Raw genomic sequence first — 57,671 nt, 5'->3', positions numbered from 1 at the left:
CACGCGATCGCCCGATCCAGTTGCGCTGCATGGTCTTGACCTTGTCCGGCCAGTCCAGCAGGTCCAGGTCGTCGAGCAGGCGGTCGGAGTAGGCGGTGATGCGCATCATCCACTGGCGCAGGTGCTTACGGAACACCGGGAAGTTGCCGCGGTCGCTGCGGCCGTCGGCGGTGACCTCCTCGTTGGCCAGCACGGTACCGAGCCCCGGGCACCAGTTCACCAGAGAGTCACTAAGATAGACGAGACGATGCGAGTCGATGACCTCGTTACGTTCGGCCTGCGACAGTGACGACCACTCGCGGTCCGCGAATGTCGCGCCGTCGGCCAACGACCTCGCACCCGAAGCGTACTCGTCGACCAGCTCGGCGATCCGTCGCGCCCGCTTCTGCTCCGGGTCGTACCAGGCGTTGTAGATCTGCAGGAAGATCCACTGCGTCCAGCGGTAGAAGTCGACGTCGGTCGTCGCGACCCGACGGCGTTCGTCGTGCCCGAGTCCCAGCCGACGGATCTGTCCGAGGTAGCGCTCGATGTTCTCCTCGGTCGTCGTCCTGGGGTGGGTTCCCGTCTGCACCGCGTACTGCTCGGCGGGCAGGCCGAAGGCGTCGAAGCCCATCGTGTGCAGCACGTTGTGTCCGGTCATCCGCTGATACCGGGCGAAGACGTCGCTGGCGATGAAGCCGAGCGGATGCCCGACATGCAGGCCCGATCCCGACGGGTACGGGAACATGTCCTGGATGAACACCTTTGCGTCGTCGTCGGCCGAGGCGCCACCGAACCCGCCCAGATCGCCGGCGAGCGGGCCGACCGGGTTAGGCGCCTCATAGGCATGCTGGTCCGCCCAGTTCCGCTGCCACCGGGCCTCGATCTCACCGGCGAGCTCGGCGGTGTACCGGTGGCCGGGCGCGGACGCAGGCACGGAGGAATCAGCTGAAGTCACCCGACCAGCGTAAATCGTCCGTTCGGTGGTGTTGTCGACGGGGAGTGGTCTCGATACATCTCCTCGCTGCGCTAGTCGATCACTCGACCAGCGGGGGAACCATCCTGCGCTCTACGCTCGTCGACCACTGGACAGGCGGGCGCGGATTCGTCGGCGCACTACAGGGAGTCGTATCCTTGTCGGCGTGAGTGTCCTGCCTGTCGTCGCCGCCGTCCTCGTCTTCGCGCTCGCCGCGGTGTGGGCGGTCGTCGGTGTGCTCGGGCTGATCGGACGTCTTCCGTTCAATCGCTGGATCGGCGTCCGCGCCGACGAGACGATGCGTTCGCGAGAGGCCTTCGACCTCGCCAACCGCGTGGCCGCCCCCGGCATGCTCGCGGCGGCGGGGATCCTGCTGCTCAGCGGGCTGGTGGCCCTGGGCGTCGGCGGATATTGGTCGATCGTGTTCGCCGTCGTCGGTCTGATCGCGGCCCTGTTCGTCGTCGGTCTCGTCAGTGCCTACGGTGTCCGCGCAGCGGCTGCCCTGCCCTCCGACGACGACGGATGCTCCTGCTGCTCGTCACACGACGCACCGGCCGCGGTCGAAGACGCCGCGCCCGCACACGAGTCACCCGCCGACGACTGCGGTACCTCCAGCTGCGGCGCCTGCAGCCTGCGAGGGGTCTGCTCCAACGAGTCCGCCCAGGCCTGAAGCCGCGGTGTCCTCACCTCTGTCGCTCGCGCGTGCCCTGCTGAGCCGATCCCCGATCGACGGTTTCATCCTCGCGATCCTGGGCGCAGTCCTGCTCGCGGCGCTGCTCCCCGTGCGCGGCTCGGCCGCCGACGTCCTCGACTGGGTCGTCGTCGCAGCGATCGCGCTCCTGTTCTTCCTCTACGGCACCCGGCTGCATCCACGGGAGGCGCTCGACGGTCTCAAGCACTGGCGACTGCACCTCACCATCCTCGCGTTCACCTTCGTCGCGTTCCCGCTGATCGGTCTGGCGATCCGCCCTGTGGTGACGCCGATCGTCGGCGACGACCTCTATGCCGGACTGTTGTTCCTGTGTCTCGTCCCGTCGACGGTGCAGTCGTCGATCGCGTTCACCTCCATCGCCCGCGGCAACGTGCCGGGCGCGATCGTGAGTGCGTCGGCGTCGAACATCATCGGGGTGTTTCTCACGCCGGTACTGGTCGTCGCCCTCATGAGCACCGAGGACGGCGTGCACATCGACACGTCGGCGGTGCTCCGGATCGTCGGGCAGATCCTCGTGCCGTTCGTCATCGGTCAGATCGTCCGGCCGTGGGTGGGCGGATTCTTCGGCCGTCATGCGAAGGCGACCAAACTCGCCGACCGCGGATCCATCGTGCTGGTCGTCTACGTCGCATTCAGCGAGGGAGTCCGCGACGGCATCTGGTCGATCGTCGACGCGGGCGAGGTGATCGCGGTCGTCGTGATCTGCCTGATCCTCGTCGTCGTGATGCTGGTCGTGACCCGATGGGTGCCGCAGCGCCTCGGTTTCGACCGTGCCGACACGATCGCCATCCAGTTCTGTGGCACCAAGAAGAGTCTCGCCACCGGACTGCCCATGGCCACGGTCTTGTTCTCCGGCACCACCGTCGGGCTGATCATCTTGCCGCTGATGATCTTCCACCAGATCCAGCTGATCCTGTGCTCGTGGCTGGCCACCCGATACGGACGCGACGCAGATGACGCGGATCGCGCGTCCACTGCGAGGAAACAATAGTTCGTTAGACTACGCCCATGAGTGCCGACGTTTCGAAGACCGTCCGCGACACCGGCGATCCCGCACCCGTCCAGCGGGAGGTGGTCGGCGACGCCCCGACGGGCGGGGACCTCGAGGCCGCGATCGCTCATCAGGTGCGCCTGCTCCGGCGCAACGCCGGGATGTCGGTGGCCGACATGGCGACCAAGGTCGGTATCTCCAAGGCCATGCTGTCGAAGATCGAGAACGCCCAGACCTCGTGCAGCCTCTCGACTCTGGCCCGGCTGGCAGCCGGCCTCGATGTCCCCGTCACCTCCTTGTTCCGCGGCGCCGACGTCGAACGCGAGGCCATCTACACAGAGGCAGGCAAGGGAGCCGTCATCGTCGGACGAGGCACCCGGGTGGGTCACCACTACGAACTGCTCGGCGGGCTGCGCGGCCAACACAAACGCCTCGAGCCCGTGCTGGTCACCCTGACCGACGACAGCGAGGTGTTTCCCCGCTTTCAACACCCGGGCACCGAGATGCTGTACATGCTCGAAGGAGAGATGGTCTACGGGCACGGAAACGCCGAGTACACACTGCGTCCCGGCGATTGTCTGCTACTCGACGGTGAGGGAATCCACGGTCCGCACGACCTCATCCGCCTACCGATCCGCTTCCTCGCCGTCACGGCCTATCCGGACAATCACGAGTCGGAGTAGGCGGCGTCAGCCGATCGGCCGCGACAGCGGCAGATTCACGAAACTCGGTCGGTTCGGGTCGAGCTGGATGTGCTGCGGACGCAGCTGCGACTCGTTCAGCAACGGGCGCAACGGGAGTCCGCGGGGGAAGTTCATCGCGAACACGTCGACGCGGAGTCGATGCCCGGGTCGGATCAGCGCCTCGGTGGGCAGCAGTCCGATGTCGAGGGTGACCAGCTTCCCGGGCGTCACCCGCTGTCGCGAGGCGAGGGTCAGCGTGTAGAACGGGTCGATGACATCGCCGTTGGCCGCGAACTGCGACCGCTCCCGGTCGTAGCCGCGCAGCGAGGCCGTCACCTGGCCGGAGCTGATGACCTTCGACGTGCCGTCGGGCGCAACGTCGTTGAGGGTGGCCGTCCAGTACCCGTCGGTGGCATCCATGACGGTGTTCAGGTGCAGGTTGGTATATCCCGACACGCTTCGAGTCGCGGTCACGGGCGCGGTCGTGAAGCTCAACGCGCTGCGCTCGGAGATGCGGGCATCCTTGGCGCAGAACGGGAACAGGGCGAGTGCACCGGCCAGCTGTTGCGCGGCGTCGCGCGAACACACGGTGGCGAGTCCGGGTGAGACGGTCAGACGTCCGCGGGAGGCCGGAACTCCGGTGGTGAGGCTGCCGTCGCGGACCGCATATGGTGCGGTTCGACTCCGACGGTCGCCGAGGTAGAGACGCTGGCGAGTCATGCCCGCGCGCGGGAACTGCTGGGCGGTGATCCACGGGTCACCGACCTGCTTGAGGTTGACCGGACCGTAGGAGTCGATGCCGTTGTCGATCCCCTTGAGCCACTTGTCGAACCAGGCCTTCTGCAGGACGTCGAGCCGAGGCGGGGTGCCGGCACGGCCCTGCTGTCCGCCACCGATCGTCAGATGGTAGCCGTCACCCATGATGAGCTGCTTGCGGCCGGGCGGCAGCGGGATCGAGTTGTACATGCGCACTTCACTGTTGGTGAAGAGATCGAACCAGCCACCATAGATGAACGTCGGTGTGGTGATTCGCTCGGCGTGATCGAGCCAGGCCTTGCGCGGCTCCGAGTTCGTCGTGAGCAGCTCGTCGAGTTCCGGTGGCACAGACGGGATGTCCGGGGTCAACAACGCCGCGAACAACTGCGGATAGAACGTGAGCGGGTCGGAGATCCGATCCGCCAACCACTTCCAGTCGAAGGTGCCGTTCAGCATCGATGCGACGTTCGGGACCATCTTGGTGGTGTTGACCAGCGTCAACCACAACGGCAGGAAGCCGACGCCCAGCGCTCCGCCGGGTGCCACGATGTCGCGGATCAGGTCGCCACCGGGTTCGACGGGAAAGATCGCCTTGAGAGCCGCCGGGTTCTTGTTTGCCGCCTGCAGTTGATTGATCGCTGAGTAGGACACACCCGACATGCCGATCTTGCCGTTGGACCACCGCTGGCGGGCGGCCCAGTCGATGACCTCGACCGTGTCGGCCTGCTCGCGGCTCTGGAAGACATCCCACTTCCCCTGCGAGAAGCCGGTTCCGCGAACATCGACCACCACCTGGGTGTAGCCGCTGCGGACGAGATCGAAGTCGGCGAGGAAGGTGCGGGCTCCGCCGTCACGGAGGGTGTCGGTGAGCTGGGCGATGTCGAGCGCCCCGCTGATGGGCTTGCTGACCTGCCCGACGGTTGTGGCGATCTGGGTGAGCAGCGGCTCGAGGACGGGATGCTGGGTGACGGCCGAGCCGAGTGCGGTGATGAGTTTGGTGTACGGCGTCATGTTCACGATCACCGGATTCCGCTTCGCGGTGGCCCGGCCGCCACGATCGGCGGGGCGATACACGTTGGCGCGCAACACTGTTCCGTCACTCATTCGGATCGGCACATCCCAGGCGACGGAGACACCCGGGTAGGGTTGCGGACCGTCGTGCGACGCCGCCCAGCGAGCGGCCGGGGCGCCACCTGATGGAGTCGACGGCGCCGCGCCGGCAGGTGGTACCAGCGCGATCGACACCACTGTCACCGACAGGAGTACGCCGATGGCCCCTGTGATTCTCCCCAGTCGCACGTCCAGAACCCCCCGGTTTGTGTGGGACAAGCGTCCGTAAAGCTAGCAGAGATTGTGGTCTGCGTCACCGGTGGATTCTCGTGGGCCTGCCAGAATGACCGCGTGGCACCTCGCCCCGGGGGATGGACGAGGTGCCACGCGGCCGGGTGGCCGTCATCCGATGCCGTTGGCGGCGTCGCGATCGGTCTCGATGCGGAGGTTGCCACCCCACGCCTGGAGATACCCGCGGTTGCAACCGCCGGGGACTCCGATGGCCCGGACACCGACGCGGTGGACTCCCGGACTTGTCGGGATGTAGTAGCTGCCGTCGCGCTGGCCTGCGCTCAGGGTCTTCTCTCCCCAGACCCGGCCGTCGAACATGATCTGCGCCCTGATCTTCGAGCAGTGATTGCGATCCGCGGTGAACTCCACCACGATTCGGCCCTGCTGAGTGTTCGTGTTGACTGTCGGGACCCGCTTGCACAATTGGGTGTACGGCTGGCCGCAATCGTTGACGTCGAGGCGGTAACTCTGCACTGCCGCCGACGACGGTGCGTTGACGGCGACGCCGCCGACGGCCATTCCGGCGGCGGCCGCCAGCACCGCGGCGGGGACCGCAAGGCGTGTTCTGATACTCATGTCGGAGCTCCTTCGAATGGTTGGGACAGCTCCGATTCCAGACCGTGCGTCGTCGCGCGCGAAGCGTAGTCACATACGCGGTTACACGAACGGATGATTCCTACCCGGCGGCCGACTACCCGACTCCGTCGCGGCCGCGAGCGAGGTCAGTTGCGGGACACGTCGAGCGGATGGCTCGCGAGCAGCGGCGTCGGCCACGGCTGGCGTCGGAGCACCTCGCCCCAGAGGTCGGCGGTCGGCGGGGCGAGGAGATCCTTCGCCAACGCCGAGGCGAGCATCCAGCTGTTCTGTTCGAGTTCGCCGTCGAGCTGGCCGATCCCCCACCCCGAGTAGCCGGCGAACACACGGACCCCCTCGAGCACCTTCGACAATTCCTCCGGGTCACCGTCGAGGTCGACGAGGACGACCCGGCCGTCCACCGGACGCAGTGCGTCGTAGCCGGTGATGTCGGCGCCGAGTTTGACGACGCCGAGACACAACGCGGCGTCCTGTTTGACCGGACCGCCGACGAACAGCGCCCGCGGCGATGCGGCGAGGTCGGTCCACTGCGGCAGCAGGTTGTGCACCGCCGTCTGGCTCATCCGGTTGATCACCACGCCGAGACTGCCGCCGTCGTTGTGCTCCATCACGTAGATGACGGTGCGCGCGAACGTCGGTTCGAGAAGATCGGTGGAGGCGAGGAGAAGGGTGCCCGGTCGGACACGACCGGCGGCGGGAACGGCGCGCGGCGCGTCCCGCGCCCCCTCTGGGTAGAACTCGGGGGTCGGGTCCTCGGAGTCGTCGCCGGCCACCCCCACATCATGGCATGGCCGGGCGGTCGAGGTCGGTAGTCTGGATCAGTGATGTCAGCGTCGGATCGTGGCACCGCCGGATTGCGGGGTTTCGTCCGCTCGCTCGGACATTCCCCCGGTCTCGGCCGACTGTTGGCGGTCAGGCTCACCAGCCAGATCACCGACGGCGTCTTCCAGGCTGCGCTCTTCGCGTCGATCCTGTTCAACCCCGAGCGGCACGCCGATCCGTTGGCCGTCGCGGGCGGGCTGGCGGTGCTGCTGCTGCCCTACTCGGTCATCGGTCCGTTCGCCGGCGCGCTGCTCGACCACTGGGACCGACGCCACGTCCTGATGTACGCCAACGTGATTCGTGGCGTCCTGATCGCGCTCGTCGCCCTGGCCATCGCGACCGGAGCCACCGACACGGTGGTGCTCATCGGCGCGCTCGCGGTGACCGGTGCGAGTCGGTTCGTCGCCTCCGGCCTCTCGGCGTCGCTGCCACACGTCGCCCACCGCGACGTCATCGTGGCGACCAACGCACTGTTCACGACCCTGGGCGCGGGCATGCTCGCCGTCGGCGCCGGCATCGCTGCGGTGCTGCGCGCGATCTTCGGGCCCGACAACACGGGCAGCGCACTCACCACCCTCGGCGGCGTCGTCATCGCGCTCATCGCGGCGACCCTGGCGCACGGGTTCGGCCGATTGCAGCTCGGCCCCGACGAACCCGACGATCCGGGCCGCTCCGCGCTGCACGCGGTGACCGTCGGTCTGCTGCACGGCGTCCGGGCGGTCGCCAATTCGCGGACGGTGTCCGCAGCATTGTCGGCGATCGGGGCGCACCGACTCGTGTTCGGTGTCAACACGCTCATGCTGCTCGTCCTGAGCAAGAACGCGGGTCTCGGCGACGGGCTCGCCGGAGTGAGTGTCGTCGCCGGGTTCACCGCGGGTGGCGCGTTCCTCGCCGCCGTGGTGACCCCGTATTCGGTCGACCGGTTCGGGCGGCGCCCGACACTGATCACCGCGTTGCTCGTCGGCGCGGTGGCAGAGCTCTCGCTGCTCACGTTCAACGCGATCGTGTTCTGTGTCTCCGCATTCGTCCTCGGACTCATCGGGCAGGTCGCCAAACTGTGCGGCGACGTGGCAATGCAGGTGGACATCGGCGACGCCGTGCGCGGTCAGGTGTTCTCGGTCCAGGACGCCGTGTTCAACATCGCCTACGTCGGATCGGTGACGCTGGCCGCGCTCGCCATCCCGCCGGATGGGCGTTCACACTGGCTGCTGATCCTGGGCACCGCCGTGTACCTGGTCGGCGCGATCGTGGTGCGTTTCCTGCACACTCCGCCCTATCCTCAGCACCATCCGGTCACCGACGATCGAATCGAGGCGAACGGTCGTCAAAGCTGACGTCGGCGCGACCGTCCCCGTCCTCGTCGACGAGGACCCGGTCGAACCGTCCGTCGCCGTCGGAATCGACGAACAGCCGCTGCGCCACCGGCACCCCGGCCCTGCGGGTGCCGACCAGTTCGATGTCCGCGGTTCCGTCGCCGTCGAGATCCTCGGTCCGCCGCACGACAACGGCATCCCCGTCCGACGACGGCGTCGTCGGCGACCTCACCGGGGGATCCGCGACGCGTCCGGGTGCGGGCGGGATCTCGGGTTCGTCGTGTGCGCCGCCCGGTGCACGGTCACCGATTGGCGGGGCATGCGGGTCGTCGACGCGCTCTCCCCACACCCCGGCACCGGAATCCCGGTAGAACTCGTCGGGCCGGCCGTCGTCGTCGCGATCGATGGCCACCACGTCGGCCGTGCCGTCACCGTCGGTGTCCCACATCGCGTCGTCTCGTCGGCCGTCGCCGTCGAAGTCGAGTCGCACGGCATCGGCGTGACCGTCACCGTCGAGATCGGCGTCCGGGGCCGACACCCACGACGATGTGTGTCCGTCGCCGGTGCCGAACAGATACTCGATGTCCGGGTCCATGGTCTTTCGACGCACGGGAGGACCGATCGGTTCCGTCCAAGTGCGTCACCGGTGCCCGGGCACGTGGTCGGCCTCGATGGTCATCCGCGGCCACGGCGGCTGACGCAGGACCGCCGCGGTCCCGAGCGTCGCCGCGATCAGACCCGTGAGCACGCCGATCACCGCGACGCGGCCCTGGTCGACGGCGGGTGTCCAGGTGGTGGTCCCGTCGGTCACCGTGTACGCCCCGACCGGTACATGCGTACCGCGCAGCCCGCGTCGGGTCACCGGGATCATGGTCGTGTGGTCGTCGATGGTGATCGGATCGCCGAAGTACTCGCGGCGACCGGCTGTGGGGGCATCGGGAACAGACATCGCATCCTCTTTCGTGGGTGGGGTCTCGTGCCGTCGGAGACGACGGTCACCTCGCCCCTCGAGTATCGGCGCCGCGGTGCTGACGCGATAGGTCCGCGGCCGCGTGAGCGGGGGTGAGGCCCGATGACCGACCGGGCGCCGAGGGCCGGTAGGTTCAGGGTCTATGTACGTGAGCGAACTGGGTGAACAGTGGCGCCGATCCCGCCTCCGCCCCGAGATCGTCCACCTCGACTCCGCGGCCGCGGGCCGGTCCTCCAACGCCGTCATCGGAGCGATCTCCGCCCACCTGTGGCGCGAGACCGAGCGCGGTTCGTACATCGCCGCCGAGGACCGGGCGGAGGAGATCGCACGGGACAAGCGCGATCTCGCGTCGCTGATCGGCCACACCCCGGACGAACTCGCGTTCCGGGAGAGCGCGCGAGCGGCCTTGCGCGCGCTGCTGACCTACTGGAATCTGCCGATCTCCACGACGGTGTGGGTGGCCAAGAACGAGTTCGGCCCCAACCTGGTGGAGTTCGAACGCCGCGGGTATGCGGTGCGACCACTTCCCGACGCCGACATCGCGGGTCACGTCGACACCGACGCGCTCGAGAACATGCTGCAGTTCGAACAGCCCGACTTCCTGCACATCTGCCACATCGGCTCCGCATCCGGTGTGGTGCAACCGGTCACGCGCATCGTCGAGATCGCGCACGCCGCAGGTGTACCCGTCGTCGTCGACATGGCGCAGTCGGCGGGTCACACGCCGACGGTCACCGGTGCCGACGTCGTCTACGGCACGAGCCGCAAATGGCTGGCCGGGCCGCGCGGAGTCGGGTTCGTCGCCGTCCGCAAGGACGCGCTGCGCCCGGTGAGCATCGAGAGTTCGGAGGCGTTCGTCGCGGGCCGGCTCGGCCTGGGTGTTGCGGTGTCCGAACTGCTCGCGATCGGTCAGCAGCGGGTGTTCCGCGAGCTCGCGGCGATCGGGCGCGCCACGCGCGAACGCCTCGACGGCATCGGCAGCTGGGAGGTCCTCGAACCCGCCGACGAGCCGTCGGCCATCACCACGCTGGCGCCGCCCCCCGGCTGGCAGCCGTCGGATGTGCAGGCGGCGCGCGACAAGTTGCTGTCGGCGGGGATCCTCGTGACCGGCGCCGACTCGTGGCGCGCGCCGTTGGCGACCGAGCAGTCGGTGCTGCGGGTCAGCCCGCACCTCGACGTCGAACGCGAGGATCTCGATCGTCTGGCCGACGCGCTGCGCACGATGGGCTACTGAGGCGGCCGACGGCCGCGTATCAGCCGCGCAGGCTCCCCGACGCGTCCAGGATCTCCTCGATCGCCGGCCGCGCCAGCTCGGCGTCGGCGTCCACCAGCCCGATCCGGGTGCGACGGTCGAGCACGTCCTCGACGGTGAGCGCGCCCTCATGGGTCACCGCGAACTCCGCCTCCGCCCGCGTGACGTCGAGGGTTCCGGCGATCGGATCGAGCGGGCGGTCCACCCGCGCCGACGACACGACTTTCGCTGCCTCCGAACCGAATCGGGCGACCAGGGAGTCGGGGAGATCACCGCGGTGACGGACGCCCGCAGCGCCGATGAGCGGGGTCGTCGTGGTGATGCACGCGCCCGCGGTCAGGCCACCCGCGGTGGCCGCGGCGTCGACGGCGTCCTGCGCCATCCGGCGGTACGTGGTGAGTTTGCCACCGAGCACACCGATGAGCGTGCCGTCGGCCTGCACCCGGTGTCGTCGGGAGACGTCGGCGAGATCGCCTGCACCGGAGCCGCTCTGGCCGCCCGTGTCGATCAGTGGACGCAGCCCGGAGTACGCACCGATGACGTCCGCACGTGAGAGGGGTTGGGCGAGAGCCACGTTCACCGCTCCGATGAGGAAGTCGATCTCGTCGTCGTCGGGCAGCGCGACGTCGGGGATCGGGCCGGGCGCTTCGACATCGGTGAGTCCGACATGTACACGGCCGAGCTGTTCGGGCAGCGCGAACACGAACCGCGAGATGGAACCGGCGATCGGGACGGTCAGCGCGCCGGTCGGATGACCGAAGGTGGCGGCGTCGAAGACGAGATGCGTGCCCCGGCTGGGCCGCAGACGCACCGACGGATCCACGTCGCCCGCCCACACACCCGCGGCGTTGACGACGGTCCGCGCGGAGACGTCGAAAGCCTCACCCGTGCGTGTATCGGTCAGGCGCGCACCGGTTCCGGTGACCCGGTCGGCGCGGGTACGGGTGCAGACGAGGGCGCCGAACGCGGCCGCGGTCCGTGCGACGGCGACCACCAGGCGGGCATCGTCGATCAGTTGTCCGTCGGTGCTGGCGGATCCACCGCGCAGCCCCGTCGTCGACACCGTCGGGCACAGGGCCACGACCTCGTCGACGCCCAGTCGCGACGGTGCGGCGAGGACCGACGACGGCGTGCGGGCTACTCGCCGCAGCACGTCACCGGCCCGGAACCCGGTCCGGATCAGCATCGACGAAGCACGAGAACCGTTGTCCGGGACCACCTGTCGCAGGGGTCGGATGAGGTGGGGGGCGATCGACGTCATGAGGTGATGGCGTTCGACCGCGCTCTCGTAGGCGATCCCGAGGTCACCGCCGGCCAGGTAGCGCAGTCCGCCGTGCACGAGCTTGCTGCTCCAGCGCGACGTGCCGAAGGCGAGGTCGTGCGCCTCGACGAGCGCGACCCTGAGGCCGCGGGTGGCGGCGTCGAGGGCCACACCGGCGCCGGTGATCCCACCGCCGATCACGAGAACGTCCACTGTGGTGTCGCCGTCGGCCAGCGCGGTGAGAGCGGCCTCGCGCTGCCCGGCGTTGAGAGCGCTCATCAGGTCGCCGTCGGCAGCATCTCGGGTCGGCGCAGATACGACGACAGGGCGTAGTGCAGTTCTCGACTCCACTCGTCTCCCAGGATCGACTCGACCAGGGCGCGTGACTGGATGGCGGACTGGGTGATCAGCAAGACCATCGACGCCATCTTCTCCGAGTCCCCGTCACGGACCTGTCCGCGATCCTGTCCGCGCGAGATCGAGTCGGAGAGAATGGCCAGGACGCCCTGCTGGCTCGCGCCCAGACGGTCGAACACATACGGCATCATGAACTCGCGCTGTTCTCGCCACAGGGCGGCGACGAGCTCGTCGTCGCGCAGCGCGGCTGCCACCCGCACCACGAGGTCGATCGTCGCGTCGAAGTCAGCGGTGCGCAGTGGCGTCGCGTCGGTGACCGCGGAGATGATGCCGAGGACCTCCCGGGTGAGCAGGGCACGCAGGATCTCCGACATGTCCGGCCAGCGGCGATATACCGTCGGGCGGCTGACACCGGCCTCGCGGGCGACCTCCGCGACGGTGACCTTGCGGCCGTCCTTGCGTACCAGGCAGTCGCGGGCGGCGTCCAGGACCTGGTCGGCGATGTCCTCTTTACAGATTGACATGATGTGTAACACTGTAACCCATGGGCGCCCCCACCCACGATCCGTCCCACGCCGCCGGCCATTCGTCCGGCGGCACCGACCGCGTTCCCGGTCACGTCACGGTCCTGGCGAATCCGCACGCGCGCCACGGGGCCGGGAAGATGATCGCCGACGAGGCGGTCGCGGCGTTTCGCGCTCGCGGGGTGGACACCGAACTCATCGTCGGGCGCGACGCGGCCGAGGCCGCCGAACGTGCCGGGAAGGCCGCGCGCAGCGACACCGATGCGCTTGCCGTGGTGGGCGGCGACGGCAGCATCCGGCTGGCGCTGGAGGCGGCCTTCGGGACGGGCACGCCCATCGGCGTGATTCCCGCCGGATCGGGAAATGACGTCGCCCGCAACCTCGACATCCCCATCGAGGACGTCGACGCCGCGGTCGAACTGATCAGCCGTGGCCACACACGCACCATCGACCTCGGCCGGGTGACCTTCCCCGACGGTCGCTGCGAACTGTTCTGCACTGTCGCCGCAACGGGTTTCGACGCCTCTGTCACCGCGCGGGCCGTCGCGATGTCATGGCCGAAGGGTCAGTCCCGCTACACGCTGGCGGCACTGCGCGAGCTGATCGGCCTGCGATCCCGGCACTATCACGTCCGTGTCGACGACGCGGAGCTCGACGACGACCTCGTGTTCGCCGCCATCGGCAACACCACCTCGTACGGCGGTGGCATGCTAATCACTCCGAACGCCTCGATAACCGACGGTCTGCTCGACGTCACGATGGCCAGCAGGCCGTCACGATTCGCCCGTCTCACCGTCGCCAAGGTGTTCCCCACCGTGTTCACCGGCCGACACCTCACGCATCCGATGGTGCGGACCATGCGCGGCAAGGAGATCGAACTCTACTGCGACCCAACGGCTCTGGTGTCGATCGACGGAGACCTCGTCGGCGAGCTCCCCGCGGTGTTCGAGGTGGTGCCGGCCTCGGCGGAGGTGTTCGCCCCTTCGTGACGCTCGCGAGCTCGCTCCTCAGGGAGCAGGGGCTCAGGTCGCGAGGTCGCTCCTCAGGGAGCAGGGCTCAGGTCGGGAGCTCGCTCCTCAAGGAGCAGGGGGCCTCACATCGCGGGCTCCCTCCTGGCGAGAGCAGGTTCCGACCGCCGTCAACGCTCCGAGGTGGCCGCCCACCATTCCCGCAGGGCCTGCTCGGCCTCGTCGCGGGTGAGCGGACCACGGTCGAGGCGCAGTTCCTTGAGGAATCTCCATGCCTGACCGACCTGGGGCCCCGGCTGCAGTCCGAGGAGCTCCATGATCGCGTTGCCGTCGAGGTCGGGCCGCACACGGTCGAGATCCTCGGCCTCTTTCAGGTCCGCGATCCGCTGCTCGAGATGGTCGTAGTTGTCCTGCAGTCGACGGGCGCGGCGCTTGTTGCGGGTGGTGCAGTCGGCGCGGACCAGTTTGTGCAGCCGGTCGAGCAGATCACCGGCATCGGTGACGTAGCGACGGACCGCGGAATCGGTCCAGGAGCCATCGCCGTACCCGTGGAACCGCAGGTGCAGGAACACCAGTTGCGACACGTCGTCGACGACGGCCTTCGGGTACTTGAGCGCGCGCATCCGCTTACGGACCATCTTCGCGCCGACGACCTCATGATGGTGGAAGCTGACTCCACCGCCCGGCTCGTGCCGTCGGGTTGCCGGCTTCCCGATGTCGTGCAGCAGGGCCGCCCATCGGAGAACGAGGTCGGGGTCGCCGACCTCGAGGTCGATCGCCTGCTTCAGCACGGTCAGCGAGTGCTGATAGACGTCCTTGTGCTGGTGGTGCTCGTCGATCGTGAGCTTCATGCCCGGCACCTCGGGCAGGACACGCTCGGCGAGACCGGTGTCGACCATGAGGTCGATGGCCTCGAGCGGATGCTCGCCCAGGATCATCTTGTCCAACTCGGCGCGCACGCGCTCGGCGGTGATCCGCTCGATCTGCCCGGCCATGTCGGTGATGGCGTCGAACACCCTCGGCGCGACGCGGAACCCCAGCTGGGAGACGAACCGGACCGCGCGCAGCATCCGCAGCGGGTCGTCGTCGAACGACTCCTGCGGTGTCGCGGGGGTGTCGATGACGCCGGCGAGCAGCGCGGTGAGTCCGTCGAGGGGATCGCAGAAGTCGGCCGGTCCGTCCGGCCCGATCCGCACGGCCATCGCGTTGATGGTGAAATCGCGCCGGACGAGATCATCGTCGAGCGATTCCCCGAACACCACCTGGGGATTCCGCGAGACGCGGTCGTAGGAGTCGGCGCGGAAGGTGGTGATCTCGACGATCTGATCGCCCTTGCGCGCGCTGATGGTGCCGAAGTCGATGCCGGTGTCCCACTGTGCGTCGGCCCACCCCGACAGCAGCGCCGACACCTGATCGGGCCGGGCGTCGGTGGTGAAGTCGAGGTCGCCGGACAGCCGACCGAGGACTGCATCACGGACTGACCCGCCGACGAGGAAGAGTTCGTGTCCGGCGTGGGCGAAGGCGGCTCCCAGCGGCACCAGAACGTCGGAGAGTCCCCGCAACGTCACGGCCGCCGATGCCAACAGGCGAGTACGGCGTTCGGGGTCGGTCACGGCATGTCAGCCTACCGTCGGGGTCTGCCCTGGCCACAAATGCCGATTCGGCCATGCGGGTGCCGTCGGCGCTCACGGTCGGCACGGGGTCCCCTCGTGGTCGGCGACGACCCGCCGCCCTGGTCGTCGGGTGGCCCGTTCGGCCGACGTCACCGCGCCGGGGCCGCCCCATCAAGGCAAACGGCAGGTGGCCAACGGCTAGCATCGAGAACGTGTCCGCCGATCCGTCCACCGACCCCTCTGACGTCTCTTCCGACGTCACAGCGGGTCGCGGTCGTTCCGGTGACACCGCCCACAGCTCGTCGGACCGTACGGACGGTACCGGCGGCCGGCGGATCACACCCGCGGACCTGGCGCCGCCGGGGGCACTGCGGAAATCCCCCGCCCCCGACGACTCCGGTGGCGGTCCGTCGCGCCGCGGTCGCCGCGGTCGCCGACGACGCGGTCGGCGGCCGTCCCCCACACCCTCGACGACGGCCGATGTCCCTCACGCCGAACCCGAGCAGACTCCGACGCCCCGGCCGGCCGAACGCCGGGACACCCCCAAGCCGGGTCCGATGCCGAAACGCACCACCGAGCCCGAACGCGTGGACTCCGGCGACGACCTGCAGCCGACGCACACGCGCGTGTCACCACCGAAACCGTCCGACCTGGTCGCGGTCACCGCGAAGATCACCAAGACGGGGTTGACGCACACCGTCGGCGCCGACGGCACGCCCAGCGGCAAGACCAAGAGTCGTCGGCGCAACGGCAGCAGCCGGCCCGAGCGCGGACAGGAACGTCTGCGGACGGTGCGTGAGACATCTGCCGGTGGCCTCGTGATCTCCGACCTCGACCTGCCGGTCGACCAGCTCGCGGCCGCACTGATCGGCCGCATGGATCGCCGCGGCCGCATGATGTGGTCGTTGCCGAAGGGGCACATCGAGACCGGCGAGACCGCCGAGCAGACCGCGATCCGCGAGGTCGCCGAGGAAACCGGCATCGAGGGCACCGTCGTCGCGCCGCTCGGCAAGATCGACTACTGGTTCGTCAGCGAGGGTCGTCGAATCCACAAGACCGTCCACCACTACCTGTTGCGCAGCATCGGGGGTGAGCTCTCCGACGCCGACTACGAGGTGAGTGAGGTGGCATGGGTGCCGCTGGCCGAACTGCCCCGAAAGCTCACGTACTCTGACGAGCGGCGACTGGCCCGGATGGCCCGCGGCGTCATCGCCGATCTCGCCGCCGACCCCAGCCGGTTGGCCCAGTCCGAGGCCGAGAGCATTCGCACCGAACCCAACGCCTATGAGAGAGCCGCAGCCGCACGCAACCAGCGCCGCAATGAACCGCCGCCCCCGGCGCGGTCTCGTCGGCGCCGGAGGCGTCCCCGGCGTCCACCGGCCGGCGATGCCTGACGGCCGGGTGTTGCGCCGGCCGGTTCTGCTCCCATCCACCCCCGGGCCCCGAGGTCCCGGATCCCGGATCGCCCGGGCGTGTGCCGCGGTCCTGGCTGTCCTCACGATGCTCGTGTTGTCGGCGGCGCCTGCGGCCTCAGCGCCGTCCGGCACCGACTCCGGAACCACCGCCTCCGGGGCCACGACCGACCCGGGCGACGGCACGGACGAAGGGGTCGCCAGCAACTTCCTCCGGCTCTCGGTGACGTCGATGTCACCGTCGTTGGTCACCAGCAGCGGCTCGAATGTCGTCACCGTCACCGGCCGGCTGGAGAACATCGGCGATCGGATGCTGCGAAATCTCTCGGTACGACTCGAACGCGGCGACGCCGTGTCCGACGCCGCCGGGTTGCGCAGCAGCCTCGCGGTCACACCGGTTCCCGTCAGCGCCGCGACTCCGTTCCGTCCGATCTCCATGGAACTCCAACCGGGTTCCTCCATCTCGTTCACGGTGTCGGCGTCGCTGTCGGGAGAGAACGGCCTCGACATCCAGCGCACCGGTGTGTTCCCGCTGAATGTCAATGTCAACGGTCTGCCCGACTACGGGAACCGGGCCAAACTCGCGCAGTCGCGCACGCTGCTCCCGGTGCTGTCGTTGCCGCCAGACCGCGCCCGGGCCGAGCAGTACGTCGATCCCAGTGAGGGTCGGAGCGAGTCCGCCGACACCGACCTCGGGTCCGACGGTTCCGTGTCGGCCGACCTGTCGAGCCCGTCGCGGCTCACGATGCTCTGGCCGCTGTCGGCGCCGCCGCAACTCACCCCCGGCGTCCTCGGGGGCAACACCGAACCGGTGCGGCTCGTCGGCGACGACCTCGCGCGGTCGTTGTCGCCGGGCGGACGGCTCGACACGCTCCTCGCGTCGGCACGATCGGTGACCGGCGACGACGGGTCCGACGGCGATCCGAACGACGGTGACCCGAACGACGGCGGCACCGATGACGGCGGTACTGATGACGACACCTCGCTGCCGCCCGGTTCCCAGCCCGCGACCAGCGGCAACGGGGCGTCACAGCCGCCCGAGTCATCGGCGCCGGCGCAGTCGGGACAACCGGCGACGTCGGGGCAACCGACCGCCCCGACTGGCAGGCAGCCGTCGAAACTCGAGCAGAGCATGTGCCTGGCGATCGATCCCGATCTGCTGGTGACGGTCCGGGCGATGTCGCTGGGCTACGAGGTGTCATCGGACCCGATGGACCCGACGTCGCCGACGACGCCCGGCACCGGACAGTCGGCGGCCGCGGACTGGCTCGCCGAACTCCGCGACGTGTCGTCGCGGATGTGTACCGTCGCGTTGCCGTTCGCGCAGGCCGACCTCACCTCGCTGTCGCGCATCGCCAACTCCGGCCTGACCGACGCGGCACTGACGACACCCTCGGATGTCGTCGACGCCATCCTCGGCGTGCGTAGCGTCCGCGGACTGACCATCCCGGCCCTGGGGGCCATCGACACGACCGGTGCGAACGTGCTCACGTCGGCGGGAATCGGCAAGGCCGTCACGTCGACGACGAGTGTCGATCCCACGCGCTCGACCCCGACCGGCGACTACCGCGTCGGCGACCTACGCGTGCAGACCAGCGATCCGTCGGTGACCGCTGCGCTCGCCGCCGCCGGCAACGCCCCCGCGACGACGCCGCTCACGCCGCCCGCCCAACGGGTGTCCGTCGACGACGAGTCCCCCACGGCCCGCCGCCAGGCCGCCCTCTCCGCGCTCGCCTACCCCTCGATCGCCTCCCCGGAGCGCGGCGAGGGTGCTGCGCGGTCGCCGCTGCCCGTGTCGGGTCGCAGCTCGTTCGTCGTGCCGCCGACCTACTGGGCGCCGTCGACCGACGACGCCAACGCCCTCTTCACCACCGCCACAGTCCTGTTGGAATCGGGTGCGGCCTCCCCCGGACCGCTGTCGGACGTCGTCGGCGACCTCGACACGACGACCGAGGGTGCCCGCTTCGTCCCACCACCGGGTGTCGACCCGCTCGCCTCACTGGGACTCGCCGTCGACGATCGCACCGCGTCCACCATCCGCGACCATGCGGACCTCACGTTCCAGCTGCAGGCGTCGCTGATGAACTCGGCGGATGTGGCGGCGTCGCCGGAGCGCTACGTGGCCCCCCTGCGCGAGGACCTGCTGCGGTCCGTCCGCAGTCCGGACCGTGAGGCGCCTGCGGTGCGGGCGCAGATGCGGACCGAACGCGACGGCCGGATCGGAGCGGTCGACACCACCCTGGCGCGTATGCGGAACTCCGTCACGATCCTCGACCCCGGCGGTCGATACACCCTCGCCTCCGAACGCAGTCCGCTCCTCCTGGTCGTCCGCAACGACCTCGCGTTGCCGATCCGCGTGCGTATCGACGTGTCGGCGCCGCCGGAACTCGATGTCGGCGATCTCGGTGTCATCGAGATCCCGGCGAACGGAACCCGGCAGATCCAACTGCCGACACGCGCGGAGAACTCCGAGGCGATCACCGTCACGATCGGGATGTCGACGTCGAGCGGCATCTCGCTGGGCTCACCGATCAGCCTGTCCGTCCACGCCAATGCCTACGGGAAACCGCTGTTCTACGTGACGATCATCGCCGGGATCGCGTTGGTGCTGCTGACCGCACGCCGGCTGTGGCACCGGTTCCGCGGTCAACCCGACCCCGCCGACGAGGACCGTCCCGACCCCGATGAGCACGAACGGCTCCTCGCCGGCAGCACGTATCAGCAACGTCGCCGTACCCTGCATCAGGAGGAACACCGGGCACTCGAGGACCCGATCCTCCACGACCGGGGAGACCACGACCAGGGAGACACAGACCGATCGGACGCAGATCCGGCCGACGCGCAGGAAGCAGGACCGGAGCGAACCGACGAGACGCCCACGCCGGGCACGACCGACCGAGAAAGGCCATGACCGACCAGGGACCACGCGAGCCGCGTCGAGCAGCACCCCGCCGGATTCCGCCCGGCGGGGCGGACGACCCTCGGCGTCGTGGCCCCCGCGGTCCCGCGCCGCTGTCCGGTCCGGTCGCCGACCAGCCGCCTCTCGCCGGCCGCGGCGCACCCCCGCCGCCGCGCCACATCCCGTCGCGCCCCGCACCCCGTCAGGTCCCGCCGGGGCAGAATCCGCAGGGTCAGAATCCGCCGGTTCAGAACCCGCCTGGGCGCGGCGCCGCCGACCCATCCGGCCCCGAGAGTGGCCGGACGTCCCGCAGCGCGGGCACGCTGACACAACCGCGCAGCTCCACCGGACCCGACGGGAACCCGCCGGACACGAGTCCGTCGAACGAGCTGGCCCGCGATTCCGACTCCAGCATCCTGAGGACCAGCGGTTCGATCGCGCTGGCCACACTGACCAGTCGCATCACCGGGTTCATCCGTACCGTGCTGGTGCTGGCCATGCTCGGCCCGGCGATCGCGTCCGCCTTCCAGGCCGCCTACGTGCTGCCGAGCATGATCGCCGAGGTCGTCCTCGGCGCCGTGCTCACCGCGATCGTGATCCCGGTGCTCGTCCGCGCCGAGGCCGAGGATCCCGACGGCGGTCGCGACTTCATCAACCGGATCTTCACGCTGGCCGTCGTCACGCTGGGCACGGCGACGGTCGTGGCGATGATCGCCGCACCGCTGCTGACATTCCTCAACGTCGGTGACGGCGACGTCAACCGATCCCTCACCACCGCACTCGCCTATCTGCTCCTGCCGGAGATCCTCTTCTACGGCATGTCCGCGCTGTTCATCGCGATCCTGAACATGAAGGGGTTCTTCAAACCCGGCGCGTGGGCCCCGGTGCTCAACAACATCGTGCAGATCGCGACCCTGGTGCTGTACGCGCTGATGCCGGGTGAGATCACGCTCAACCCGGTCCGGATGACCGATCCTCAATTGCTGGTGCTGGGCATCGGCACCACCCTCGGTGTCGTCATGCAGGCCGGCGTCCTACTGCCGTGGATCAAGCGCGCAGGCGTGCGGCTGGCGTGGAAGTGGGGCATCGACGCCCGCCTGCGACTGTTCGGCAACATGGCCCTCGCGATCGTCACCTACGTCGCGATCCTGCAGGTCGGCCTCATCGTCACCTATCGCATCGCCGCGCACGCCGACGCCTCCGGCATCAGCGTCTACGCCACCCACTGGCAGTTGCTCCAGTTGCCGTACGGCGTGCTGGGCGTGACGATCCTGACCGCGATCATGCCGCGACTGTCCCGGCACGCGGCCGCCGACGACGACCACGCCGTCGTCGACGACCTCTCCCTGGCGACGCGACTCACGATGGTGGCGCTGGTACCGGTCGTCGCGTACATGACCTTCTTCGGGCCGGCCATCGGTATCGCCGTGTTCAACTTCGGACGGTTCGACGCCGACACCGCTTCCCAGCTCGGCTCGGTCCTCGCCTGGGGTGCGTTCACGATCATCCCGTACGCGATGACCCTGGTTCAGCTCCGCGTCTTCTACGCCCGCCAGGACGCGTGGACGCCGACCGCGATGGTCCTCGGCATCACGGCGGTCAAGGTCGTGTCGTCCTATCTGGGACCCGTGCTGTTCTCCGATCCGGAGATGGTCGTCCGATGGCTCGCGTTGTCGAACGGTCTGGGTTATCTGGTCGGCGCGATCGTCGGCCACTACCTGTTGCGCCGACGACTGCACAACGAGAAACTGACCGACGTCTACCGCACCACCCTGGTGACCCTCGGCGTCTCGATCGGGGTGACCGCGATCGTCTGGGCGGTCTCGAATCTGTCCGGACTGCACCGACTCACGAGTGAGGTCGGCAAGTTCGGATCACTGGTGTACCTGGTCTTGACAGCGGTCGTCGTGCTCGGTGTCACCTACGCCGGACTGGCCGCGGCCCGGGTTCCCGACGTGGTGTCGATCGGGATGTCGGTGCGGCGCATGCTCGGCCGGTTCATCCCCGCCTTGGCTCCACCTGAGAGTCCGGTAACAGAATCGGCACCGACCATCACGGTTCAGTTTCCGCGGATCAACACCGATGAGTCGCTCCCGTACTCTGGTCAGGTACAGGTGCTCCGGCGATTCGACCGGGGCACCGCCACATGGCAGTCGTACTCGGTTCACAGCGGCGGTGCCGCGCGTTTGCGCGACGGTGGCGAGATGCGGCTCCATGCACCCCGTGACATGCGATATCGCAGGAGAGGAGCTCGGCGCGTGAGTGAGAATGAGATCGGGTCCACCGGGGACACCGAGATCATCCCGGACGCTCCGGACAAGGGCTCGGTGACCGTCGACGATCGGTCGCAGGCCATCGGAGCGTCCCGCGGCGACGGCATCGACCCGGCGACCGAGCAGATCTCCGACCCGTCGACGGCCCCGACGTCCGATACGCCCGAATCTGCTTCCGAGACAGACGCTTCCGATCGTCGTGAGCCGGATCGCGATCAGTCGGATCGCAGTCGGGCAGATCGAGGTCATGCGCAATCGGGTCCGGCTGGGCCAACCGCACGTCCCCGGCCCCGTGGCCCCCGACTGGTTCCGGGCGCGGCCGTCGCCGGCGGCCGGTATCGCCTGCTCGATCATCACGGCGGCACTCGCGGACTCCAGTTCTGGCGCGCGCTCGACATCAACCTCGACCGTGAGGTGGCGCTGACGTTCGTCGACGCCGACCAACTCGCGCCGCCGCCCGAACGTGGTGAGTCGGCGAAGATCACCGACGAGGGCCCGCAGGGCGTGCTGTCGCGGACCCTGCGGCTCGGACAGATCTCCTCTGCCGGAGTGGCCCGCGTCCTCGATGTCGTCCGCGGGTCGTCGGGCGGGATCGTCGTCACCGAGTGGGTTCCGGGCTCATCGCTCACCGAGGTCGCCCGATCCCAGCCGTCCCCGATCGGCGCCGCCCGCGCCGTCCGCGCGCTCGCGGCCGCCGCCGAGATCACCCATCGTTCCGGCGGCGCACTGTCGATCGATCATCCCGACCGGATCCGGATCAGTACCGACGGCAACGCCGTGCTCGCCTTCCCCGGCACGCTCGCCGGCGACGACAAGTCCTCTGACGTCCGCGGTCTGGGGGCCGTGCTCTACGCACTGCTGCTGGCCCGTTGGCCGCTCGATCCGGAGAACGGCACCGATCTCGTCACCACCGACGACACCACCGAACCGGTCGGCGGTCTGCCGATCGCCGAGCCCGACGACAAGGGCAACCCGATCGAGCCGCGCAAGGCACGCCCGGAGACGCCGTTCGAGATCTCGGCGGTGGCCGCCCGGGCGCTCGACGGCCAGCGCGGGATCCGGACCGCCGGGACGGTCCAGCACGTCCTCGATCAGGCAACCGTCGTCGACCTGAACACCGACATGCTCCCGGCGATCACCGGAGACGCACCACCGATCGCGATGGCGTCGTCCCAGCCGGAGAAGGCTCCTGAACAGCAGGGCCGACGCAATGTGGCCCTCCTCGTCGGCGCCGGGCTGCTCACCCTGTTCATCGTGATCGCGCTGATCGTCTGGGCCACCAACATCTTCGGCTCCGACGGTGAGAACACCGACATCGACTCGATCCTCACCACGTCGTCGGCGCCACCGGCTCCCGAGACCGCCGGGGCCGCCGCGCCCCCACCGGCGGCGCCTGCCCCGATCCCGCTGCAGGGCGTCAGCCTCGTCGACCTGTCGAATCAGCCGCCCGACAGCACGGCCAACCTGGGCAACGTGATCAGCGGCGCCGCCCCACCCTGGCGGACCGACACCTACCGCGGCTCGGCGGACTTCGGCGGTCTCAAGCCAGGCCTCGGGCTGATGTTCAACCTCGGGGGCCCCAAGGCCGTCAAGACGGTCACCATCGCGTCCCCGACACCCGGATTCGCCGTCTCGATCCGCACCTCCGCGACCGCCCAGCCCACCCTCGCGCAGACACGTGAGATCGCCGCGGGGACGGTGGATCAGCCGAGGACGACCATCACCGTGCCCAACCCGCAGCAAAGCCCCTTCGTGATGGTGTGGCTGACATCGCTGCCGCAGGCGCCCAACGGATATCAGGCCCAGATCGGGCAGATCTCCATGTCCGCCTGACACCGGAGGGGTACACATAGATGTGCTCATCCGCCGCCGACCTGCCACACCCCCGCCGCCGTCCGGCACCCGGGACCTCCTGACCGCTGCCCCCGTCGGCTGCCATGCGGTCGGTTCCGTGGGCATGGCGGGCGGCGCCATCCTCGCCCGAGCCACCCCCACGTCGATGAACTCGGAGTAGGGGATCGACATGGCACGCCTCGCACGCGTCATCGTCACCCTCGTCGCCACGCTGTGCGCAGCGGCTGCCGCCCTGGTGTCTGGACATACCGGAAACGCCTGGGCAGCAGGCAATCACACCGTCGCCACGTCGACACTGGCGACGACCTGTGACCACCGACCGACGTCGGTCCCGGTACGTTGGTACATCCCGACAGGTAACCCCACCGGTCTCATCTGGCTCCAGCACGGTTTCGCCCGCACGGCCGACAATCTACGAGTCCTCGCGTCGTCGTATGCCGACAGCGGTCTTCTCGTCGCGGCCACCTCCCTCGACTCGGTGAGTGTCTCGGGGTGCGGCGTCGCCTTCAACGCCACGGACAACACAGATTTCATCCGCTCCCTGGCACTCACCTTCGCGCAGGGTCACCGGCCGCACAGCGCGGTGGAACAGAGCCTGTCGGCAGCGGCGCGGGTCTCCGGACGGCCCGCGCCTAGGGTGCCGGACAGTCTCGTCTTCTCGGGGCATTCCGCGGGTGGGGAGTTCGCACTCACCGCTGCCGACGCCGTGCGTACGGGGGACCCGTCCGACTACCCTCGGCTTCGGGGACTCATGCTGTTCGATCCGGTGAACTCGTTCCTGGGGAACAACTTTCACAATTCGGCGCGCGACCTCGGCAAGGCCGGACTGCCCATCCGGGTCATCGCCTCACAACCCTCGCTGTCGAACACCTTCGGTCAGGGTGTGCGGTGGATCGAGCGGACGACCCGGCAGGACTTCCTGGGAGTCGCTCTGACCACCGGCATCCACATCGACGTCGAAGGCGACTCGACGGACCTCATCGGCATCGCTTCCGAGTTCGCCGCACCCCGGTCACGCAACGGCCGGGTGCTGCGGCGGCTCGCCGCCCACTGGACCGCCGACCTCTTCTCCGGCCGACGCACGGCCGCCTACTACCCGGGCGGCAGTTACTACACCTTGCTGCTGTCGTCGGACACGGTGACCACACTGCCCGTGAGGTGAGGACCGTGCTCCCCGCGAGTCGCGCTCGCCGGTGCCCACCCCGGCGGGCCGAACACCAGGCCGAGACGGGTACGCAGGCCGCGGGCATGTCTCACCTCGCGCGCGATCGCAGCGTACTCATGAGTCTGCAACCGCCAGATGTTGTACGTCTCCACGGGTTTCGTCAGGCCATAGGTCGGGCGATGCGTCTCGGGCGCAAAGGTGCCGAACATCCGGTCCCAGATGATGAAGGTGCCGCCGTAGTTGCGGTCGAGGTAGTCGGCGTCGCTTCCGTGGTGCACCCGGTGATGGGAGGGGGTGTTGAACACGAATTCCACCGGAGCCCAGAGCTTTCCGATGTGCTCGGTGTGAATCCAGAACTGGTAGATCAGATTCAGGGAGTACGCCGCGAACACCAGGGCCGGCGGGACACCGAGCAGCGGCAGCGGCAACCACATGAGAATTCCGGCACTGTTGTTCCACTTCTGTCGCAGCGCCGTCGTGAAATTGAAGTACTCGCTGGAATGGTGGGCCTGATGGGTGGCCCAGACCAACCGCACGCGATGCGCGATCCGGTGCTCCCAGTAGAACAGGAAATCCAGGCCGACGAAGGCGATCACCCAGCTGTACCAGGCACTCTCCGGTAGCTGCCATGGGGCGAGGTAGGCAAAGATCGCCGAGTAGGCCAGCAGTGCAAGCGCTTTCCATCCTGCACTGGTCGCGATCGAGACCAGCCCCATCAGCAGGCTCGCACGCGAGTCCCGGATGTTGTACGAGCCGCGTTCCGAGAGCGTGCCGTCGGCGCGCGACGACGGGCGTTCGGCGTCGGTGTGGTCGAGCTTCCACGCGGCCAGCCACTCCAGCGCGACCATCGTCACGAAGAAGGGGATCGCGACCACGGTCGGTTCACGCATCGCCTCCGGAAGGAAGTCCAGCATCTCGGTTCTCCTGCCCGCCATCTGACACGGCAACATGTCAGATCGAAGATTTCTGACACGATAGCGTGTCAGATAGAGTCCTGTAAAGGCCCGCCATCGCTGCGACCTGCACGGACCTGCCGCCGACGACACCGAAGGAGCCGAACGAGTGTCCACGCCCGAAGGCCGCCGCTATGGGGGAGCCGACGCGGACGAACGCCGGGCGCGGCGTCGTGCCGACCTCGTCGCCGCCGGCGTGGAGCTGTTCGGGACGGAGGGGTTCGCCAACGTCACCATCAAACGCATCTGCGATCACGCCGGCCTCACCCAGCGCTACTTCTATGAGTCGTTCACAGATCGTCATGCACTGCTGGCCGCGGTGTACGACGACTGCGTCGCGGTGGCCCGGTCGTCGACCGTGGCGGCGGCATCGGCGTATGTCGCCGATCGCGGGGGAGCAGGTGTCGCTTCGCCGGATGCGCCCGCCGTCGCCCGCGCGACTCTGGAGGCCTTCATCCGCACGCTCGCCGAGAATCCCCGGCGCGCACGGATCATGCTCGTCGAGGTCGTCGGCGTCCATCCTGATCTCGAACGTTTGCGGCTCACCGCGATCCACGGCTGGGCCGATCTGATCCTCACTCTTGCACTCGGTGACCGGCCCGCGCAGCGTCCGCAACGCCTCACCGCCATCGGACTCGTCGGCGCGGTCACCCAGCTGCTGGTCGACTGGCACACGAGTTCGGCGGGGGAGTTCGCTTCGGACAGGGCCGCCGGGGTGCCCGCGGACCTCTTCGAGCTGGACGCGATCCTCGAGGTCTGCGTGGCGCTGTTCGTCGCCGCCTACGAGCGACTGCTGGACTGACCGGCCACCGGGTCGGCCACGCCCGCCGACGCCACCGCCACCCCCGATCCACAGGTGTGGCGGTGTCCCCAGTTCTGTGGACAACGCGCAGGTCAGTGGCACTGCGAGGCGTGTGGTCGATTAGGGTTGCGCGCATGACTCGGGGGAGCGTCGACGCGCGCAGCGACGAGGATCTGCTGCTCGCCCACGTGCACGGGGATCCCGGCGCGTTCTCCGCCCTCATCGAACGCCATCACGACTATCTGTGGGCCGTGGCCTGCCGCACGAGCGGCAATGCCGACGACGCGGCCGACGCACTCCAGGACGCCCTGCTCAGCGCCCATCGGATGGCCGATCGGTTTCGCTCCGATGCCAAGGTGACCAGTTGGCTGCATCGGATCGTCGTGAATGCCTGCCTCGACCGCATCCGCCGCAATCGACTCCGGTCGACCGTGCCGCTGCCGGACTGGGATGTCGCGCAGTATGCCGACGAGCACGATCACATGGCCGCGGTCGACCTGTCGCTGTCGATCGGCCGGGCTCTCGACGAACTCCCCGCCGAACAGCGTGCGGCGATCGTCGCCGTCGACATCGAGGGCCTCTCGGTCGTCGAGGCGGCCGAACGACTCGGTGTCCCCACCGGAACGATCAAGAGTCGATGCTCACGCGGTCGGCTGCGCCTGTCGCAGATCCTGGGCCACCTTCGCGACCCCTGACGGGCACCCGGCAGAATCCTCCGCGACACCGATGGAACCGGACCGTGGCCCGGTGCGTCCTAACTGTGACGATCGAGCACATCAGTCGCGGAGCGAGTCCGGTATTCCCCCTCGCGGGGCGGGTCCGGTCGGGGGGAGAAGTGGGAGAGTGGAACGATGATCCCGCCGGGAGCAGGGGACGATCCCCGCGAGAGCGGCACCGGTCGCGACGACGCGACCGGTCGCCACGCCGGGCCCGGCGACGGTGCGGCCGAGGCGGGCGGCGGCGGGTCAGCCGAGGGATCGACGGACCTTCCCGTGCCGCCCTTCTCGCCCGAACTGCTGGCGGATCTCCATGCGGGTGTGGTGCCCCCCGATGTCGCCGAGCACATGTGGACGCACATCGACGACGACCCCGATGCCCGCTCGATCCTGGCAGCACTGGACCGCACCACCCGGCAACTGCGCACCACACCACCGCTTGCGCGACCCGCGCCGCCGGATGTCGCTGCGCGAACCCGCTCGACGCTCGATCAGATCAGCGCCGAGGTGTCATCGGCCGGGGATGATCGGGTTGTCGCGCTGGGCGGTGGCAACCGGGCGAATCCCGGCCGAGGGCGCCGGGCGGCCTTCTTGGCGGCCGGTGGCGTCGCCGTGGCCGCCGCGATCGCCGTCGTCGTGGTGATCTCGACCGGCCTTCTCCGAACGTCTGACGAGAACTCGGAGCCCGGGCGATCCGATCCGGCGATCCAGGCCCAACCGTCGGCCACCTCGACCGTCGACCTCGACGCCGCCGAAAGCGTCGCGCTGTTGTCGGCGCTCGGGAACAAGCAGTTCGCACCGTTTCCGTCCGCGGCGGCCCAGCGGGAGTGCATCGCGGCCAACGGGGTACCCGCCTCGACGGCCGTCGTCGGCACCGGACCGGTCACCATCCGCGGCCGCAGCGGGGTGGTCATGTTGTTCGCCACCGGCGTCGCCGGTCGTTTCGATGCCCTGGTGGTCGGTCTCGACTGTGGAAGGGACAACGCGGCCACGATCACCCGCACGGTGATCGGTGGCTGACCTCACCCGGCGACCCATCTGATCTGGTCACGGCCGGTACGTGCCCGGGCCCGCCTGGAGTCGCCCGGGAACATCTGCCTCTACCCTGATGTTGAGACAGCCGAGACACCGGTGCCCCCAGGACCACCCCAGGCACCGTCGAGCACGGAGGACGGATGACCCAGCACGACAGCCAGCAGATCCACGACCTGATCATCGTCGGATCGGGCCCCGCCGGATACACCGCGGCGATCTACGCGGCCCGCGCCGAGCTCGCTCCGATCGTCTTCGAGGGCACCCAGTTCGGCGGCGCGCTGATGACCACCACCGAAGTGGAGAACTTCCCCGGATTCCAGAACGGCATCCAGGGTCCGGCGTTGATGGACGAGATGCGTGAGCAGGCGATCCGCTTCGGCGCCGACCTGCGCATGGAGGACGTCGACACCATCCGCCTGGCCGGACCGGTCAAGGAGGTCGAAGTCGGCGGTGAGGTGTACCGCGCACGCGCGATCATCCTGGCGATGGGCGCAGCGGCACGCTACCTCGGCATCGACAACGAGCAGACGCTCCTGGGCCGCGGAGTCTCGGCCTGTGCCACCTGCGACGGCTTCTTCTTCAAGGATCAGGACATCGCCGTCATCGGCGGTGGTGATTCCGCGATGGAGGAGGCGACGTTCCTCACCAAGTTCGCCCGCAGCGTGACGCTGGTGCACCGCCGCGACGAGTTCCGCGCATCGAAGATCATGCTCGAGCGCGCCCGCGCCAACGAGAAGATCCGGTTCGTGACGAACTCCGCGGTGACCTCGGTTCTCGGCGACACGTCGGTCACCGGCCTCGGCCTGACCGACACCGCCACGGGGGAGTCGAGCACCATCGACGTGACCGGCATGTTCGTCGCCATCGGTCACGATCCGCGCAGCGAGCTGGTCCGGGGACAGATCGATCTCGATCCCGAGGGCTACGTCCAGGTCCAGGGTCGCACCACCTACACCTCGCTGCCCGGCGTCTTCGCCTGCGGCGACCTGGTCGACCACACCTACCGTCAGGCCATCACCGCGGCCGGCAGCGGATGTTCGGCGGCCATCGACGCCGAACGCTGGCTCGCCGAGCAGGGTGATGTCGACATCGAACCCGCCGTCGAAGGTGAGTTCGTCGTCGTGGACGCCCCGGCGAACGCCTGACCGGCCTGCTCGACAGACACCACATTCTTCCGACGTCCATAAGGAGGACAACCATGGGAGCAAACACCGTCGCCGTCACCGACGCGACCTTCAAGGATCAGGTTCTCGGCGCCGACAAGCCGGTCCTGGTCGACTTCTGGGCAACCTGGTGCGGGCCGTGCCGCATGGTGGCACCGGTTCTCGAGGAGATCGCCCGTGACCACGGTGACAAGCTGACCGTCGCCAAGGTCGACGTCGACGAGAACCCGGCGATCGCGCGGGACTTCCAGATCATGTCGATCCCGACCATGATCCTGTTCGAGGACGGCAAGCCCACCAAGACGATCGTCGGTGCCAAGGGCAAGGCGGCCCTGCTGCGCGAGCTCGACGGAGTCGTCGGTTCGCCGGCATAACCTCTTCACCTGCGCTGATGCGGGCCCATCTCGTGGACCCGCACACGCAGGGCACCCGATGATGGCGCCCCGAGTGGCGCCATCATTTGGTCGTGCCGTCGTGACCTGAGAGAATGCTCCGTGATTGCGACGGTGCGCTGGTGAGCACCGATCACCCGGACATTCACACCGTGCCCATCCGCCGCACTGCCAGTACGAGGAGTTGCTGATGCCGTTGTTCCGCCTCGGGGATCATGGCTCGGCTGTCGCCGAGATCCGGAACATCCTCGTCGGACTCGGAATGCTGACATCCGGCCCGGCCACCCACGCCCTCGCGGGGAACGACCCCTCCGTCGAGAGCCTCTCGGGCACGATCAGCGGTTGGACTCCGCCCGAGGCCGTCTTCGACGACGCGTGCGATCGTGCCGTGCGCGCCTTCCAGCAGGAACGCGGTCTGATCGCCGACGGCATCGTCGGGCCGGCGACCTACCGAGCACTGCGCGAGGCGTCCTACCAACTGGGCACCCGCGTGCTGCTGTACCGCCTCTCGGCGCCGATGGTCGGCGATGACGTCGCCACCCTGCAGGGTCGCCTCCAGAATCTCGGGTACTACACCGGCCTGGTCGACGGCACCTTCGGCGAGACCACCCACAACGCCGTCTGTCTGTATCAGAGCGAGTACGGCCTGTCGTCCGACGGCATCTGCGGTCCGTCCACCCTTCGGTCGCTCGAACGGCTCGGCACCCGGGTCACCGGTGGGTCTCCCCACGCGATCCGCGAGGAAGAGCACGTCCGGCGTTCGGGGCCGCGACTGAGCGGGAAGCGGATCCTGATCGATCCGGGTTCCGGGGGATTGCACGAACTCTCCACGGGCGCAACGGCAGAACTCGAATCGTCGGTGCTGTGGGATCTGGGTTCCCGTCTCGAGGGCCGGATGGCCGCCGCCGGGATGGAGACCTTTCTCTCGCACGACGGCCGCGGACGCCCCGGGGATGACGAGCGCGCCAGGGTCGCGAACCTCATCGACGCCGATCTGATGATCGCGCTGCGGTGCGGTCATTATCCGAACGAACGGGCCAACGGGGTCGCGTCGTTCTACTTCGGCAACTCGCACGGATCGTTCTCCACCATCGGTCGCAATCTCGCCGGCTTCATCCAGCGTGAGATCGCCGCCCGCACACCGCTGTCCGATTGCCGGACCCACGAGCGGACGTGGGATGTGTTGCGCCTCACCAGGATGCCGGTCGCGCTCATCGACGTCGGATACATCACGAACAGTGCCGACGTCGAGACCCTCAACGATCCGCAGACGCGTGACGTCATCGCCGAGGCGATCCTGGTCGCCGTGAAACGGCTCTATCTGCTCGGCGAGAACGATCGCCCGACCGGCACCTACACGTTCGCAGATCTGCTAGCCGCGGAACGCCTGTCCAGCTGATCCGTATCCGAGGTCGAGGCTCAGGCTTACTGAAGCCTGATGTTTCTGAACCCCAGAGTTGTTGAACCCCAGAGTTCCTCGACCGCAGAGTTCTTGAACCGCAAGGGTTCTGGGCCGTCGGTGCTCAGCCTCCGGAGTCAGGGTCAGTAGTCTGGGTCAGTAGTCAGCGTCAGTACCCAGCGTCAGAGGTCAGCGCCGATCGCGCAGACCAACGGGAACCGCAGCGGGTCGCTCACGGCCGGCGAGATCGATCGCTGCCATCAACACCAACTTCTCGAGCGCATGCTCGACCTCGTGCTTCCAGCCGAGCCCTTCGTCGAGTTCGAGACGGAACCGCGGGAAGCGGGGATGTGACGCCACCACATCGAAGCCGGAATCCTTGAGGAAGTCCGCGTCGATGATGCAGTCGACACACAGATCCGACTGGGGGCTGTCGTGCATAGCGCGCGTGATCTCGACGATTGCCTCGTCACCCCAGGAACTGAGTTCACTGGAGATCGACTCGAGCGCGCCCAACTCGGTGATGTCCTCGGGGTGCGAGGCCGGCATGGTGGGGGAGGAGGGTTCCGTGGCCTGGGACTCGGCAGGCGTTCGAACGATCCCGAAAGCCTCGACGGCACGGACACCTCGGCGCACCAGATCGGTCAGCACACTGTCGAGCAGGATCGGTGCCGCCTCTTCAAAGCCGGGTTCGGCGCGGATGGAGGTCAGGAGCACCGCGTCGGCGCTGACCGGCGATGTCGGGAAGAGCCGGGATCGGGGAACGCGGCCGGGCGGGGCGTAGAACGCGGTGCCGACGAAATTCCCGTTCTGGCCGTCGACGGCCACCTGTCCACACGTACCCCACTCGAGGAGCAATCCGGAGATCCACGCCTCCTTGTCGAACTCACTCTCGAACGAACCGAGATCCCCGAACAGTTGGGTGTCGACGGCGTGAGTGGACGAGGTCGGATCGACTTCCCAGAAGACACAGCGGCGGGTGTGCAGCGGTAGTGACTCGAACGATTCGAGGTCGAGACGAGTGACCGCGAGATTCATGCCGGAAACTCCGAGCCGAGCATGTGCGAAACCCCGAAAGTCTTGTCGGGCAATGTGTTTCGAACTTTCACGGCCGTCCTCGCTGGTCTGCTGTCACTGTGACGTATCGTCCGGGTGCCCCGGTGACGGGATCTCACGCGGTCACGAGACCCCTCGCGGGTCGATCACCCCGACGATCCGTTCGAGATCTTCGACCGAGCCGAACTCGACGACGATCTTCCCTTTTCTCTTCCCGAGACTGACTGTAACCCTCGTGTCCAGACGGTCGGACAGTCGCTCGGCGAGATCCTGAAGTCCCGGCATCTGCATCGGGCGCCGCTTGGCGGGGGAGGAGGACGGACCGGTACCGCTGTCGTCGCCTCGGTTGGCCAGAGTCACGGCCTCCTCGGTGGCGCGAACCGACAACCCTTCCGCAACGATCCGGGCGGCGAGGGCCTCCTGCGCCTCGCTGCCGACGTCGAGCGACAGCAGTGCCCGTGCGTGTCCCGCGGACAGCACGCCAGCCGCCACTCGACGCTGCACAGGGATCGGGAGCTTCAGCAGTCGGATCATGTTGGTGATCAGCGGACGCGACCGACCGAGACGGTTGGCCAGTTCCTCGTGGGTGACCCCGAATTCCTCGAGGAGCTGCTGATAGGCAGCCGCCTCTTCCAACGGGTTCAGCTGTGCGCGGTGGATGTTCTCCAACAGTGCGTCGCGAAGCATGTCGGCATCGGCGGTCTCGCGGACGATCGCCGGGATGGCCTCGAGCTGTGCCTCCTGGCTTGCGCGCCACCGGCGCTCGCCCATCACGAGCTGGTAGAGGACGCCGTCCGCCGTCGGTGCCGGAAGTCGCCGGACGACGATCGGCTGCAACAGTCCGAACTCCTTGATGGAGTGGACCAATTCGGCGAGCGCCTCCTCGTCGAATACGGAGCGCGGCTGCTGCGGATTGGGCTGGATCTCCGACGGCGGGATCTCGCGATAGACAGCACCCATCTCGTCGACGGTCGGGCCAGGGGAGCCGCCGGCCGAGTTCGTCGAGGTGAAGGCATCCTGCGGCGCTGTCGTTCCCTTGCCGATCACCACGTCGGCGGCGGCCGCGCCCAGGCGCGGACCGCCCGGCGAATCGCCCTCCGGGGGACCGGTCGGTATCAATGCGGCCAGGCCCCGACCGAGACCACCCCGACGCTGTGCGGCTTCGCGCTGACTCACCACTGTGCACTCCCTGCTTCCACCGCGGATGACGGTGACAGACGAACCATCTCGATGTCGGATTCTAACGGCGTCGTCCGACGCCGGGCCGTGGTCGCGTCCACGGCCATCAGTTCACCCCGCGCATCGCGAGCTCCCGCGACGCATCCAGGTAGCTCATCGATCCACGTGAACCCGGGTCATACTCGATGATCGTCATGCCGAACCCGGGTGCCTCGGACACCTTGACGCTCCGCGGAATGATCGTCTGGAGCACCTTCTCGCCGAAGTGTCGCCGCACCTCGTCGGCGACCTGATCGGCCAACTTGGTCCGTCCGTCATACATGGTGAGAACGACCGTCGAGACATGCAGAGCGGGATTCAGATGGGCCTGCACGAGTTCGATGTTGCGGAGCAACTGGCCGACACCCTCGAGCGCGTAGTACTCACATTGGATCGGTATCAGTACTTCCTTCGCCGCCACCATGGCGTTGACCGTGAGCAGGCCGAGTGACGGCGGGCAGTCGATCAACACGTAGTCGATACCGAGATCGGTGAGCGTCTGCTGATCGAGAGCATTGCGCAACCGGTTCTCACGAGCAACCAGCGAGACGAGTTCGATCTCCGCGCCGGCGAGGTCGAGAGTCGCAGGCACGCAGAACAACTTTTTGTTGTTCGGACTCTGTTGGATCGCGTCCGACAGACGTACCTCACCGAGCAGCAACTCGTAGACCGACGAGATGTCGGGAGCGCGGTGGTCGATGCCGAGCGCGGTGCTCGCGTTGCCCTGGGGATCGAGATCGATGACAAGAACACCCAGTCCGTGCAGGGCGAGTCCTGCAGCCATGTTGACTGTTGTGGTGGTCTTGCCGACCCCGCCCTTCTGATTGGCGATGGTGATGATGCGGGTCGACTGAGGCCGGGGGAGTTCGCCTGCGCCGCCAGGCGTCAGGATCTGACTCGCCCGCGCCGCTGCCGCGCCGATCGGGGTGTCGTCGAACCCCTGAGCCGGGGTGGGCGAACCACCGCCGAGGATCGTTTCACGTGAAACACCCGGGTCCTGATCGACCACGCTTGGACTCCTTCGCCCGACTTGATAGCCTTCGGCGCTCTGATCCCCCTTCGGATCGGGGAGCTCGGCGCTGTCAGTCACCGCCGACGATTCAGCGGTCTTTCGTCTATTCTGCGCCCTCCGAGTACTCCACACCAATCCGATCACCCCTTCCTGTTCCGACTCCGCGATCGCGACCGATCGCGGGTCTCGCGGCCCCGCTTGGTACCCACGACGGCAGTCGTGGCGACCTCGAGAATGTCGGCCCCGCACGTCTCGATGTGCAGATCCGAGACCCCGGTCTTCCCGACCGCAGCCTTGTCCCGTTCGATCTCTTCGTCCGCCGACGACCCCTTAATGGCCACCAGTCTGCCGCCGTCGGCGATCAGCGGCGCCGACCATTTCGCCAGGCGCTCGAGCGGCGCGACCGCACGTGACGTCACCACATCCGCACCACCCACATCAGCTCGGACGGTCTTCTCTTCTGCCCGGCCCCGGACCACGCGGATGTCGAGTCCCAGCTCCTCGACAACACGATGGAGGAACTCGCTGCGCCGAAGCAGGGGTTCGACGAGCGTAATCCGAAGATCGGGTCGAGCTATGGCGAGGGGGATGCCGGGGAGCCCGGCACCGCTGCCGATGTCGACCACCGTCGCATTCTCGGCGATGAGCTCACCGAGAACCGCGCAGTTGAGGATGTGGCGCTCCCACAGACGCGGCACCTCACGCGGACCGATCAATCCCAATGTCACACCGTCAGTCGCAAGCATCGAGTGATAGCGGCCCGCCAGATGCGCACCCTCAGAGAAGACGGTAGCGACAGCCGGGGGAGGGGAGTGATGGTCCGATTCCTCGGACTGTTCCACGTGAAACATCCTTTCATCCTTGGTCGACGACCTCGGCACGTTTCACGTGAAACACAGCCGAGATCCCAAACCACATCCGTGTAATTCTCTCTGCCGGAGACGACAAAGTCCCGGCCACCCGGCCGGGACTTCGTCTCTGATCTTCTGGTGCGCTACGGCGTCAGCTCGTACGCAGCACCACAACACGGCGCTTCGGCTCGGCACCTTCACTCTCGCTCACCACACCATCGACAGCTGCGACGGCATCGTGGACGATCTTCCGCTCGAACGGCGTCATCGGATCAAGCTCTTCACGCTCACCCGACTTCCGCACCCGCTCGGCCACCTCGGTACCCAGCCGCGCGAGCCGGTCGCGTCGGTCGGCACGCCACCGCGCGATGTCCAGCATCAGGCGGCTCCGGTCACCGGTCGACTGCTGCACTGCGAGACGCGTCAGCTCCTGCAGTGCGTCGAGCACCTCGCCCTTGCGGCCCACGAGCTTCGTCAGGTCATCGCCACCGTCGATGCTGACGATCGCGCGGTCACCGTCGACATCGAGATCGATGTCGCCGTCGAAGTCCAGAACGTCCAGAAGCTGCTCGAGGTAATCGCCGGCGATCTCGCCTTCCTCGACCAGACGCTCCTCGTCGTCGACCTCGTCCTCGTCGTCATCCTCCTCATCGGCGGAGTCATCGGAGTCATCGTCCGAGATCTCGCGATCCGACTCAACCGCTTCCGTCTCGACGTCGGCCTCGGCCGTGTCGATGGAGTCGGCACCGAGCGCCTCGGCCGCCACGGGCTCTGCGGCGTCCTCGCGGATCTCCTGCTCTTCGTGCGCAGTGGTCTCTGCTGTCATCTCACGTTCCACCTAACTCTGCTTCTCATCCAACGTCCTGTGTGCCACTCGCGCATGCGGGGAGGGGAGTGGCTGCCCTCGGGTTCCCCGGGTCAATGGCGTCCGCCGGGACGCCCACCTTTTCGTCGGCGCTGGCCGCCCTTGCGGTTCTTACCGGCAACATGTGCGGTTCCCGACTTCTGTGCCGGCGATCCGTTCGGACTCGGCGTGCCGGCCGAGTTCGCACCCGATGATCCGCCCGCCGACGATCCGCCGCCCGACGAGGTCGTGGCGCCCGAATCCTTGCCGGCCTTCGCCGACGACGTCTCTGCATCAGCGTCGACAGACGCATCGTCATCGGCAACGGTCGCCGATTCTGACGATGACACATCAGCAGACGCCGACGACTTGGTGGTGCCGCCGTCGCGCCGCAGGAACTTCTGCAGACCACCGAGGATGCCGGCCTGCGCCGCAGTCGACGACGTCGAGGACGACGTGTCGGTCGCCACGGAGTCGCCGACGTCCTCGGAGTCGGTGTCTCCCGCCTTGTTCTGCTTGCGCGCCACCTCCGGCCGCGCGCCCGGCTTGGGTGCGTTCGCCTTTTGCTTCTCCTGCTTGGCCAGCTTGGCTTCTTCCTCTTCCTTGGCGATGCGCCCGAACACCAGATGCTGCTGTCCGTAGGTCCAGATGTTGTTGCTCATCCAGTAGAGGAGGATCGCGACGGGGAAGAACGGACCAGTCGCCAGGATGCCGAGCGGGAAGATGTACAGCGCAAGGTTGTTCATCATCCGGGTCTGCGGGTTCTCGAGAGCCGCTTCGGGCTGACGGGCGACCGAGGCGCGCGAGTTCATGTGCGTCGCGATCGACGCGATGATCATCATCGGGATGACAACGATGGCGATCTGGGTCCGCGTGAAATCGATCGGCGAGCCCGGCTCGACGAACGCCTGGAACTCGGCCACCGGTTCGGTGATGAACGACGACAGCGGGACGCCGAAGAGACGCGAGTCCAGGAAGTTCTGGACGAGCTCGGGGCTGAAGGCGTAGTTGCCGAGGCTGCGGGTCTCTTCCGCAGTCATACCCAGCTGACCCATGCCGGTCGCCATCCGGTTGAACGAGCGCAGCACGTGGAACAGACCGATGAACACTGGGATCTGCAGCAGCATCGGCAGACACCCGAGCAGCGGGTTGAAGCCGTGCTCCTTCTGGAGCTTCTGCATCTCCTCGGTCATCTTCACGCGATCCTTGGCGTACTTCTTGCGGATCGCCTGCAGCTGAGGATTGATCTCCTGCATCTTCTTCGTCGTACGGATCTGTTTGACGAAGGGCTTGTACAGAATTGCGCGCAGGGTGAACACGAGGAACACCACCGACAGCGCCCATGCCACACCATTGCCGCCCGGACTGTCGGGAGTGACGTGGCTGAAGAGCCAGTGCCAGACCCACATGATCCAGGAGACCGGGTAGTAGATGAAGTTCAGCACGGGTCAGTTACCCCTAACCTCGGACGGTGTCATTTCTCGGTCTTGTCGTTCACTGGATGTGAAGAGTTCGCGGAACCCGCGTTCGGGCACCGGGTCGTATCCCGGCTTGTGCCAGGGTCCGCACTTGAGCAGTCGGACGACCGACAGCCATCCGCCGTACAGGAAGCCGTGACGGGTCAGGGCCTCGACCGCGTACGTCGAACAGCTGGGTTCGAAGCGGCAGATGGGAAGTCGAAGAGGGGAGATCCAGGTGCGGTAGAGCTCGATGAGGAAGACGACGACGCGACGCGGCGCCAGATGCAGCCAGCGCAGGGGAGTGGGTCGATCCTCCACCACCCGATCGGGGTCGGTCATCAGAGCACCTGGGTTTCGGTCTGCTCGTGCGCGCCCCGTACCGAGCGCGCGACGTCGAACACCTCACGCACCCGACGGCGCGTCAGTGCATCGGAGATCTGATCGGCCAGGTCGAGGCTGCTGCAGTCGGCGGCCGACGGTCGCGCCCGGATGACGAGCATGGTCTCGGCCACCGGGAAGCGAGGAACGCATTCCTGGAAGGCCGCGCGGAGGCGGCGGGCGGTGCGATGCCGGACCACGGCGTTGCCGACGGCCTTGCTGACGATCAGGCCCAGCCATGGGCCACCTACGGTCGCGATGTCCGCGACGCCGATACCGCCGCGACGGTCGGTCGAGGAATCGCGATCGGAGACAGACGAGCCCGCGATGGGCAGGACATGGACCACGAGGTCACGCGTCGTCACCCGCACACCGGTTTTCAGCGTGCGATCGAAGTCGGATCCGCGGGAGATCCGATGCGCAGCGGCCACCATCGATACCAGCGACCGGCGATGGTCGAGACCACCGCCGGAGACGTCGCTGTCGACTCAGGCGGTGAGCTTTGCGCGGCCCTTGCTACGGCGACCGTTGACGATGGCGCGGCCGGCGCGGGTACGCATCCGAAGACGGAAGCCGTGCACACGCGAACGACGACGGTTGTTGGGCTGGAAAGTGCGCTTGCCCTTGGCCATGGGTGACTCCTTGTGCTCCTGCGTGGTGTCGCGCCGGAAACACGCGCAACCCACATCCTTCTTGCTGGTCTGCTGATCCAGGTGCGGTGCCGAGCTGACGTCGGTTGGGGTGACGTGGGCGTCACCACGCAAATGCGCAACCTGGATGACCAGTCGAGACTACTGAGTACGACCCAGCAAATCAAACGAGGAAGCGGCAAGCACCGACGACCGTGACGTCGCCCACATGACCCGCTGGTCGGCGCAATTCTCGCATCTCCATCGTTCGATGGAATCCCCCGATTCACTTTGTCGGCCGGACTGCACTCTGTTAACTTCCAACCTGTTACCTTCGGCGCTGGAACTTTCGGCCCGCAGCCGACACAGAGACGATTCAGTGGACCCTTCCGGCCGCAAGAGCACTCACCGTACGCCAGATCTGTACACAGCTGTGGACAACTATGTGGACAACTCGTGGCAGGTGCGGCAAGGTGACATCCTCATGACCGAAACTGGTCGAAGTTCTCGGCAGGAGGGCCTGGCAGTGTTGAGTGACGCGCCCGTGAAGAGTGATAAGCCGTGATGAGTGATCGCGATTCGTTCGGCGAGGTCTGGCAGAGCGTCGTCGCCGAGCTGAACAACGATTCCGCCGCGCACGACCACGAGCCCCTCACCCGTCAGCAGAAGGCCTGGCTCTCCCTCGTCCAGCCCCTCACCCTCGCGGAAGGCTTCGCTCTACTCACGGTTCCGACGCCGTTGGTGCAGGAACAGATCGAGCGCAACCTTCGCGACACCATCCGATCGGTGCTCAGCCGTCACCTCGGTCAACCCGTCGATCTCGGAGTACGGATCTCGACGCCGACCGTGGAAGAGCCCGCCCCGGAGCCGATGAGCCCCGTCGTCGACCGGTTCGACGGCATGGGTGCCGGCGGACCCACTCCCGGCGGCATCGGTCCGAACGGCGGCGGGAGCGTCGACGTCTCCTCCGGCATCGCTCCGTCGACCGCCCCGGTGGGATTCGATGGGCGTTCACCTCGCCCAGCCGGTCCCGAGGCCGCCGACTGGTCCACCTACTTCGCCGAACGTCCGACGGCCGGGCAGTCACCGTCGAGTGCGAACCTCAGCCCGAAGTACACCTTCGACACCTTCGTCATCGGGGCATCGAACCGTTTCGCCCACGCATCGGCCGTCGCCGTCGCCGAGGCGCCCGCCCGCGCCTACAACCCCTTGTTCATCTGGGGAGAGTCCGGGCTGGGCAAGACCCACCTCCTCCACGCCGCCGGTCACTACGCGCAGCGGCTGTTCCCGGGCATGCGCGTGAAGTATGTGTCGACCGAGGAGTTCACCAACGACTTCATCAACTCGCTGCGTGATGACCGCCGGGTCGCGTTCAAGCGCCGCTACCGCGACGTCGACGTGCTGCTCGTCGACGACATCCAGTTCCTGATCGGCAAAGAGGGCATCCAGGAAGAGTTCTTCCACACCTTCAACACGCTGCACAACGCCAGCAAACAGATCGTGGTGTCGTCCGACCGCCCGCCCAAACAGCTCGCCACCCTCGAGGATCGTCTCCGCACACGATTCGAGTGGGGTCTGATCACCGACGTCCAGCCCCCTGATCTGGAGACGCGGATCGCGATCCTGCGCAAGAAGGCGCAGATGGACAACATCGCGGTGCCCGACGACGTGCTCGAGCTGATCGCGTCGAAGATCGAACGCAACATCCGCGAACTCGAGGGCGCACTCATCCGCGTCACGGCGTTCGCCTCACTGAACAACGCCGAACTCGACAAGTCCCTCGCGGAGGTCGTCCTGCAGGCCCTGCTGCCCAATTCGGGGACCCTCGAGGTCAGCGCCGCCAGCATCCTGGCGATCACCGCCGAGTACTTCGACATCTCGGTCGAGGAACTCCGTGGGCCCGGCAAGACCCGCTCGATCGCGCAGGCACGACAGATCTCCATGTACCTCTGCCGCGAGCTCACCGATCTCTCGCTGCCGAAGATCGGCGAGACCTTCGATCGCGACCACACCACCGTGATGTACGCCGAACGCAAGATCCGCAAGGAGATGGCCGAGCGTCGCAAGGTCTATGACCACGTGCAGGAACTCACCGCACGCATCAAGCAGCGCGCCGTCTGAGACGCGCTCACACGTTCTCTCCCGCCCAGTGCCGGTCCATCCGGCGCTGGGCGGATCTGTCTGCGCGCCTCCGTCGGCTCGCCTCCGTCCGGGCGGACCTGTCCGGACGTGTGTCACCGAGACCCTCGACGAGACAACCCTCAACTCGAACCACAGGGTTTTCGTGGCCCGGATCCGGTGATTCCATCATCGGATCCGGCCCGCCACCGTTCATCACCAGCTGTGGACAGAGCTCGGGATAACACGGGATGTCATGTGCACCGCGCGTGGACAGAGGTGGAACAGAGTGAGAACTCCACACAGCTCTTGTCATTCGCTCGACGACCATCCACCAGACGTCCACAGATCGCCGCACCGCGTGAGCTGCAGGATCCGGAGCTCATCCACAGATTCACAGGCCCTAATACTGAGATGGATCCCTCTCTAAAGAACATCTTTTCAAAGAAGGGCTTGTGCACAGCGCCGACGACACGGGACTCGGGCCGCCGACACCGGCTCGCTCAGTTCGCCCCCAACAGCTCCCCGTCTGGCAGGCTCGTTCTACAGTGGAAATCCCAGTCGGCATCCAGACCGGGCAATCCCACCGATCCGTTGTGAGCGCGGCGGACGAGGGTGGGTGTGACGAGAGTCAGCAGAACAGAGAAGGGCAACCACCCAGCATGAAGTTCCGTGTCGCGCGTGACGAGTTCGCAGATTCCGTTGCCTGGGTGGCCCGCAGCCTGCCGGCTCGTCCGCCGGTCCCGGTGCTGGGATGTGTGGTTCTCACCGCCGGCGACACCGGTTTGGAAGTGTCCGGCTTCGACTACGAGGTGTCGGCGCAGGAGACCGTTGCCGCCGAGGTCGCCGAGCCGGGCAAGGTCCTCGTCTCGGGTCGCCTGCTCGCCGACATCACGAAGGCCCTGCCGAACAAGCCGGTCGACGTCACCCTCGACGGATCCCGCGTCGCCATCGCCTGCGGCAGTGCCAAGTTCTCGCTCCCGACGATGCCGGTCGAGGATTATCCCGAGCTCCCGAAACCGCCGACCGTCACGGGCACCATCCCGGCGCAGGTCTTCGCCGAGGCCATCGGCCAGGTCGCCGTCGCCGCCGGCCGCGACGACACGCTTCCGATGCTGACCGGTGTGCGCGTCGAGATCGAGGGCAATCGGGTCGTGCTGGCCGCGACCGACCGTTTCCGTCTCGCCGTCCGCGAACTCGAGTGGGACCCGACGACCGGTGAGACCTCGGGCGCGGTGCTCGTGCCCGCCAAGACCTTGTCCGAGAGCGCACGCACCGCGGGATCCGAAGCCACCGGCCAGATCTCGCTTGCGTTCGGCACGGGATCCGCCATCGGCGGCGAGGGGATCCTCGGCATCCTCGGTGAGACCAAACGGACGACCACCCGGCTTCTCGATGCCGAGTTCCCCAAGTTCCGGCAGCTGCTGCCGGCCAGCCACACAGCCGTCGCGACGATCGACAGCGCGCCGCTGATCGAGGCGATCAAGCGTGTGGCGCTGGTCGCCGAGCGCGGCGCCCAGGTCCGGATGGAGTTCAGCGAGGGCACCCTGCTGCTCACCGCCGGTGGCGACGAGGCGGGCAAGGCCGAGGAGGAGCTGCCTGTGCAGTTCCACGGCGAGCCGCTGACCATCGCGTTCAATCCCGGTTATCTGCAGGACGGCCTCTCGGCGATCGGCGTGCCGTCGGTCGACTTCGGCTTCACGACACCGAGCCGCCCCGCGGTGCTGCGCCCATCGACCGGTGACGAGCCCGTCGCCGACGAGTCCGGAGCCTTCGTCGCTCCCGACAGTGTGTTCACCTACCTGCTGATGCCGGTCCGACTGCCCGGCTGAGGTCTCCACCCACCGCACATCCATCTCCAACACCGGAGGCACGACGATGCAACTCGGACTGGTCGGACTCGGCAAGATGGGCGCCAACATGCGCACCCGGATCCAGGACGCAGGACATCAGGTCGTCGGCTACGACCCGCGTCCGGAGGTCTCCGATGTCGCGACGCTCGCCGACATGGTCGCCGGGCTGGAAGCACCGCGCGTGGTGTGGGTGATGGTGCCGTCCGGCGATCCCACACGGAGCACGGTCCGGTCACTGGCCGAGCACCTGGAGTCCGGTGACCTGGTCATCGACGGCGGCAATTCCAAGTACACCGACGATCTTCCTAACTCACAGCTGTTGGGCGAGAAGGGAATCGGATACATCGACTGCGGTGTGTCCGGTGGCGTGTGGGGTCTGCGCAACGGATACGGGTTGATGGTCGGCGGCACCGACGGTGACGTCGAGCGCGCCATGCCGATCTTCGACGCGTTGCGGCCCGAGGGCGATCGCGCCGACGGATTCGTCCACGCCGGCCCCGTCGGCGCCGGCCATTACGCCAAGATGGTGCACAACGGCGTCGAGTACGGGCTGATGCACGCCTACGGCGAAGGGTACGAGCTGCTCACCGCCGAGCCGCTCATCACCGATGTCGAGGGGACCCTGCGGGCCTGGACGAAGGGCACCGTCGTCCGGTCGTGGCTGCTCGAGTTACTCGTCCGAGCGCTGCAGGAGGATCCGGGATTCACCGAGATCTCCGACTACACCACCGATTCCGGGGAAGGGCGATGGACCGTCGAGGAGGCGATCCGGCATTCGGTGCCGGCCAACGTCATCTCGGCGGCGCTGTTCGCCCGGTTCGCGTCGCGCCAGGACCAGGGTTCGCCGGCGCTGAAAGCCGTGTCAGCACTTCGGAATCAGTTCGGCGGGCATGCCGTCACCGACAAGCAGGGGCGTTCGGTGGGCGAGACCGGTACGCCATCCGCCGATTGACGTGTTCGTCCGCGAACTCCATCTCCGCGACTTCCGCTCGTGGCGCGAGATCGATCTGACACTGCGCCCTGAACCCACGATCTTCGTGGGCCGCAACGGATTCGGTAAGACCAACCTGCTCGAGGCGGTTTACTACCTGGGCACTCTGCGGTCGCATCGTGTCAGCACCGACGGCCCTCTCGTGCACAGCGGCACGTCGGCGGCCACGGTGATCGGCACCGTCGAGAACATGGGGCGAGAACTGACCGTCCAACTCCAGATCAACGCCGAGGGCGCGAACAAGGCGACCATCAACGGCAGTCCGGCCCGCCGCGCCCGCGACATCCTCGGCATCCTGCGTGCCGTCATGTTCGCACCAGAGGATCTACTACTCGTGCGCGGCGACCCATCGGATCGACGACGATTCGTCGACGAACTCGTCGCCCAGCGCGGACCCCGTTGGGCTGCAGCACGTTCGGACTACGACCGCGTTCTCCGTCAACGCTCCGCCCTGCTCAAGACGGCCGGCGCCGCGCTCCGACGCGGCGGATCCGACGCCGACTCGGTCATCAGCACGCTCGATGTGTGGGACGGCCAGTTGGCCGATCTCGGCGGGCAGGTGACCGCCGCCCGCATCGAGGTCCTGCGGCAACTGACCCCGCATGTCACCGAGTCCTATGCGTCGATCGCGCCGCATTCTCGGCCGGCGACACTGACCTATCGCGCCGCCGCCGGTCCCGAGGTGGTACCCGCCGACGATGTCGCGGCATCACCGGAACGGATCGCCGAGATCCTGTTGGCACGGCTGGGCGAACTGCGGAGCAAGGAGATCGACCGAGGCGTCAGTCTCGTCGGACCCCATCGCGACGACATCGACATCATGCTCGGCGACGACATCGCCAAGGGATTCGCCAGTCACGGCGAGTCCTGGTCGCTGGCCCTCGCCCTGCGCCTCGGATCCGTCGAGCTCGTGCGTGCCGAGGGGATCGAACCGGTCATCATGCTCGACGACGTGTTCGCCGAGCTCGACGCGCAGCGGCGTGCGCAACTGGTGTCGTTCACCGAGTCGGCGGAGCAACTGCTCATCACCGCCGCCGTGCCCGATGACATTCCCGCCTCGATCGGCGGACGACGCGTGGCCGTCGACGTGGTGGAGGACAATGGGACGCGGTACTCGACCGCATCCGAGGTCACCGCCGGGGAGGGCAGCACATGACGGACTCATCAGGCCCGGGCAACTCCTCGGCTCCGCGCGATCCCTCCGACGGCCATTCGTCGGGATATGAACTCGCCCGCCGCGCCCTCGAGGAGGCCCGCGCCGCCGCGCGTGCAGCCGGAAAATCCGTCGGACAAGGCCGTTCCTCTCCGATGCCGAGTGCTCGTCGGACCGCTGGTCGTCGTCGCACCTGGTCCGGATCCGGACCCGACTCGCGGGATCCGCAGCCTCTGGGGCGACTCACGGGCCGCTTGGCGAAGGAGCGCGGATGGGAGTCGCAGATCGGCCAGGGCACCGTCCTGGGTATGTGGGAACAGATCGTCGGACCCGACATCGCCGCCCATGCGCAGCCAACGACCCTGACCGACAACGTCTTACACGTCCAGGCGGAGTCGACGGCCTGGGCCACCCAGCTTCGGTACATGCAGTCGACGATCCTGGCCAAGATCGCGAACGCCGTCGGTGACGGAATGGTGACGAGTCTGCGGATCACCGGACCCAAGGCTCCGTCCTGGCGGAAGGGCCCCCGCCACATCCCCGGTCGCGGGCCGCGCGACACCTACGGGTGAGAACGCTATTCAGGTATCCGTAGACGCCAGATTTGCCGTCTGTCCACAAACGGATCGCCATAGATCGAAAAAAATCGATCTACGCGCACGTTAGCGGCCCCGGATCCCCATTCCAGTGTGGGTCAGGCAGTACTATGGGGAGAGTTGTCCCGACAGGGGTGGAGATCAGCCGGCACGCACGCCGGTCTGCATACCGTTCTCATCCGCGCCACCAGCGCGGATGAGACCGCTGTGTGTTCATCGCCTGCGGTATCACCGAGACAGAAGGAGCGGACGCACCTCGTGGCCGACACCAATGACACCAACGGGTCCGACAGCGCAGCAGCGAAGAAGAGCCGGAAGGCCAAGAAGCCCGGTGAGTACAGCGCCGACTCGATCAGCATCCTCGAGGGCCTCGAAGCCGTTCGCAAGCGTCCGGGCATGTACATCGGTTCCACCGGTGAACGAGGACTGCACCACCTGATCTGGGAGGTCGTCGACAACTCCGTCGACGAGGCGATGGCCGGCCATGCCAGCAAGGTCGACGTCACCCTCCTCGAGGACGGCGGCGTCGAGGTCGTCGACGACGGCCGCGGCATCCCCACCGACATGCATGCCACCGGCGTGCCGACCGTCGAGGTCGTCATGACGCAGCTACATGCGGGCGGCAAGTTCGACTCCGACGCCTACGCCGTCTCCGGAGGTCTGCACGGTGTGGGCATCTCCGTGGTCAACGCTTTGTCGACACGTGTCGAGCTCGCCATCGACTACGGCGGGTTCCACTGGGATCAGGCCTATGACCACGCGAAGCCGACGCCGCTGGAGAAGGGTGACGCCACGCGCAAGACCGGTACCACCGTGCGCTTCTGGCCGGACCCGGAGATCTTCGAGACCACCACGTTCAGCGCCGAGACCGTTGCCCGTCGTCTGCAGGAGATGGCCTTCCTCAACAAAGGCCTCACGATCACCCTGACCGACAAGCGCATCTCGCCGACCGTCGCCGTCGCCGAGGCGGAGATGGAGGAGGGCGACGACACCGCCGAGACCATCAAGTCGGAGGCGGAGAAGGCCGAGCACGTCGCCAAGGCCCGCACCCGGACCTATCACTATCCCGATGGCCTGGTCGACTACATCAAGCACCTCAACCGGACCAAGAACTCGATCCACCAGTCGGTGATCGGCTTCACCGCCAAGGGCACCGGGCACGAGGTCGAGATCGCGATGCAGTGGAACGCCGGTTACTCGGAGTCCGTGCACACCTTCGCCAACACCATCAACACGCACGAGGGCGGCACCCACGAAGAGGGCTTCCGTGCGGCGCTGACCAGCACGGTCAACAAGTACGCCTACGACAAGAAGCTGCTCAAGGAGAAGGACGGCAAGCTCACCGGCGACGACATCCGCGAGGGCCTCGCCGCCGTCATCTCGGTGAAGGTCGGCGATCCGCAGTTCGAGGGCCAGACCAAGACCAAGCTGGGTAACACCGAGGTCAAGAGCTTCGTGCAGAAGACCTGCAACGAGCACCTCGGTCACTGGTTCGAGGCGAACCCGGCCGAGGCCAAGATCATCGTCAAGAAGGCCGTCGACTCCGCCCAGGCCCGCATGGCCGCGCGTAAGGCACGAGAACTGGTGCGCCGCAAGACCGCAACCGACATCGGCGGACTCCCCGGCAAGCTCGCCGACTGCCGCAGCAATGACCCCACCAAGTGTGAGGTCTACATCGTGGAGGGCGACTCGGCCGGCGGCAGCGCCAAATCCGGGCGCGACTCGATGTACCAGGCGATCCTTCCGTTGCGCGGCAAGATCATCAACGTCGAGAAGGCACGCATCGACCGCGTCCTCAAGAACACCGAGGTCCAGTCGATCATCACGGCGTTCGGCACCGGCATCCACGAGGAGTTCGATCTCGCGAAGCTCCGGTATCACAAGATCGTGTTGATGGCCGACGCCGACGTGGACGGCCAGCACATCTCGACACTGTTGCTGACCTTGCTGTTCCGGTTCATGCGTCCGCTCATCGAGCACGGTCACGTGTTCCTCGCCCAGCCGCCGCTGTACAAGCTGAAGTGGCAGAAGTCGGAGCCGGAGTTCGCCTACTCCGATCGTGAGCGCGACGGCCTGCTCGAGGCCGGTCGCGCCGCGGGCAAGCGCATCAATACCGACGACGGCATCCAGCGCTACAAGGGTCTCGGCGAGATGAACGCCAAGGAACTGTGGGAGACCACTATGGATCCGGCCGTGCGCGTCCTGCGTCAGGTGACCCTCGACGACGCCGCGGCGGCCGACGAACTGTTCTCCATCCTGATGGGTGAGGACGTCGCCGCGCGCCGCAGCTTCATCGCCCGTAACGCCAAAGATGTTCGCTTCTTGGATGTCTGACGTACTGCGACCGAACTGGCCACCCACCATCGATGGTCGAGTAGCACCCGGAGCGCCAGCGCAGGGAGCGTATCGAGACCACCGTCCGCACTCAGAGAAGGTCACGCATGACTGACACCACGCTGCCACCCGCCGACGGGGCAGGGGACCGCATCGAACCGGTCGATCTCGGCCAGGAGATGCAGAACAGCTACATCGACTACGCGATGAGCGTCATCGTCGGTCGTGCGCTGCCCGAGGTCCGCGACGGCCTCAAGCCGGTGCACCGCCGACTGCTCTACGCGTCCTACGATGCCGGTTTCCGTCCGGACCGCAGCTACGTCAAATCCGCGAAACCCGTTGCGGAGACGATGGGTAACTACCACCCGCACGGCGACAGCGCCATCTACGACGCCCTGGTGCGTCTGGCCCAGCCGTGGTCGATGCGGTATCCGCTCATCGACGGTCAGGGCAACTTCGGTTCGCGCGGCAACGACGGCGCCGCCGCCATGCGTTACACCGAGGCCCGCCTCACGCCGCTGGCGATGGAGATGCTCCGCGACATCGACGAGGACACAGTCGATTTCACGCCCAACTACGACGGCAAGACGAACGAGCCGACGGTACTGCCGGCGCGCATCCCGAACCTGCTGATCAACGGTTCCGGCGGTATCGCCGTCGGCATGGCGACCAACATCCCGCCGCACAATCTCAATGAGGTTGCGGACGCGGTGTTCTGGGCTCTCGAGAACCCCGAGGCCGATGACGAGGCAACCCTCGCCGCATGCATGGAGTTCATCAAGGGGCCCGACTTCCCCACGGCGGCACTGATCGTCGGCGGCCAGGGCATCAAGGACGCCTACACCACCGGGCGCGGCAGTATCCGGATGCGCAGCGTCGTCGACATCGAGGAGACCAAGGGCACGACCACCCTCGTCGTCACCGAACTGCCGTATCAGGTCAACCCGGACAACCTGATCCAGTCGATCGCCGAGCAGGTGAACGAAGGAAAACTCAAGGGCATCAGCCGGATCGAGGATCAGTCCTCGGACCGTGACGGCATGCGGATCGTCGTCACCCTGCGTCGTGACGCGGTCGCCAAGGTCGTGCTGAACAACCTCTACAAGCACAGCCAGCTACAGACCAGCTTCGGCGCCAACATGTTGTCGATCGTCGACGGTGTCCCGCGCACCCTGCGTCTGGATCAGATGATCCGCCTCTACGTGGCGCATCAGATCGACGTGATCGTACGTCGTACCCGCTACCGGTTGCGCAAGGCCGAGGAACGCGCCCACATCCTGCGCGGTCTGGTCAAGGCGCTCGACGCCCTCGACGAGGTCATCGCGCTGATCCGCGCGTCGTCGAACACCGACGAAGCCCGCCAGGGCCTGATCGGGCTCCTCGACATCGACGACATCCAGGCCGACGCCATCCTCGCGATGCAGCTGCGTCGTCTGTCGGCGTTGGAGCGACAGAAGATCATCGACGAACTGGCCGAGATCGAGCGCGAGATCGCCGACCTCGAGGACATCCTGGCCAAGCCGGAGCGCCAGCGCGCGATCGTTCGTGACGAGCTGAAGGTCGTCGTCGACAAGTACGGCGACGAGCGGCGCACCCGGATCATCGCGGCCGACGGCGATGTGGCCGACGAGGACCTCATCGCGCGCGAGGAGGTCGTCGTCACGATCACCGAGACCGGGTATGCCAAGCGGACCCGCTCGGACCTGTACCGCAGCCAGCGTCGCGGCGGCAAGGGTGTGCAGGGTGCCGGCCTCAAGCAGGACGACATCGTCAAGCACTTCTTCGTCAGCTCGACGCACGACTGGATTCTGTTCTTCACCACCAAGGGTCGCGTGTACCGGGCCAAGGCCTATGAGTTGCCCGAGGCCAATCGCACCGCCCGCGGCCAGCACGTCGCCAACCTGCTCGCCTTCCAGCCGGAGGAGCGGATCGCGCAGGTCATCCAGCTGAAGACCTACGAGGACGCGCCGTATCTGGTGCTGGCGACTCGCAACGGTCTGGTCAAGAAGTCGAAGCTCGTCGATTTCGACTCGAACCGGTCCGGCGGTATCGCCGCGATCAACCTGCGGGGCGAGGACGAACTCGTCGGTGCCCAGCTGTGCAGCGCCGACGACGATCTGCTGCTCGTGTCGCAGAAGGGTCAGTCGATCCGCTTCCACGCCGACGACGAGGCGCTGCGCCCGATGGGCCGGCAGACCTCCGGCGTGCAGGGCATGCGCTTCAACGGCGACGACGAGTTGTTGTCGCTGAATGTGGTCCGCGACGGAACCTATCTCCTCGTGGCGACCTCGGGCGGGTACGCCAAGCGGACCGGCATGGACGACTACCCGGTGCAGGGTCGGGGCGGCAAGGGCGTGCTGACAATTCAGCACGATCGTCGTCGCGGCGAGCTCATCGGCGCCCTGATCGTCGACGATGATTCCGAGCTCTACGCCATCACCTCCGGCGGCGGCGTCATCCGGACGACCGCCAAGAGTGTTCGCAAGGCGGGTCGTCAGACCAAGGGTGTCCGCCTGATGAACCTCGACGAGGGCACTACGGTGATCGCCATTGCACGCAACGCCGACGAGGCCGAGGAAGAAGCCGGAGACTCCGGCAAGTAGCGACCAGGAACGACCACCGGTAGCGGTTAGGGTGGGTCGTACGACCACCGAATGAGGGATTGCCAGTGAGCTCACCGAACACACCGGACGACAAGAAGCCGACCAATGGGGACTCCGGTCCTCGCGCGGCCTCTGGTCCGGGGCCGCAGGGGCAGGGGACCGCTCCCGGTGGCCTCGTGCCGCCGTGGCAGCGGGGCCCCAATGGTTCTCCGCAGTCATCGGAGGGTCCCAACGGCACCGGACGCCCACCCGGACCGCCGCCGCGGGGTGTCGTCAGCGGCACAGCTGCCGCGAGCATCAGCGGTCAGCAGGCGCCGATCACCAAGCTCGACGACCCGCGCGACGGTGAGGGTCAGGGTGGTGGATCCCAGGGTCGGGGATCGACCGCCACTGCCACCGCGGAGCCGACCGAGAAGTTCGTCGAATCGCCCACGCGGCACATCGATCGTGACAATCTGCCGGCCGAGCAGCTGCCGAATCTCGACGCGATCCACCATGTGAACCCCACGCCCGCGGCGGCCGCGCCCACACCGGCGGCCCCGCGGTCGGCACCCACCGAGATCGGAGCGACCCGGCCGCTGCGTGCAGCGGTGCAGATCCGCCGCATCGATCCGTGGGCGACGTTCAAGATCGCGGCTGTGTTGTCGGTGGCGGGGTTCCTCATCTGGATGATCTCGGTCGCGGTGCTGTATCTGATCCTCGACGGCATGGGTGTGTGGGATCAGGTCAACAGCTCGTTCGCCACCCTCGGCACGGCGGATGGCTCCACGAGCGAGGGCGACCTGATCGGCGTCGGTGCGGTGTTCGGCTGGGCGGTCCTGCTGGGGGCGGTCAACGCCATCCTGCTGACCGCACTCGCGACCATCGGTGCCTACATCTACAACCTGTGCGCCGACCTCATCGGCGGCGCCGAGGTGACCCTGGCCGACCTCGACTGACCAGCCGTTTTGGTTGTTCTGCCTCCGGTCGGGTAATCTCACACCTCGGTTCAAGGGCCTATAGCTCAGGCGGTTAGAGCGCTTCGCTGATAACGAAGAGGTCGGAGGTTCAAGTCCTCCTAGGCCCACTGCGAGAGGTGTCGTCGACACCCGATTCGCACCCAGTTCGGTCACTGATCTGACCGGCACGGGGCCTTAGCTCAGTTGGTAGAGCGCTGCCTTTGCAAGGCAGATGTCAGGAGTTCGAATCTCCTAGGCTCCACCACTTTCTTGTTTCTCTGCATGACCGCTGATGAACTCGGCGACGTCACATCCGCGCGTAACGCGCCATCACGAAGCAGTAGACTCCGTAGGCCGCGAGTCCCAACGCTGCGAGAACCAGCAGGAACTGGCCCGCTGGCCAACCCGCAACCGTCTTCACTGCGCCGTCGAGACCGGTCGCTTTCGACGGGTCCGCTGTGATCGCGGCGACCACGACCAGAATCCCGGCGCCGGCCAGAACGACACCCTTGGCCACGTAGCCGACGATGCCGGTCACCTTCACCGCCTGGTTGTCGTCGCCGATCCGCAGGTCGTCGAAGAATGACCGCGAGACGCCCTTGTAGACGTGATAGGCGCCGACGGCGATGATGATCAGCCCCGCGACGACGAGCACGGCCTTCCCGGCCGTTGACTCCATGAGCCGGGCACTGAGGCCGGCGTTCTGCTGTCCACTGGATTTGCCCTCACCCATGGCGAACTGGCCTGCCGACCACGCGAACGCGAGATAGACCACCGCGAGCGCCCCTGCCTTCGCACGATCGAAGATGCCGTCGTCGTCGTCGGACCGCGGTTCCGACGGATGCGGCCCCACGATCGTCTCGGCGATGCGCCACAGGGCCATCGCCACGAACGCGACAACGGCCACCCATAGGGCCAGGCGACCCCCGGTCGACGACGCGAAAATCGAGAGCGCTCCCGACTGGTCGGCGCTCCCAGGGTCGCCGAACGCCAGGCGCAGAACGATGTACGCGATGAGGAGATGGAGCAAGCCACTCACCACATGGCCGGCGCGGGCGAGACGCTCGAACCAGTCGCTGTCGGTCAGCCGGTCGGCCGCATCGCCGGGACGCTTGTCGATCATCGAGTGTGTGCTCCCTGCAGCCGTCGGTCGTGTTCTCTAGGCGTACCAGGCGACGGTACGTGTACGCGCGTGTTCGGGAGTTACGCTGCCGCGTGCGTGTTGTCGTTCACGCAGAGGACACGATTCGGGTTCGATCGGCGGTCCGCTAGGTTTGACGGGTTGTCGATGTCGAGGGGGGTTCGATTCGTATGCGCAAGATCTGTGCGGTGGTTGTCGCGGTCGTGGTGGGCGCGTTGTCGTTGTCGGGGGCGGGGAGTGCGGTCGCGGAGCCGCAGTTGCCGCGGATCGTCACGTACACCGAGAATGTGGGCACTGTGGGCGATCACGACTATTGCCGTGGTGCTTTCAATGTCGGAATGGTTGCACCCAAGGGAACGCGTGGGGTCGTGCGAGTGACCTTGAAGTCGTTCGGATTCACCGGCAACGGAATTGGATGGAAGCGAAACCCGAAGTGCAGGTTCTTGGTGGGGTTGAACGTCAGCGGAACGAGGACCATCGGCCAGGAGATCTTCTTTCCGGTCGCCTTCGGTCCGCGAGCCGGTGAGAAGGTCGTCCGCGATGTACGCCCAGGATCAGGACCCGGTGCTGTGGGTGTGGGCACATACGCGATCAACAATCCGGTCAGGGTGCAGCTCAGCTATGGAACCGCGTACTACACGATGGTTCCCTGAGGTCCCTGCTCTCATATAGGCCGACATGTGACGATCACCACTCTCGTCAGTTCCGGTCTAAGCGTGTTTGCACTGATGACGCCTCAACGCTGATCTCAGACCACTGGACGAGTGCACGGAACTCTGACCTCAGTTGATACGACTTACGCGGACTTCTCGAATGCTGGATCGTCGTTCTTGTGGGAGTCCAGGGATGGAAATCGTGCGTCCTTTGGCTCCCCGCAAATTCATTCGTCCAAAGGACACGATCTCGGCACGCACTGGCAGGGCTGTCCACATGGGCCGCACTTGATTCAGATTCTGTCGAGGGTTTCGGATAGTCTGCTGCCAGCATTGTCGGGGTGCGGCGCGGGAGGGTGCCGCTGTTCAGGGGTGAGGGAATGACTTCGGGGGGATGTTCAGCTCTGTGTGCGATCTCTGATGTCTGCCTGCGGAACGCTCCGTGTCGTCGCGCAGTGGGAGGAGATCGGTGATGTCGCGCGGGACGATGTGGTTCGACGACGTCGCCGCCTGGCCGTCGTCGGATGACACTCCCGCTTCCGAGCTGGCCCGTGCGCTGGCTGCAGAGCGACTGATCTCGAGTATCCAAACTCCGACCGAGCGCGATGTGCCGGTCTCGCAAGCCAACGTCCCGCCATCGCCAATGGATTTCGCCGACGAGGCCTCCGAGGCCGACGATTCCGATCCCTTCGAGCAGATGCGGCTGCGTCCGAGTACCAGCGACGGATCGGGAACTCGACGATTGTGGAAGGACCACAAGGGTCCGATCCTCGGCGCGGCGGCCACTGCTGTGGTCGTGGGGATCGCCGCAATCATCGCGGTGACGCAAACCTCGGGTGGCGGCTCGCAGCCCGAAAACCAAGCTATTCAGCCGCCGGCGACGACGTCCTCGACTCCGTCGGATCCGTGTCCGACGATTGTCGACGGTGCCGTGACCACAGGAAACGGATCCGGGGACCAGAAGTCCGGAGCCGGAGCAATTCTGGCATTCAATCACGCTTACTACATCGAGCGATCCGCCCCTGCAGCGCGCGCAGTCGCCGCACCCAACGCCGTGGCGACCGCCGACGTGATGCAGAAATACATCGACCAGCGTCCGGCAGGTACACAACATTGCCTGTCGATCACCGATCGTGGCCGTGGGACGTACTCCGTTGTCCTGACCGAGATCCCGCCGGAGCCGGGTGCCCAGCCGATCGTCTACCGACAGACGATCAAGACCATTCAATCCCGCGGGAAGACCTGGATCGCCTCGATCGCCTCCGAGGGATAACCCGCAGCACAACGACTTCCGTCCTCCGCGAGGAGGCACGACCGAGAGGAACGATCACAATGACGCAGCCCGCCCAGCGAGCCAGACACCGCCACAGCCAGGGCGACGACCGGCGCACACCGCTCTTGATGACAATGACCTCGGCGGCGTTGGCCGCGTCCATTGCCGCAGGCATCGGCGCGGGCGCAGCACAGGCCGTGCCCGAGCAGGGTGGGACGAGTCCGAGCGACACCGCGCCGCAGCAAGGCGGAACAAGCCCGACCCCGAGTCCGGGCTCGCCGGAACAGGGAGGCACCACGCCCACGCCCGAACCCGAGGTGGCGCCGATCTATTCGCCGGGTCCGGGTTCGATTCCGGGGCCGCCGCAGGAAGCTCCGTATCAGCCGTATGTGGAGCCGGGTTCCTACACTGCGCCGTCGTACGACAATGCCTATAACCCAGTGCCGAATCGGCCGTTGACCGCGCCGAAGCCGACGGCGCCGGTGCGCCCGATCGCGCCGCCGCCGGAGAAGATCCGTGTGGGCAACTTCGTCACCGACATCCCGAAAGGCATGTCCGACAAAGATGTCAACTCGGTCAACGCGTGGTCGGCCTATGGTGAGGCCAAGATCGCGCAGGGATTGATCTCGGTCGGTGTGCCCCAGGATGAGGCGTCGCGGCAGGCGGCATCGACAATCATCGGTGTGATGACCGGCGGGACCGCGGGTGCGGTCACGTTGGGTATTCCGGCGGCGGTGTTGGGAGCTGCCGGAGGTGCTGTGATCGGAACCGGAGTTGGGGCCATTGCAGGTGGTGTGTACAACGCAGTCGTGTTCTCCTTCATGGCGCCTGTCCCCCCTGCTTACGCAAGCATGATTGGCCTGGGTGCCGCCGCCGGCGCCGGCATCGGACTCGCAGCCGGCGGAGCGATCGGTGCGGTCGGCGTCGGAGCTGCTGGTGCCGCCCTCGGCGCCGCAATCGGCGGAACCGCCGGCGGTGCTCTCGCCTACGCCCTCGGCGCGGGCGATCCCGGCGCGAATCCGCGCGAGCCGTGGAAGCAAGGAAAGCCGAACGCCCCCAAGGCAGCGCCACTTCCGAATCCAGATGGCAACCAGTTCGAGTACAAGTTGTCGGCCGACGACGCGAAGAAGGCCGGCCTGCCGGGAGTCGAGTACATCGTCAACAAGCGCGGCGACGTTAACGTCGAAGTTGGTGGATGGAAGGCGAACTGGAGCGTCGAGCAGGCCTTGGCGCCGTACGCTGCTCTGGGCGGAGGAGCCAAGAACGGTGAAAAGTCCGCGCGCGACTTCACCAAGCAGCGCAGTGGTCAGCTCGAGTCAGCAGTGCACGGTGGGCAGGTCAACTGGCCGCAGGAGTCCGCCCCGACCCGCTGATCTCCACGGTCGGTCCCACTAGACTGGCGCGGTCGCCGGAACCGATCGAGATCGAGAGTGATGATGAGCGAGGATGCACAGGGGCAGTCCGGTCCCATCCATCCGCCGGACACCGCCGAGCGCAGCGTCGTGGTGTGCGGCACCGCGGGAGGAGTGGGCACGTCGGTCGTGTCTGCGCTCCTCGCAGAGTATCGCGCAGGGACGTCTCTGGGCGGAGCGTCATGGTGGGTCGACGCCGCCGGAAACGACGGCGACATCCATCAGCGATTGCGTGCGACCGGTGATCAGACCTTGTTGCGAACCGCACTCGGGACGGGACTGTTGCCGGCACCTGAGGCCGCGGTGTCCGATATCGTCCTGCACACATGGCGATTCGGTGCGGTGCCCGTCGTGGACGCCGGGGCGCGGCCCCTCACGGTTCTGCCCGAACTCGAATCGGATGAACTCGGCAGCGTCACACCTGTTCTGATCGTCGGCCCGAGGCCCGATCTGCTGAATCGATCCCGGGAGATCTTCACCGAATGGGACCAGGCCGGGGTGTTGGCGAAGACGATCATCGTGATCTGTTGCCAGGTACCGACTCTCAATCATCAGGCGCTGACGCAGATGTTGGTCGATGCGGTATCAGGGAAGGTGGCAGGAGTCGTTGGGCTCGACTACGAACCGGTCCTTGGTGAGGGCACAGCGCTGGACAAGGATTCGCAACAACGGTTCTCGAGCAGAACCTGGGAGTCGATCGGACGACTCTCTGCTGGAACCAGGCGCGCCTAGTACCGGCCTAGCGAGCACATTTTCACTCTCACGGAACGACCATCCAATTCGAGCTGCCAAGGCTTGTCCCGGTGCCACCCACCGTAATGACATGCGGGCCTGAACCAGATTTGACGGTCACGTGAATGCGCTTACCACCGCGGGGTCCTGCAGTGATCGTCCGCTCCCATCGCGGATCCTTGCGGACCAGGTCAACAGCGACTCCTGCACGGATGGTGCACACGGGGTTTCGATGCCACGCTGGGCCGTCGCCCACGAACGGCCGAGGAGTGAGCGTGATGAAAGCCGTTCCGCGCTGCTGTGGATCGACTTTGATCCCGACGTGGATGGCGCCCCGACAACCGCTGTTGGAGCCAACCGACCAGATATCCTGCGAGTACTGGCTGATTCGCGGGGCTTCATACGGGCGAGCTGAGGCGGGAGCCGATGCGATCAGGGCCGCGGGGAGCGACGCTATTGCGCTGGCAGCGAGAGCAATTGCGCGGTGATTCATCTTAACCCTCGTGATGCGCTGGTGAGCACGGACCGTAACCCCACGGATGCATTCGCCACCCGCGAACTCACGGGATGAGTACAAAGTTTCGGGTTCCCCACTGCACGCCCTCCGTGAAGAACTCCAACATGTGCGGACCGCTTCCGGGCGTCAGTGTTAGGTGTGCCGCGCGCCCGCCACGTGGGCCGGCCGTGATGTTGCGAGACCAGCCCTCGCCTCGGACGATGTCCATCCGAGCAGTCACTTGGAGGTTGCACACCGGCTTCCGCCGCCACGCCGGACCGTCGCCGACGAACGGCCGCGGAGTGTAGGTGACGAATGCCTTGCCGGGCTTCGTGCGGTCAACCGCGATCCCGACGTGGATTGCGCCGCGACACCCGCTGTTTCCCCCGACCGCCCAGATGTCTTCGCTGTACTGGCTGATTCGCGGCGCCGGATACGGCGCCGCCACCGCAGCTCCACTTCCGACTAACGACATCACGACCAGAGCAAGAGCACTGCACACGAAAACAAGCGAACGTCGAAACACGTCAGACCTTTCGGCTGGATCCCCCCGGCGACCCTGTCGCCCCGATGCCTGCCACCGTAACGGACCTGTCCGAATGGGTCAGAACCGCCTCGTGACAACGCAGTTCATGTCGTCCAGCCGAACGACAGGCGGTCGACGACGCCTACGAACTCTGACCCGAGATCCAGAAGAACGTGATGAGCGCGAGCACGATCACGACAACATACAGCCACCCGATCCAGATCGCCAC

At 67.1% G+C, this 57,671-nt stretch carries 49 protein-coding genes and 2 tRNA genes (2 of these 51 cut by a window edge); 30 read left to right on the top strand and 21 right to left on the bottom strand.

The genetic code is table 11. From position 1 onward, the window contains the following. Positions 1–937, bottom strand: the 5' portion of a protein-coding gene (gene leuS / locus EEB19_RS13840) for a leucine--tRNA ligase (protein WP_187587142.1). 1,940 nt of this gene lie to the left of the window's left edge; only the first 937 of its 2,877 coding nucleotides appear in the window; the start codon lies at positions 935–937; the stop codon falls past the left edge of the window. Positions 938–1,121: 184 nt separating this feature from the next. On the opposite strand from leuS, the gene EEB19_RS13835 reads away from it, so the two are divergent. The 3 genes from EEB19_RS13835 to EEB19_RS13825 are packed head-to-tail and all read left to right on the top strand — an operon-like array spanning position 1,122 to position 3,341. Next, positions 1,122–1,625: an SdpI family protein gene (locus EEB19_RS13835; RefSeq protein WP_262365657.1), complete on the top strand. Its 504-nt coding sequence runs from the start codon at positions 1,122–1,124 to the stop codon at positions 1,623–1,625. A 19-nt stretch (positions 1,626–1,644) separates the two neighbouring features. Next, on the top strand, positions 1,645–2,658 hold the full coding sequence (locus EEB19_RS13830; protein WP_187587200.1) for a bile acid:sodium symporter family protein: 1,014 nt from the start codon (positions 1,645–1,647) through the stop codon (positions 2,656–2,658). A 17-nt stretch (positions 2,659–2,675) separates the two neighbouring features. After that, positions 2,676–3,341 carry an XRE family transcriptional regulator gene (locus EEB19_RS13825; protein ID WP_187587140.1) on the top strand — a complete coding sequence of 222 codons (666 nt, stop codon included), beginning with the start codon at positions 2,676–2,678 and terminating at the stop codon, positions 3,339–3,341. A 6-nt stretch (positions 3,342–3,347) separates the two neighbouring features. On the opposite strand, the gene EEB19_RS13820 is transcribed toward EEB19_RS13825, so the two are convergent. The 3 genes from EEB19_RS13820 to EEB19_RS13810 all read right to left on the bottom strand — a co-directional run bounded on the left by EEB19_RS13820 (position 3,348) and on the right by EEB19_RS13810 (position 6,811). Beyond that, positions 3,348–5,402 (bottom strand): CocE/NonD family hydrolase, encoded by a 2,055-nt coding sequence (locus EEB19_RS13820; RefSeq protein ID WP_187587198.1) that lies wholly within the window; start codon positions 5,400–5,402, stop codon positions 3,348–3,350. A gap of 147 nt (positions 5,403–5,549) precedes the next feature. After that, the gene (locus EEB19_RS13815) at positions 5,550–6,014 is read right to left on the bottom strand and encodes a hypothetical protein (protein WP_187587138.1); all 465 of its coding nucleotides are present in this window, start codon (positions 6,012–6,014) and stop codon (positions 5,550–5,552) included. A 146-nt stretch (positions 6,015–6,160) separates the two neighbouring features. Next, positions 6,161–6,811, bottom strand: coding sequence for a YqgE/AlgH family protein (locus EEB19_RS13810; RefSeq protein ID WP_187587137.1), 651 nt, complete (start codon positions 6,809–6,811; stop codon positions 6,161–6,163). A gap of 45 nt (positions 6,812–6,856) precedes the next feature. Here EEB19_RS13810 and EEB19_RS13805 point away from each other — a divergent pair, with 45 nt between their 5' ends. After that, positions 6,857–8,188: an MFS transporter gene (locus EEB19_RS13805; RefSeq protein ID WP_187587194.1), complete on the top strand. Its 1,332-nt coding sequence runs from the start codon at positions 6,857–6,859 to the stop codon at positions 8,186–8,188. On the opposite strand, the gene EEB19_RS13800 is transcribed toward EEB19_RS13805, so the two are convergent. Together EEB19_RS13800 and EEB19_RS13795 are read right to left on the bottom strand one after the other, a co-directional pair. Further along, a complete protein-coding gene (locus EEB19_RS13800; protein ID WP_316245471.1) occupies positions 8,148–8,777 on the bottom strand; it encodes a hypothetical protein in 630 nt (209 codons plus the stop codon). The genes EEB19_RS13805 and EEB19_RS13800 overlap by 41 nt on opposite strands. Positions 8,778–8,807: 30 nt before the next feature. Continuing rightward, positions 8,808–9,116: a hypothetical protein gene (locus EEB19_RS13795; RefSeq protein WP_187587135.1), complete on the bottom strand. Its 309-nt coding sequence runs from the start codon at positions 9,114–9,116 to the stop codon at positions 8,808–8,810. Positions 9,117–9,279: 163 nt separating this feature from the next. On the opposite strand from EEB19_RS13795, the gene EEB19_RS13790 reads away from it, so the two are divergent. Beyond that, positions 9,280–10,371, top strand: coding sequence for an aminotransferase class V-fold PLP-dependent enzyme (locus EEB19_RS13790; RefSeq protein ID WP_187587133.1), 1,092 nt, complete (start codon positions 9,280–9,282; stop codon positions 10,369–10,371). Between the two features lie 19 nt (positions 10,372–10,390). Here the strand turns inward: EEB19_RS13790 and EEB19_RS13785 are convergent, their stop codons facing one another. Together EEB19_RS13785 and EEB19_RS13780 are read right to left on the bottom strand one after the other, a co-directional pair. Then, positions 10,391–11,929, bottom strand: coding sequence for a glycerol-3-phosphate dehydrogenase/oxidase (locus tag EEB19_RS13785; RefSeq protein ID WP_187587131.1), 1,539 nt, complete (start codon positions 11,927–11,929; stop codon positions 10,391–10,393). Next, the gene (locus EEB19_RS13780; RefSeq protein WP_187587129.1) at positions 11,929–12,531 is read right to left on the bottom strand and encodes a TetR/AcrR family transcriptional regulator; all 603 of its coding nucleotides are present in this window, start codon (positions 12,529–12,531) and stop codon (positions 11,929–11,931) included. The genes EEB19_RS13785 and EEB19_RS13780 overlap by 1 nt, the downstream gene beginning before the upstream one ends. Positions 12,532–12,551: 20 nt before the next feature. Between EEB19_RS13780 and EEB19_RS13775 the strand changes: the two genes are divergently transcribed. Next, positions 12,552–13,520 carry a YegS/Rv2252/BmrU family lipid kinase gene (locus EEB19_RS13775; RefSeq protein ID WP_187587128.1) on the top strand — a complete coding sequence of 323 codons (969 nt, stop codon included), beginning with the start codon at positions 12,552–12,554 and terminating at the stop codon, positions 13,518–13,520. Positions 13,521–13,669: 149 nt separating this feature from the next. On the opposite strand, the gene EEB19_RS13770 is transcribed toward EEB19_RS13775, so the two are convergent. Continuing rightward, on the bottom strand, positions 13,670–15,112 hold the full coding sequence (locus tag EEB19_RS13770; RefSeq protein ID WP_187587127.1) for a CCA tRNA nucleotidyltransferase: 1,443 nt from the start codon (positions 15,110–15,112) through the stop codon (positions 13,670–13,672). Between the two features lie 212 nt (positions 15,113–15,324). On the opposite strand from EEB19_RS13770, the gene EEB19_RS13765 reads away from it, so the two are divergent. The 4 genes from EEB19_RS13765 (at position 15,325) to EEB19_RS13750 (ending at position 24,712) form a co-directional block, all read left to right on the top strand. Continuing rightward, on the top strand, positions 15,325–16,506 hold the full coding sequence (locus tag EEB19_RS13765; RefSeq protein ID WP_187587126.1) for an NUDIX hydrolase: 1,182 nt from the start codon (positions 15,325–15,327) through the stop codon (positions 16,504–16,506). After that, positions 16,433–19,435, top strand: coding sequence for a DUF6049 family protein (locus tag EEB19_RS13760; RefSeq protein ID WP_262365656.1), 3,003 nt, complete (start codon positions 16,433–16,435; stop codon positions 19,433–19,435). The genes EEB19_RS13765 and EEB19_RS13760 overlap by 74 nt, the downstream gene beginning before the upstream one ends. Next, positions 19,432–23,529: a murein biosynthesis integral membrane protein MurJ gene (locus tag EEB19_RS13755; RefSeq protein WP_262365655.1), complete on the top strand. Its 4,098-nt coding sequence runs from the start codon at positions 19,432–19,434 to the stop codon at positions 23,527–23,529. Before EEB19_RS13760 ends, EEB19_RS13755 begins: the two co-directional genes overlap by 4 nt. A gap of 190 nt (positions 23,530–23,719) precedes the next feature. Further along, positions 23,720–24,712 carry an alpha/beta hydrolase gene (locus EEB19_RS13750; RefSeq protein ID WP_187587125.1) on the top strand — a complete coding sequence of 331 codons (993 nt, stop codon included), beginning with the start codon at positions 23,720–23,722 and terminating at the stop codon, positions 24,710–24,712. Here EEB19_RS13750 and EEB19_RS13745 read toward each other — a convergent pair. Next, entirely contained in the window at positions 24,661–25,629 is a 969-nt protein-coding gene (locus tag EEB19_RS13745) for a sterol desaturase family protein (RefSeq protein ID WP_187587124.1), read from the bottom strand. The genes EEB19_RS13750 and EEB19_RS13745 overlap by 52 nt on opposite strands. Before the next feature lie 148 nt (positions 25,630–25,777). On the opposite strand from EEB19_RS13745, the gene EEB19_RS13740 reads away from it, so the two are divergent. The 6 genes from EEB19_RS13740 (at position 25,778) to EEB19_RS13715 (ending at position 31,175) form a co-directional block, all read left to right on the top strand. Further along, positions 25,778–26,470, top strand: a complete 693-nt coding sequence (locus EEB19_RS13740) for a TetR/AcrR family transcriptional regulator (RefSeq protein WP_187587123.1) — start codon at positions 25,778–25,780, stop codon at positions 26,468–26,470. A 134-nt stretch (positions 26,471–26,604) separates the two neighbouring features. After that, positions 26,605–27,165 carry an RNA polymerase sigma factor SigM gene (gene sigM / locus EEB19_RS13735; RefSeq protein WP_187587122.1) on the top strand — a complete coding sequence of 187 codons (561 nt, stop codon included), beginning with the start codon at positions 26,605–26,607 and terminating at the stop codon, positions 27,163–27,165. A gap of 156 nt (positions 27,166–27,321) precedes the next feature. Then, the gene (locus EEB19_RS13730) at positions 27,322–28,206 is read left to right on the top strand and encodes a hypothetical protein (protein ID WP_187587120.1); all 885 of its coding nucleotides are present in this window, start codon (positions 27,322–27,324) and stop codon (positions 28,204–28,206) included. A 155-nt stretch (positions 28,207–28,361) separates the two neighbouring features. Next, entirely contained in the window at positions 28,362–29,366 is a 1,005-nt protein-coding gene (trxB, locus tag EEB19_RS13725) for a thioredoxin-disulfide reductase (protein WP_187587119.1), read from the top strand. A gap of 53 nt (positions 29,367–29,419) precedes the next feature. Then, a complete protein-coding gene (gene trxA / locus EEB19_RS13720) occupies positions 29,420–29,758 on the top strand; it encodes a thioredoxin (protein ID WP_187587118.1) in 339 nt (112 codons plus the stop codon). Positions 29,759–29,966: 208 nt separating this feature from the next. Further along, a complete protein-coding gene (locus EEB19_RS13715; RefSeq protein ID WP_187587117.1) occupies positions 29,967–31,175 on the top strand; it encodes an N-acetylmuramoyl-L-alanine amidase in 1,209 nt (402 codons plus the stop codon). Positions 31,176–31,364: 189 nt separating this feature from the next. Here the strand turns inward: EEB19_RS13715 and EEB19_RS13710 are convergent, their stop codons facing one another. From EEB19_RS13710 to rpmH, 9 genes are all read right to left on the bottom strand, one after another. After that, positions 31,365–32,213 carry a hypothetical protein gene (locus EEB19_RS13710; RefSeq protein WP_187587116.1) on the bottom strand — a complete coding sequence of 283 codons (849 nt, stop codon included), beginning with the start codon at positions 32,211–32,213 and terminating at the stop codon, positions 31,365–31,367. A gap of 141 nt (positions 32,214–32,354) precedes the next feature. Continuing rightward, positions 32,355–33,407 (bottom strand): ParB/RepB/Spo0J family partition protein, encoded by a 1,053-nt coding sequence (locus EEB19_RS13705; RefSeq protein ID WP_187587115.1) that lies wholly within the window; start codon positions 33,405–33,407, stop codon positions 32,355–32,357. A gap of 109 nt (positions 33,408–33,516) precedes the next feature. Next, positions 33,517–34,458, bottom strand: a complete 942-nt coding sequence (locus EEB19_RS13700; RefSeq protein ID WP_187587114.1) for a ParA family protein — start codon at positions 34,456–34,458, stop codon at positions 33,517–33,519. 143 nt (positions 34,459–34,601) lie between these two features. Further along, positions 34,602–35,312 carry a 16S rRNA (guanine(527)-N(7))-methyltransferase RsmG gene (gene rsmG / locus EEB19_RS13695; RefSeq protein WP_187587113.1) on the bottom strand — a complete coding sequence of 237 codons (711 nt, stop codon included), beginning with the start codon at positions 35,310–35,312 and terminating at the stop codon, positions 34,602–34,604. 151 nt (positions 35,313–35,463) lie between these two features. Then, positions 35,464–36,138, bottom strand: coding sequence for a R3H domain-containing nucleic acid-binding protein (locus EEB19_RS13690; RefSeq protein WP_187587112.1), 675 nt, complete (start codon positions 36,136–36,138; stop codon positions 35,464–35,466). A gap of 92 nt (positions 36,139–36,230) precedes the next feature. Continuing rightward, positions 36,231–37,601, bottom strand: a complete 1,371-nt coding sequence (gene yidC / locus EEB19_RS13685) for a membrane protein insertase YidC (protein WP_187587110.1) — start codon at positions 37,599–37,601, stop codon at positions 36,231–36,233. Positions 37,602–37,604: 3 nt separating this feature from the next. Then, positions 37,605–37,955: a membrane protein insertion efficiency factor YidD gene (yidD, locus tag EEB19_RS13680; protein ID WP_187587108.1), complete on the bottom strand. Its 351-nt coding sequence runs from the start codon at positions 37,953–37,955 to the stop codon at positions 37,605–37,607. Next, on the bottom strand, positions 37,955–38,428 hold the full coding sequence (rnpA, locus tag EEB19_RS13675) for a ribonuclease P protein component (protein WP_187587106.1): 474 nt from the start codon (positions 38,426–38,428) through the stop codon (positions 37,955–37,957). Before rnpA ends, yidD begins: the two co-directional genes overlap by 1 nt. 54 nt (positions 38,429–38,482) lie before the next feature. Next, positions 38,483–38,626 (bottom strand): 50S ribosomal protein L34, encoded by a 144-nt coding sequence (gene rpmH, locus EEB19_RS13670; protein WP_124709456.1) that lies wholly within the window; start codon positions 38,624–38,626, stop codon positions 38,483–38,485. Between the two features lie 558 nt (positions 38,627–39,184). Here rpmH and dnaA point away from each other — a divergent pair. The 10 genes from dnaA to EEB19_RS13620 all read left to right on the top strand — a co-directional run bounded on the left by dnaA (position 39,185) and on the right by EEB19_RS13620 (position 51,474). Then, entirely contained in the window at positions 39,185–40,744 is a 1,560-nt protein-coding gene (dnaA, locus tag EEB19_RS13665) for a chromosomal replication initiator protein DnaA (protein ID WP_187587104.1), read from the top strand. 659 nt (positions 40,745–41,403) lie between these two features. After that, a complete protein-coding gene (dnaN, locus tag EEB19_RS13660; RefSeq protein WP_187587102.1) occupies positions 41,404–42,573 on the top strand; it encodes a DNA polymerase III subunit beta in 1,170 nt (389 codons plus the stop codon). A 46-nt stretch (positions 42,574–42,619) separates the two neighbouring features. Next, on the top strand, positions 42,620–43,546 hold the full coding sequence (gene gnd / locus EEB19_RS13655) for a phosphogluconate dehydrogenase (NAD(+)-dependent, decarboxylating) (protein WP_187587100.1): 927 nt from the start codon (positions 42,620–42,622) through the stop codon (positions 43,544–43,546). A 1-nt stretch (position 43,547) separates the two neighbouring features. After that, positions 43,548–44,741, top strand: a complete 1,194-nt coding sequence (gene recF / locus EEB19_RS13650; protein WP_187587098.1) for a DNA replication/repair protein RecF — start codon at positions 43,548–43,550, stop codon at positions 44,739–44,741. Continuing rightward, entirely contained in the window at positions 44,738–45,310 is a 573-nt protein-coding gene (locus EEB19_RS13645; protein WP_187587096.1) for a DUF721 family protein, read from the top strand. Before recF ends, EEB19_RS13645 begins: the two co-directional genes overlap by 4 nt. Before the next feature lie 282 nt (positions 45,311–45,592). Then, on the top strand, positions 45,593–47,668 hold the full coding sequence (gene gyrB / locus EEB19_RS13640; RefSeq protein ID WP_187587094.1) for a DNA topoisomerase (ATP-hydrolyzing) subunit B: 2,076 nt from the start codon (positions 45,593–45,595) through the stop codon (positions 47,666–47,668). 107 nt (positions 47,669–47,775) lie between these two features. Beyond that, entirely contained in the window at positions 47,776–50,271 is a 2,496-nt protein-coding gene (gyrA, locus tag EEB19_RS13635; protein ID WP_187587092.1) for a DNA gyrase subunit A, read from the top strand. 65 nt (positions 50,272–50,336) lie between these two features. Then, positions 50,337–51,209, top strand: a complete 873-nt coding sequence (locus EEB19_RS13630; protein ID WP_187587090.1) for a DUF3566 domain-containing protein — start codon at positions 50,337–50,339, stop codon at positions 51,207–51,209. 54 nt (positions 51,210–51,263) lie between these two features. Next, positions 51,264–51,337 (top strand) — tRNA-Ile (locus EEB19_RS13625). 61 nt (positions 51,338–51,398) lie between these two features. Further along, positions 51,399–51,474: transfer RNA gene (locus EEB19_RS13620), tRNA-Ala, on the top strand. Positions 51,475–51,516: 42 nt separating this feature from the next. On the opposite strand, the gene EEB19_RS13615 is transcribed toward EEB19_RS13620, so the two are convergent. Further along, positions 51,517–52,332, bottom strand: coding sequence for a DUF1206 domain-containing protein (locus tag EEB19_RS13615; protein ID WP_187587088.1), 816 nt, complete (start codon positions 52,330–52,332; stop codon positions 51,517–51,519). Positions 52,333–52,520: 188 nt separating this feature from the next. Here EEB19_RS13615 and EEB19_RS13610 point away from each other — a divergent pair, with 188 nt between their 5' ends. The 4 genes from EEB19_RS13610 to EEB19_RS13595 all read left to right on the top strand — a co-directional run bounded on the left by EEB19_RS13610 (position 52,521) and on the right by EEB19_RS13595 (position 56,420). Then, on the top strand, positions 52,521–53,003 hold the full coding sequence (locus EEB19_RS13610) for an enoyl-CoA hydratase (protein ID WP_187587086.1): 483 nt from the start codon (positions 52,521–52,523) through the stop codon (positions 53,001–53,003). A 472-nt stretch (positions 53,004–53,475) separates the two neighbouring features. After that, the gene (locus EEB19_RS13605; RefSeq protein ID WP_187587084.1) at positions 53,476–54,276 is read left to right on the top strand and encodes a hypothetical protein; all 801 of its coding nucleotides are present in this window, start codon (positions 53,476–53,478) and stop codon (positions 54,274–54,276) included. Positions 54,277–54,404: 128 nt separating this feature from the next. Beyond that, positions 54,405–55,649, top strand: a complete 1,245-nt coding sequence (locus tag EEB19_RS13600) for a hypothetical protein (protein WP_316245470.1) — start codon at positions 54,405–54,407, stop codon at positions 55,647–55,649. Positions 55,650–55,712: 63 nt separating this feature from the next. Continuing rightward, positions 55,713–56,420, top strand: coding sequence for a hypothetical protein (locus EEB19_RS13595; protein WP_187587080.1), 708 nt, complete (start codon positions 55,713–55,715; stop codon positions 56,418–56,420). Positions 56,421–57,584: 1,164 nt separating this feature from the next. On the opposite strand, the gene EEB19_RS26940 is transcribed toward EEB19_RS13595, so the two are convergent. Then, positions 57,585–57,671: the final stretch of a DUF4190 domain-containing protein gene (locus EEB19_RS26940; RefSeq protein WP_262365654.1), read on the bottom strand. The gene runs 192 nt beyond the window's last position; the window shows 87 of its 279 coding nt (coding positions 193–279); the start codon falls outside the window, past its right edge; it ends in the stop codon at positions 57,585–57,587.

The organism is Gordonia sp. OPL2, assembly GCF_003797825.1.
Lineage (GTDB): Bacteria > Actinomycetota > Actinomycetes > Mycobacteriales > Mycobacteriaceae > Gordonia.
The sequence above is the reverse complement of the archived record's forward strand: the minus strand, read 5'-3'. Positions and strand labels throughout refer to the sequence as shown.

What these genes read in the sequence shown, in the direction of transcription:
- EEB19_RS13710 (WP_187587116.1), bottom strand. Translation starts at nt 32,213, where the DNA reads ATGAATCTCGCGGTCACTCGTCTCGACCTCGAATCGTTCGAGTCACTA.
- EEB19_RS13785 (WP_187587131.1), bottom strand. Translation starts at nt 11,929, where the DNA reads ATGAGCGCTCTCAACGCCGGGCAGCGCGAGGCCGCTCTCACCGCGCTG.
- EEB19_RS13690 (WP_187587112.1), bottom strand. Translation starts at nt 36,138, where the DNA reads ATGACAGCAGAGACCACTGCGCACGAAGAGCAGGAGATCCGCGAGGAC.
- rnpA (WP_187587106.1), bottom strand. Translation starts at nt 38,428, where the DNA reads ATGGTGGCCGCTGCGCATCGGATCTCCCGCGGATCCGACTTCGATCGC.
- gnd (WP_187587100.1), top strand. Translation starts at nt 42,620, where the DNA reads ATGCAACTCGGACTGGTCGGACTCGGCAAGATGGGCGCCAACATGCGC.
- EEB19_RS13745 (WP_187587124.1), bottom strand. Translation starts at nt 25,629, where the DNA reads ATGCTGGACTTCCTTCCGGAGGCGATGCGTGAACCGACCGTGGTCGCG.
- rsmG (WP_187587113.1), bottom strand. Translation starts at nt 35,312, where the DNA reads ATGTTTCACGTGGAACAGTCCGAGGAATCGGACCATCACTCCCCTCCC.
- EEB19_RS13795 (WP_187587135.1), bottom strand. Translation starts at nt 9,116, where the DNA reads ATGTCTGTTCCCGATGCCCCCACAGCCGGTCGCCGCGAGTACTTCGGC.
- EEB19_RS13750 (WP_187587125.1), top strand. Translation starts at nt 23,720, where the DNA reads ATGGCACGCCTCGCACGCGTCATCGTCACCCTCGTCGCCACGCTGTGC.
- EEB19_RS13730 (WP_187587120.1), top strand. Translation starts at nt 27,322, where the DNA reads ATGATCCCGCCGGGAGCAGGGGACGATCCCCGCGAGAGCGGCACCGGT.
- trxB (WP_187587119.1), top strand. Translation starts at nt 28,362, where the DNA reads ATGACCCAGCACGACAGCCAGCAGATCCACGACCTGATCATCGTCGGA.
- rpmH (WP_124709456.1), bottom strand. Translation starts at nt 38,626, where the DNA reads ATGGCCAAGGGCAAGCGCACTTTCCAGCCCAACAACCGTCGTCGTTCG.
- sigM (WP_187587122.1), top strand. Translation starts at nt 26,605, where the DNA reads ATGACTCGGGGGAGCGTCGACGCGCGCAGCGACGAGGATCTGCTGCTC.
- EEB19_RS13715 (WP_187587117.1), top strand. Translation starts at nt 29,967, where the DNA reads ATGCCGTTGTTCCGCCTCGGGGATCATGGCTCGGCTGTCGCCGAGATC.
- EEB19_RS13790 (WP_187587133.1), top strand. Translation starts at nt 9,280, where the DNA reads ATGTACGTGAGCGAACTGGGTGAACAGTGGCGCCGATCCCGCCTCCGC.
- EEB19_RS13595 (WP_187587080.1), top strand. Translation starts at nt 55,713, where the DNA reads ATGAGCGAGGATGCACAGGGGCAGTCCGGTCCCATCCATCCGCCGGAC.
- EEB19_RS13605 (WP_187587084.1), top strand. Translation starts at nt 53,476, where the DNA reads ATGTCGCGCGGGACGATGTGGTTCGACGACGTCGCCGCCTGGCCGTCG.
- EEB19_RS13645 (WP_187587096.1), top strand. Translation starts at nt 44,738, where the DNA reads ATGACGGACTCATCAGGCCCGGGCAACTCCTCGGCTCCGCGCGATCCC.
- EEB19_RS13780 (WP_187587129.1), bottom strand. Translation starts at nt 12,531, where the DNA reads ATGTCAATCTGTAAAGAGGACATCGCCGACCAGGTCCTGGACGCCGCC.
- EEB19_RS13615 (WP_187587088.1), bottom strand. Translation starts at nt 52,332, where the DNA reads ATGATCGACAAGCGTCCCGGCGATGCGGCCGACCGGCTGACCGACAGC.
- EEB19_RS13825 (WP_187587140.1), top strand. Translation starts at nt 2,676, where the DNA reads ATGAGTGCCGACGTTTCGAAGACCGTCCGCGACACCGGCGATCCCGCA.
- dnaN (WP_187587102.1), top strand. Translation starts at nt 41,404, where the DNA reads ATGAAGTTCCGTGTCGCGCGTGACGAGTTCGCAGATTCCGTTGCCTGG.
- EEB19_RS13610 (WP_187587086.1), top strand. Translation starts at nt 52,521, where the DNA reads ATGCGCAAGATCTGTGCGGTGGTTGTCGCGGTCGTGGTGGGCGCGTTG.
- EEB19_RS13760 (WP_262365656.1), top strand. Translation starts at nt 16,433, where the DNA reads ATGAACCGCCGCCCCCGGCGCGGTCTCGTCGGCGCCGGAGGCGTCCCC.
- EEB19_RS13600 (WP_316245470.1), top strand. Translation starts at nt 54,405, where the DNA reads ATGACAATGACCTCGGCGGCGTTGGCCGCGTCCATTGCCGCAGGCATC.
- EEB19_RS13775 (WP_187587128.1), top strand. Translation starts at nt 12,552, where the DNA reads ATGGGCGCCCCCACCCACGATCCGTCCCACGCCGCCGGCCATTCGTCC.
- yidD (WP_187587108.1), bottom strand. Translation starts at nt 37,955, where the DNA reads ATGACCGACCCCGATCGGGTGGTGGAGGATCGACCCACTCCCCTGCGC.
- EEB19_RS13815 (WP_187587138.1), bottom strand. Translation starts at nt 6,014, where the DNA reads ATGAGTATCAGAACACGCCTTGCGGTCCCCGCCGCGGTGCTGGCGGCC.
- gyrA (WP_187587092.1), top strand. Translation starts at nt 47,776, where the DNA reads ATGACTGACACCACGCTGCCACCCGCCGACGGGGCAGGGGACCGCATC.
- trxA (WP_187587118.1), top strand. Translation starts at nt 29,420, where the DNA reads ATGGGAGCAAACACCGTCGCCGTCACCGACGCGACCTTCAAGGATCAG.
- EEB19_RS13755 (WP_262365655.1), top strand. Translation starts at nt 19,432, where the DNA reads ATGACCGACCAGGGACCACGCGAGCCGCGTCGAGCAGCACCCCGCCGG.
- EEB19_RS13805 (WP_187587194.1), top strand. Translation starts at nt 6,857, where the DNA reads ATGTCAGCGTCGGATCGTGGCACCGCCGGATTGCGGGGTTTCGTCCGC.